The organism is Thalassospira australica (assembly GCF_000763295.1).
GTDB classification, from domain to species: Bacteria; Pseudomonadota; Alphaproteobacteria; order Rhodospirillales; family Thalassospiraceae; genus Thalassospira; species Thalassospira australica.
This window is the reverse complement of sequence record NZ_JRJE01000005.1, coordinates 1-57,671: the sequence shown is the minus strand read 5'-3', so window position 1 is coordinate 57,671 and position 57,671 is coordinate 1. Positions and strand designations below refer to the sequence as shown.

The 57,671-nt window shown below is 53.8% G+C and carries 54 protein-coding genes and 1 tRNA gene (1 of these 55 running past the window's edge); 30 read left to right on the top strand and 25 right to left on the bottom strand.

Annotated elements, in window-relative coordinates; genetic code table 11:
* Positions 1-725 carry the 3' portion of a ketopantoate reductase family protein gene (locus tag JF44_RS0104490; RefSeq protein ID WP_033067764.1) on the top strand. It extends 169 nt beyond the left edge of the window, so only the last 725 of its 894 coding nucleotides appear in the window; its start codon lies off the left edge, out of view; the stop codon is at positions 723-725.
* Between the two features lie 56 nt (positions 726-781).
* Here the strand turns inward: JF44_RS0104490 and JF44_RS0104485 are convergent, their stop codons facing one another.
* Together JF44_RS0104485 and JF44_RS0104480 are read right to left on the bottom strand one after the other, a co-directional pair.
* Positions 782-1,711: a DMT family transporter gene (locus JF44_RS0104485; protein ID WP_033067763.1), complete on the bottom strand. Its 930-nt coding sequence runs from the start codon at positions 1,709-1,711 to the stop codon at positions 782-784.
* Positions 1,712-1,887: 176 nt separating this feature from the next.
* On the bottom strand, positions 1,888-2,922 hold the full coding sequence (locus JF44_RS0104480; protein WP_162181383.1) for a helix-turn-helix domain-containing protein: 1,035 nt from the start codon (positions 2,920-2,922) through the stop codon (positions 1,888-1,890).
* A 333-nt stretch (positions 2,923-3,255) separates the two neighbouring features.
* On the opposite strand from JF44_RS0104480, the gene JF44_RS0104475 reads away from it, so the two are divergent.
* Positions 3,256-3,759, top strand: a complete 504-nt coding sequence (locus JF44_RS0104475) for a hypothetical protein (RefSeq protein ID WP_033067761.1) — start codon at positions 3,256-3,258, stop codon at positions 3,757-3,759.
* Positions 3,760-3,850: 91 nt separating this feature from the next.
* Here the strand turns inward: JF44_RS0104475 and JF44_RS19845 are convergent, their stop codons facing one another.
* Positions 3,851-4,906, bottom strand: a complete 1,056-nt coding sequence (locus JF44_RS19845; RefSeq protein ID WP_052065443.1) for a helix-turn-helix domain-containing protein — start codon at positions 4,904-4,906, stop codon at positions 3,851-3,853.
* Positions 4,907-5,241: 335 nt separating this feature from the next.
* Between JF44_RS19845 and JF44_RS0104465 the strand changes: the two genes are divergently transcribed.
* On the top strand, positions 5,242-5,802 hold the full coding sequence (locus tag JF44_RS0104465) for a hypothetical protein (RefSeq protein WP_033067760.1): 561 nt from the start codon (positions 5,242-5,244) through the stop codon (positions 5,800-5,802).
* 124 nt (positions 5,803-5,926) lie between these two features.
* Here the strand turns inward: JF44_RS0104465 and JF44_RS0104460 are convergent, their stop codons facing one another.
* Complete coding sequence (locus JF44_RS0104460) at positions 5,927-6,727, bottom strand: AraC family transcriptional regulator (protein WP_081944334.1); 801 nt, start codon at positions 6,725-6,727, stop codon at positions 5,927-5,929.
* Between the two features lie 155 nt (positions 6,728-6,882).
* Between JF44_RS0104460 and JF44_RS0104455 the strand changes: the two genes are divergently transcribed.
* The gene (locus tag JF44_RS0104455) at positions 6,883-8,160 is read left to right on the top strand and encodes an MFS transporter (protein ID WP_156111595.1); all 1,278 of its coding nucleotides are present in this window, start codon (positions 6,883-6,885) and stop codon (positions 8,158-8,160) included.
* A gap of 164 nt (positions 8,161-8,324) precedes the next feature.
* Positions 8,325-10,280: a bifunctional 2',3'-cyclic-nucleotide 2'-phosphodiesterase/3'-nucleotidase gene (locus tag JF44_RS0104450; protein ID WP_033067759.1), complete on the top strand. Its 1,956-nt coding sequence runs from the start codon at positions 8,325-8,327 to the stop codon at positions 10,278-10,280.
* 97 nt (positions 10,281-10,377) lie between these two features.
* Here JF44_RS0104450 and JF44_RS0104445 read toward each other — a convergent pair whose 3' ends face one another.
* Positions 10,378-10,821: a GcrA family cell cycle regulator gene (locus JF44_RS0104445; RefSeq protein ID WP_033067758.1), complete on the bottom strand. Its 444-nt coding sequence runs from the start codon at positions 10,819-10,821 to the stop codon at positions 10,378-10,380.
* Between the two features lie 199 nt (positions 10,822-11,020).
* Here JF44_RS0104445 and JF44_RS0104440 point away from each other — a divergent pair, with 199 nt between their 5' ends.
* The 3 genes from JF44_RS0104440 to JF44_RS0104430 all read left to right on the top strand — a co-directional run bounded on the left by JF44_RS0104440 (position 11,021) and on the right by JF44_RS0104430 (position 12,860).
* Complete coding sequence (locus JF44_RS0104440; RefSeq protein WP_033067757.1) at positions 11,021-11,683, top strand: NnrU family protein; 663 nt, start codon at positions 11,021-11,023, stop codon at positions 11,681-11,683.
* A gap of 129 nt (positions 11,684-11,812) precedes the next feature.
* Positions 11,813-12,274 carry a hypothetical protein gene (locus JF44_RS0104435; RefSeq protein WP_033067756.1) on the top strand — a complete coding sequence of 154 codons (462 nt, stop codon included), beginning with the start codon at positions 11,813-11,815 and terminating at the stop codon, positions 12,272-12,274.
* Between the two features lie 103 nt (positions 12,275-12,377).
* Positions 12,378-12,860: a hypothetical protein gene (locus JF44_RS0104430; protein WP_033067755.1), complete on the top strand. Its 483-nt coding sequence runs from the start codon at positions 12,378-12,380 to the stop codon at positions 12,858-12,860.
* A gap of 97 nt (positions 12,861-12,957) precedes the next feature.
* Here JF44_RS0104430 and JF44_RS0104425 read toward each other — a convergent pair whose 3' ends face one another.
* The 4 genes from JF44_RS0104425 to JF44_RS0104410 all read right to left on the bottom strand — a co-directional run bounded on the left by JF44_RS0104425 (position 12,958) and on the right by JF44_RS0104410 (position 18,559).
* Positions 12,958-13,821, bottom strand: coding sequence for an NUDIX hydrolase (locus tag JF44_RS0104425; RefSeq protein WP_033067754.1), 864 nt, complete (start codon positions 13,819-13,821; stop codon positions 12,958-12,960).
* Between the two features lie 63 nt (positions 13,822-13,884).
* Positions 13,885-14,211, bottom strand: coding sequence for a hypothetical protein (locus JF44_RS0104420; protein WP_033067753.1), 327 nt, complete (start codon positions 14,209-14,211; stop codon positions 13,885-13,887).
* A gap of 539 nt (positions 14,212-14,750) precedes the next feature.
* On the bottom strand, positions 14,751-17,201 hold the full coding sequence (locus tag JF44_RS0104415) for a bifunctional diguanylate cyclase/phosphodiesterase (protein WP_081944333.1): 2,451 nt from the start codon (positions 17,199-17,201) through the stop codon (positions 14,751-14,753).
* Between the two features lie 329 nt (positions 17,202-17,530).
* Positions 17,531-18,559 (bottom strand): M23 family metallopeptidase, encoded by a 1,029-nt coding sequence (locus JF44_RS0104410; RefSeq protein ID WP_033067752.1) that lies wholly within the window; start codon positions 18,557-18,559, stop codon positions 17,531-17,533.
* A gap of 180 nt (positions 18,560-18,739) precedes the next feature.
* On the opposite strand from JF44_RS0104410, the gene JF44_RS0104405 reads away from it, so the two are divergent.
* Positions 18,740-19,531, top strand: coding sequence for a sterol desaturase family protein (locus JF44_RS0104405; protein ID WP_033067927.1), 792 nt, complete (start codon positions 18,740-18,742; stop codon positions 19,529-19,531).
* Between the two features lie 13 nt (positions 19,532-19,544).
* On the opposite strand, the gene JF44_RS0104400 is transcribed toward JF44_RS0104405, so the two are convergent.
* Entirely contained in the window at positions 19,545-20,336 is a 792-nt protein-coding gene (locus JF44_RS0104400; RefSeq protein ID WP_033067751.1) for a class I SAM-dependent methyltransferase, read from the bottom strand.
* Between the two features lie 235 nt (positions 20,337-20,571).
* Here JF44_RS0104400 and JF44_RS0104395 point away from each other — a divergent pair, with 235 nt between their 5' ends.
* The 9 genes from JF44_RS0104395 (at position 20,572) to JF44_RS0104355 (ending at position 31,783) form a co-directional block, all read left to right on the top strand.
* Positions 20,572-21,009 carry a MaoC family dehydratase gene (locus JF44_RS0104395; RefSeq protein WP_033067926.1) on the top strand — a complete coding sequence of 146 codons (438 nt, stop codon included), beginning with the start codon at positions 20,572-20,574 and terminating at the stop codon, positions 21,007-21,009.
* A 134-nt stretch (positions 21,010-21,143) separates the two neighbouring features.
* Positions 21,144-22,100 (top strand): bifunctional riboflavin kinase/FAD synthetase, encoded by a 957-nt coding sequence (locus tag JF44_RS0104390; RefSeq protein ID WP_033067925.1) that lies wholly within the window; start codon positions 21,144-21,146, stop codon positions 22,098-22,100.
* Between the two features lie 107 nt (positions 22,101-22,207).
* Positions 22,208-25,045 carry an isoleucine--tRNA ligase gene (gene ileS / locus JF44_RS0104385; RefSeq protein ID WP_033067750.1) on the top strand — a complete coding sequence of 946 codons (2,838 nt, stop codon included), beginning with the start codon at positions 22,208-22,210 and terminating at the stop codon, positions 25,043-25,045.
* Between the two features lie 65 nt (positions 25,046-25,110).
* The gene (gene lspA / locus JF44_RS0104380; RefSeq protein WP_033067924.1) at positions 25,111-25,581 is read left to right on the top strand and encodes a signal peptidase II; all 471 of its coding nucleotides are present in this window, start codon (positions 25,111-25,113) and stop codon (positions 25,579-25,581) included.
* 53 nt (positions 25,582-25,634) lie between these two features.
* Positions 25,635-26,216, top strand: a complete 582-nt coding sequence (locus JF44_RS0104375) for a DUF3035 domain-containing protein (RefSeq protein WP_052065458.1) — start codon at positions 25,635-25,637, stop codon at positions 26,214-26,216.
* Between the two features lie 185 nt (positions 26,217-26,401).
* Positions 26,402-27,826, top strand: coding sequence for a M16 family metallopeptidase (locus JF44_RS0104370; protein ID WP_033067749.1), 1,425 nt, complete (start codon positions 26,402-26,404; stop codon positions 27,824-27,826).
* A gap of 1 nt (position 27,827) precedes the next feature.
* Positions 27,828-29,159, top strand: coding sequence for a M16 family metallopeptidase (locus JF44_RS0104365; RefSeq protein ID WP_033067748.1), 1,332 nt, complete (start codon positions 27,828-27,830; stop codon positions 29,157-29,159).
* Between the two features lie 108 nt (positions 29,160-29,267).
* The gene (gene mutL, locus JF44_RS0104360) at positions 29,268-31,223 is read left to right on the top strand and encodes a DNA mismatch repair endonuclease MutL (RefSeq protein ID WP_033067747.1); all 1,956 of its coding nucleotides are present in this window, start codon (positions 29,268-29,270) and stop codon (positions 31,221-31,223) included.
* Between the two features lie 14 nt (positions 31,224-31,237).
* Positions 31,238-31,783, top strand: coding sequence for a GNAT family N-acetyltransferase (locus tag JF44_RS0104355; protein ID WP_033067746.1), 546 nt, complete (start codon positions 31,238-31,240; stop codon positions 31,781-31,783).
* Here the strand turns inward: JF44_RS0104355 and JF44_RS19840 are convergent.
* The 4 genes from JF44_RS19840 to JF44_RS0104335 form a co-directional block, all read right to left on the bottom strand.
* The gene (locus tag JF44_RS19840; RefSeq protein WP_052065441.1) at positions 31,767-33,188 is read right to left on the bottom strand and encodes a pentapeptide repeat-containing protein; all 1,422 of its coding nucleotides are present in this window, start codon (positions 33,186-33,188) and stop codon (positions 31,767-31,769) included. The genes JF44_RS0104355 and JF44_RS19840 overlap by 17 nt on opposite strands.
* Positions 33,189-33,252: 64 nt before the next feature.
* Positions 33,253-34,185: an OmpA family protein gene (locus JF44_RS0104345; RefSeq protein ID WP_081944332.1), complete on the bottom strand. Its 933-nt coding sequence runs from the start codon at positions 34,183-34,185 to the stop codon at positions 33,253-33,255.
* Positions 34,186-34,224: 39 nt separating this feature from the next.
* Complete coding sequence (locus tag JF44_RS0104340; RefSeq protein ID WP_033067745.1) at positions 34,225-34,995, bottom strand: motility protein A; 771 nt, start codon at positions 34,993-34,995, stop codon at positions 34,225-34,227.
* A 483-nt stretch (positions 34,996-35,478) separates the two neighbouring features.
* Positions 35,479-36,330 carry a GNAT family N-acetyltransferase gene (locus tag JF44_RS0104335; protein ID WP_033067920.1) on the bottom strand — a complete coding sequence of 284 codons (852 nt, stop codon included), beginning with the start codon at positions 36,328-36,330 and terminating at the stop codon, positions 35,479-35,481.
* 195 nt (positions 36,331-36,525) lie between these two features.
* Between JF44_RS0104335 and JF44_RS0104330 the strand changes: the two genes are divergently transcribed.
* Together JF44_RS0104330 and JF44_RS0104320 are read left to right on the top strand one after the other, a co-directional pair.
* Positions 36,526-37,596: a siderophore-interacting protein gene (locus JF44_RS0104330; RefSeq protein WP_033067744.1), complete on the top strand. Its 1,071-nt coding sequence runs from the start codon at positions 36,526-36,528 to the stop codon at positions 37,594-37,596.
* A gap of 91 nt (positions 37,597-37,687) precedes the next feature.
* A protein-coding gene (locus JF44_RS0104320) for an IS630 family transposase (protein ID WP_156111604.1) occupies positions 37,688-38,636 on the top strand; the annotation gives its coding sequence in 2 pieces (ribosomal slippage) (positions 37,688-38,023 and positions 38,025-38,636; 948 coding nt in all).
* A gap of 6 nt (positions 38,637-38,642) precedes the next feature.
* Here the strand turns inward: JF44_RS0104320 and JF44_RS0104315 are convergent.
* From JF44_RS0104315 to JF44_RS0104295, 5 genes are all read right to left on the bottom strand, one after another.
* Complete coding sequence (locus JF44_RS0104315; RefSeq protein ID WP_033067741.1) at positions 38,643-39,578, bottom strand: hypothetical protein; 936 nt, start codon at positions 39,576-39,578, stop codon at positions 38,643-38,645.
* A 74-nt stretch (positions 39,579-39,652) separates the two neighbouring features.
* Entirely contained in the window at positions 39,653-40,603 is a 951-nt protein-coding gene (locus JF44_RS0104310; RefSeq protein ID WP_033067740.1) for a metal ABC transporter permease, read from the bottom strand.
* Positions 40,600-41,820, bottom strand: a complete 1,221-nt coding sequence (locus JF44_RS0104305; protein WP_033067739.1) for a metal ABC transporter permease — start codon at positions 41,818-41,820, stop codon at positions 40,600-40,602. Before JF44_RS0104305 ends, JF44_RS0104310 begins: the two co-directional genes overlap by 4 nt.
* A 27-nt stretch (positions 41,821-41,847) precedes the next feature.
* On the bottom strand, positions 41,848-42,648 hold the full coding sequence (locus JF44_RS0104300) for a metal ABC transporter ATP-binding protein (protein ID WP_033067919.1): 801 nt from the start codon (positions 42,646-42,648) through the stop codon (positions 41,848-41,850).
* A 43-nt stretch (positions 42,649-42,691) separates the two neighbouring features.
* Positions 42,692-43,672, bottom strand: coding sequence for a metal ABC transporter solute-binding protein, Zn/Mn family (locus JF44_RS0104295; RefSeq protein ID WP_052065440.1), 981 nt, complete (start codon positions 43,670-43,672; stop codon positions 42,692-42,694).
* Between the two features lie 142 nt (positions 43,673-43,814).
* Between JF44_RS0104295 and mntR the strand changes: the two genes are divergently transcribed.
* The gene (mntR, locus tag JF44_RS0104290; RefSeq protein ID WP_033067738.1) at positions 43,815-44,246 is read left to right on the top strand and encodes a manganese-binding transcriptional regulator MntR; all 432 of its coding nucleotides are present in this window, start codon (positions 43,815-43,817) and stop codon (positions 44,244-44,246) included.
* 15 nt (positions 44,247-44,261) lie between these two features.
* Here the strand turns inward: mntR and asnB are convergent, their stop codons facing one another.
* Complete coding sequence (asnB, locus tag JF44_RS0104285) at positions 44,262-46,208, bottom strand: asparagine synthase (glutamine-hydrolyzing) (protein WP_033067737.1); 1,947 nt, start codon at positions 46,206-46,208, stop codon at positions 44,262-44,264.
* 146 nt (positions 46,209-46,354) lie between these two features.
* Here asnB and JF44_RS20100 point away from each other — a divergent pair, with 146 nt between their 5' ends.
* Positions 46,355-47,104 carry a glycosyltransferase domain-containing protein gene (locus JF44_RS20100; protein WP_162181382.1) on the top strand — a complete coding sequence of 250 codons (750 nt, stop codon included), beginning with the start codon at positions 46,355-46,357 and terminating at the stop codon, positions 47,102-47,104.
* Positions 47,105-47,215: 111 nt separating this feature from the next.
* A complete protein-coding gene (locus JF44_RS0104275; RefSeq protein WP_156111594.1) occupies positions 47,216-48,349 on the top strand; it encodes a DegT/DnrJ/EryC1/StrS family aminotransferase in 1,134 nt (377 codons plus the stop codon).
* A 103-nt stretch (positions 48,350-48,452) separates the two neighbouring features.
* Here JF44_RS0104275 and JF44_RS0104270 read toward each other — a convergent pair.
* Positions 48,453-48,542: transfer RNA gene (locus JF44_RS0104270), tRNA-Ser, on the bottom strand.
* Between the two features lie 327 nt (positions 48,543-48,869).
* Between JF44_RS0104270 and rplU the strand changes: the two genes are divergently transcribed.
* From rplU to proB, 4 genes are all read left to right on the top strand, one after another.
* The gene (rplU, locus tag JF44_RS0104265; RefSeq protein WP_033067734.1) at positions 48,870-49,181 is read left to right on the top strand and encodes a 50S ribosomal protein L21; all 312 of its coding nucleotides are present in this window, start codon (positions 48,870-48,872) and stop codon (positions 49,179-49,181) included.
* 35 nt (positions 49,182-49,216) lie between these two features.
* The gene (gene rpmA / locus JF44_RS0104260; RefSeq protein WP_008889409.1) at positions 49,217-49,477 is read left to right on the top strand and encodes a 50S ribosomal protein L27; all 261 of its coding nucleotides are present in this window, start codon (positions 49,217-49,219) and stop codon (positions 49,475-49,477) included.
* A gap of 432 nt (positions 49,478-49,909) precedes the next feature.
* Positions 49,910-50,947, top strand: a complete 1,038-nt coding sequence (obgE, locus tag JF44_RS0104255) for a GTPase ObgE (protein WP_033067733.1) — start codon at positions 49,910-49,912, stop codon at positions 50,945-50,947.
* A complete protein-coding gene (gene proB, locus JF44_RS0104250) occupies positions 50,944-52,068 on the top strand; it encodes a glutamate 5-kinase (RefSeq protein WP_033067732.1) in 1,125 nt (374 codons plus the stop codon). The genes obgE and proB overlap by 4 nt, the downstream gene beginning before the upstream one ends.
* 137 nt (positions 52,069-52,205) lie before the next feature.
* Here proB and JF44_RS0104245 read toward each other — a convergent pair whose 3' ends face one another.
* The 3 genes from JF44_RS0104245 to phaR form a co-directional block, all read right to left on the bottom strand.
* Complete coding sequence (locus JF44_RS0104245) at positions 52,206-52,601, bottom strand: helix-turn-helix domain-containing protein (RefSeq protein ID WP_033067731.1); 396 nt, start codon at positions 52,599-52,601, stop codon at positions 52,206-52,208.
* A 167-nt stretch (positions 52,602-52,768) separates the two neighbouring features.
* Entirely contained in the window at positions 52,769-53,125 is a 357-nt protein-coding gene (locus tag JF44_RS0104240) for a hypothetical protein (RefSeq protein ID WP_033067730.1), read from the bottom strand.
* A 279-nt stretch (positions 53,126-53,404) separates the two neighbouring features.
* Positions 53,405-54,025 (bottom strand): polyhydroxyalkanoate synthesis repressor PhaR, encoded by a 621-nt coding sequence (gene phaR / locus JF44_RS0104235; RefSeq protein WP_033067729.1) that lies wholly within the window; start codon positions 54,023-54,025, stop codon positions 53,405-53,407.
* Positions 54,026-54,349: 324 nt separating this feature from the next.
* Between phaR and JF44_RS0104230 the strand changes: the two genes are divergently transcribed.
* Positions 54,350-55,219, top strand: coding sequence for a hypothetical protein (locus JF44_RS0104230; protein WP_156111593.1), 870 nt, complete (start codon positions 54,350-54,352; stop codon positions 55,217-55,219).
* The gene (locus JF44_RS0104225; RefSeq protein WP_238318370.1) at positions 55,116-56,303 is read left to right on the top strand and encodes an alpha/beta fold hydrolase; all 1,188 of its coding nucleotides are present in this window, start codon (positions 55,116-55,118) and stop codon (positions 56,301-56,303) included. Before JF44_RS0104230 ends, JF44_RS0104225 begins: the two co-directional genes overlap by 104 nt.
* 3 nt (positions 56,304-56,306) lie before the next feature.
* On the opposite strand, the gene JF44_RS0104220 is transcribed toward JF44_RS0104225, so the two are convergent.
* Positions 56,307-57,290 (bottom strand): nucleoside recognition domain-containing protein, encoded by a 984-nt coding sequence (locus JF44_RS0104220; protein ID WP_238318369.1) that lies wholly within the window; start codon positions 57,288-57,290, stop codon positions 56,307-56,309.
* Between the two features lie 293 nt (positions 57,291-57,583).
* Here JF44_RS0104220 and JF44_RS20640 point away from each other — a divergent pair.
* The coding region (locus tag JF44_RS20640) for a winged helix-turn-helix transcriptional regulator (protein WP_272945635.1) at positions 57,584-57,671 on the top strand (88 nt) is incomplete at its 3' end.

The following is a 57,671-nucleotide window of genomic DNA, read 5'->3' as shown; positions in this document are numbered from 1 at the left end:
CGGGCGATACGGATGCTGCCGGTGTGGCAGGTTCGGACATGGTTCTGTTTTGCGTTAAGTCGACAGACACGGTTGACGCTGGTGAACAGATAAAACCGTTCATTTCACCCGATACCATTGTGCTTAGTCTGCAAAACGGCGTGGACAATGCCGAACGCCTGGGCGCGGTTTTGGGGCAACCGGTGATCCCCGTGGTGGTCTATGTTGCCACCAGCATGGGCGGGGCAGGCCATGTCAAACATCATGGTCGCGGTGAACTTGTCATCGGTCCGTCTGCGCAAAGTCAAATGGTGGTCGATACGCTTGTGCCCGCCAAAATTCCGGTTGAGATTTCCGAGAACGCCAATGGTGCACTTTGGGCCAAGATGATCCTGAACTGTGCCTATAATGCGCTGTCTGCCATCACCCAACGACCGTATGGCGAATTGGTGCAAGGCGTTGGCGTTTGGGATGTAATGCGCAGTGCCGTTGATGAATGTCTTGCGGTTGCCAAGGCGGACGGTGTGACCGTTTCAGGCGATGTATGGGGGGCGGTTGAGAAAATTGCGGAAACCATGCCCGGTCAGTATTCCTCGACCGCACAGGATCTGGCGCGCGGGAAACCAAGCGAAATTGATTATCTGAATGGTTACATCGTGCGCAAAGGCAAAGAATTGGGCATTGCCACCCCAACCAATCTGACACTGCATGCTTTGACCAAATTGCAGGAAAGCAAGGCACCTTGATCCGGTTCTTGACCAATTAAGTGAGGGGAATATCCCAAACGGCGTGTGACAAAAGGTTATTCTGCGGCGGACTTTTCGCTTTGCGGTGTTTGTCGAAACTTGCGTGCCACAACGGCCATGATCTGATCGTTAAACATGACCAGTGCTGCGGCCAGAACGATCAAAATGCCCCCCACCAGGCTGATCGGGGCAGGCAGCAGGCCAAACACCACAAGATCAAGAATGATTGCCCAGATCATGGCGGTATATTCAAAGGTCGACAGTGTCGATGCCGGGGCACGGGCCAGTGCTTCGGTCATGGCGATATGCGCAAGCCCGCCTGTCAGACCAGCGCTAATTAGATAAACAATATTGTCAGATGAAATGGGTACCCACCCCAGCGGGATGGTCAGAAGCCCGCCAATTGAACAAATAATGGCAAAATAGAATGCAATCGTGCCAGATGGCTCGGTGGTGGTCAGTGCCTTGACTTGTACCTTGGCAAAGGCGGTGGTAACGGCAAAGGCAACACCGGCACCAATGCCAATCAAGGTGCCGTGATCAAGCCCGGGTGTTGATAGCATTGGCCACAGCATCAGAAATACACCGGCAAACCCGCCAAGTGTCGCACCAGTTACAAGCCCCCCGGGATGTTCGCGAAGCGTGATCATTGCGATCGGTATCAGAACAAGCGGGGCCAAGAAGCCAAGGGCAGTTGCAAGGGCAAGTGGCAGGTAGGCCAGTGAGATGAATGCCAGAAACATTGAAATGCAGCCATATGTGCTGCGTTTCAAATGCCCAAGCGGGCGCTTGGTGCGCAAGGCGCGGGGAAACTCGCCGCGCCACATCAGATACAAAATAATCGGAATCAGCGCGACGGAGCTACGCCAGAAAACAATTTGACCGGTTGGCGCGTCAGACGATGCCAGACGCACAAACAGGTTCATCACCCCGAACAGTGCGGTCGAGGCAAGGCGTAACCCAATTCCAGACCAAACTGCCGTCATCTGTGCCAACTCCTGATCATCGTATCTGCAATAGATAACCGATGTTCAGTTGGTTGGATGAATGACAAATTCTCATGTCTGGACTGATGAATGTCTGAGTTCGAAGACAAACACCTGATGCGGGTCAGCCAAACGAAGCAGATATTAACCCCGGGCCGTCAATCCGCTCTGCTTGTTTACAACGTATGCAGCCACTTCTCATATCGGGTGTCGATGTGATCTGCGATTGGTGCGCCATCTTCGCGTTTGGGGCTGTGGCCGCGGCGAATGTCGCCTGGGGTGATGTCAAACTTTCCACGAAAGGCCCGGATAAAGCTGGCGTCGCTGGAAAAACCACATTCCAGTGCAATGTCATAAAGCGGTCTGTCGCGGTTTTGCTGATCGCACAGGATAGACATGGCGTGGCGCAGGCGCAGGTCGCGAATATATTGATAAACTCCGCCCTGATCTTCGCACAGTTGATACAGCTTGGAGCGTGATAACCCCAGGTCTCTGGCGGCGATGTCAGGTGTCAGATCGGGTGAGGCGAAGTTCTGTCGAAAATAGCGCCGGATCGAGATCATCGTTTCAAGGTTTTGTCTGCGGTGGGATGAACTTGATGTTTGCCCATGTGCGGAATTCAGGCAGGAGGCCAGCGTTTCGGCAAATGTGTGCTCAAGGGTGCTGGCATGTTCGGGCAAAAGGTATGGGGCGTTTTTCTTAAGTGAAACAATCTGATCGGCCAGAATGCGCACCATCGGGTCACTGTTTCCAAGAAAACGCATGTTATGATCTTCGGGAAGGACCAATCTGCCTTCGAGCAAATCCCGTGGCACAATGATGACAAGGTTATCAAAATCACTTGTCGTCGCTCTTGCCGTCTGCGAAAGGTCCTGAAACATCAGGCCGCCGGGTGCGATTTCACTTCCGTCCTTACCCTGATCAGAGCTGGCCCCACCGCTGTAGTAGAATTGCAGCATGTAGTGGTCCATCCCGTCTGCTGCAATGGCAGATGGCGTGCGCGACCAGAATTGATGCGTGCTTTTCGTCCGCGCTAGCATCATTGATCCGACCAGGTCAGCTTCCAGTGTTGCAAAAAATTTGTTCTTGCGGATTTCGGGTGTTGTTTCGACGTCGAAGATACAATCGATGCTGTTTTGCCAAACGTCATAGCGTTGTGACATGGGCAAGTCATTTACAGTAAAGAATGTGCGCTTGCTCGGATCAGACACATCAGTCGCCCCCAATTTTCCCTGCTTATAACGGCAATAACTGATTGAGCTATGCTGCAATTCACAGTCTGCCGATGGCAGACGCATTATTTTAGTAAAATTTCATGTTCTGCGAAAGCATTGTTTCTTCTTGAAATATTGTCGCGAACCTCGCAAAGGCCGTTGCTTATGGTTGATTTGGATTGATTGCACATTCTTCTGGACGTTCTGCATATTGGCCTCGAACCGGGCGTGATAAACAGGGTTGATAGAATTGTGACAGCCCGCCCAACAAAACAAAAACAAGGGGGGTGATTTTATCAGTGTTAGGCGATATTTTCTTTGGGGGAGAATATGGATTTTATCGACACGCCACCATTGCGTCGTGGAGGTGAGAAGAACTGCACGGGGCATGGTCGTGATTGGGGTGAAAACAGTCACATCTTGCCAGGAAGACGGGTCGGGGAACCCAATCATCGGGCTTTGGACAACCGTCTTTTATTGCCATTGGATCTTTCATCCGAGCATGAAAAACCCGACACCCGGACTGATCGCATTACATTTGAGCGATTGGAACGTCCACCGGGCAAAGTTTCTGTGGGCTGCAGGGATACCCTGCGTTCACTTGCGCGGGTGATTCAGGTGCTGGAATGGATGCGGTCAAAACGCAACGATAATGGCGATCACGTGCCGCAGTCGGCAAGCTGGTCGGCTGAGGTCATCGAGCAAATACAAACCATGTGGGGCTATGATTGGGTGCCGATGCTTGATCATGGAAACGTCCCGAAAACATATGGTCGGTGCATTCGACCGCAGAACGAAAATGTTCGGCAAGTGCATCACTTCAATAAAACGTAGCGGCGTATATGTCGGGGTCTGCGGAATGGGTGGCGCAGTGGCCTTGTTTGGGCTCCTCTTTGGCGAGGCAAATACTCGACATGTCCGCTTTTTAGACCATCAGGTTTTGCAGCCAGTCTTCATAACGCGTGTCTATCTGGTAGGGATCACCAAGTGATGCATGTTCCTGTTTTGACAGGCCATTTCTGACATCCCCCGGTGTGAGTTCGTATCTTTCCTTAAAGGCCCGAATAAAGCTGGCGTCACTGGAAAATCCACATTCCAGCGAAATGTCATAGATCGAAGAATGTTTGTGCATGGGATCTGTCAGCAAAGAGACAGCACGCCGTAGGCGCATGTTGCGGATATATTGATAAACACCGCCATAGCTTGCGAAATAGTCATACAATTTGGAACGCGATACGCCGAGGTCCCGTGCGACCTTTCGCGGGGTCAAATCTGGTGATGCCAGTTGCTCGCGGATATAGCGACGCATCTTGACCATATTCATCACGTTCTGACGTTGGTGAATGGTTGTGCTTGTCTCGCCCTTTGCCGTGTTCAGGCAGTTCGCAACCAGCATTGCCAATGTTTTCTCTATCGTGGCAGCCTGACCTAAATACAGGTTTGGCATATTGCGCTGAAGAGATAGCAGGTTGTCATGGACAATCCGCGTCATCGGATACTTGGGGTCGAGGAAGCGCATGTTGTGATCGTCGGGATGATTTACCAGATCTTCGATCAGCGGACGGGGAATGATCAGGGTGGTCACCTTGAGATCGCTGGTCTTGGTCGCAAATTCCTGAGTCAGGTCAAAGACAACCACGCCGCCCTTTTTAAGTTGATTGCCGCCTTTGCTGTGTTCGCAAATAAGGTCACCTTCCTTGAAAATGCTGACGCAATAATGGTCCATGTCATTGCGCGCAATCTGTTGCGGTGTTCGTCGCCACTGCTGTGCAAGAGAGGTAACCTCCATCAGCATCAATGACCCCAGAAGATGGGATTCAATTTCGGCTTTGAAGTTGTTGTCGCGAATTGTTTTCTCGGCTTCAACCCCACACAGGACATCAATAGAGCCCCGCCAAATATCATAGCGCTCGTGGTGTGGAAGGTTATTTACTGTAAAAAACGAACTACTTGTTCGCTCGGAGCTTAATTCCGATGCCATTTCTGGTCCCCCAGTTCGGCAGCCGGGTACCTCATGGTTATTCTTTTTGGAAATCTTTTTCCGAAATAACCTGGCCGCATTGACTACATGTCGTGCACGTATTTGATAGCGCTAATTAAGAAAATTATCAATTTCCCTTTGGTATAGGCCCACCACAAGGCAAGCCCTTCGCAGCATTTCTGGACGGATTGCAAAGTATTGTGGATGCAGGGTGCATCGTATATGCGTAATTTGTGCTATACGGCCGGTGCATAATGACAATCATTGTCTGAACGCGATGCGGTTTAACAGACAGGATGTTTACGGAGTGCGAAATTTTCTCAGGGAGAGAAAAAATGCATGTATTCGAAATTAATCCGGCACGGCGAAAGGGTGAGGTTAACTTCGCTGATATCGGATACGATTGGGGTGAATTCAGCCATATCCTGCCAGGACGCCGAACGGGGGAGCCGAATCATCATGCGTGGAAAAATCGTTTGTCCGGGCATGACAAATCACCTGTGCGGGGAAATACCCCGGATCACGCAAGTGATTGGGCAATGATTGAGCAGTATGAACAAGCCACGCAAGCGGTGAGCAAAACCATCGACAGCAGTGTGGATGTTTTGAAATCAGTTGTTGAAATGATGACCGTCCTCGAAGGGATACGCTCAGTACGCAATGAAAATATGCGTGCGGCCAGTTTCCGGAAAGAAGCGGTCGGGACAGAAATCAAAACTGATGAACAGAAAAGGGCCTGGTCACTGGATTTAACGGTACAGGTTCATAACATGTGTGTGCGCCAACAAATGCCAAAACCCACGCATGATGCAGTGACACGTCGTTATGATGTCAATACAGAGCCGGAACACGATATCTTGCCGCCTTTGAAGACACATAAAGAGACCGATCACTAATCCGAAACGGCTCTGGGGTTATAGCTCATTCATATTAGTTGTCCTTCGGACCCCCCGGATTTGCACGGGCTATTTTGTCGCAAAATCTGTGAGACCGGGTTGATGATTTGAATGAGTTTTGGCCCTAGCGGAAATATCCGCCCGGTGTGCGGCCGGTTGCCTTGCGGAACATCGCGATAAAGGCCGAAGGATTTTCGTAACCAAGGTCAAGGGCGATTTCCGTAACCGGGCGGTCATGTGCCAGTTTTTCAAGTGCATACAGCAGACGAAGTTTCTGCCGCCATTCGCGAAAAGGCATGCCGGTTTCGCGTTGGAAAAGCCGTGCAAGTGTTCGGCTGGATGCCCCGCAAATCGTTGCCCAGTCGTCAAGGGTTCGGTTGTCTGCCGGGTCGCCTTGTAAATGATCGCAGATCCGCGAAAGCCTTGCGTCCTTGGGTGCAGGAAGATGAAGCTTGTCCTGATCCGGTGCCTTGATTTGATCAAGCAGGACACGGATCAGGCGGCCTTCTTCGCCGTCTTCATCATAATCAATCGGAATCTCCGTTGCGGCCCGGATCAGTTCGCGCAAAAGAGGACTGACTTCAAGCACCATGCATTGGTCTGGCAGGTTGGTCGCCACGTCGCGACCAATGTAAAGATGGCGTGCCCGGGTAAAACCGGTGCAACCGACAGCATGCTGGGTATGCGGTGGCACCCAGACGGCACGTTGTGGCGGAACGATCCACATGCCTGCTTCGGTGACAACGGTCATGGTGCCTTCAATGGCATATAACAGTTGGTTCCAGTCATGGCTGTGGGTTGCCACGTGATGGCCAGCGGGCATATCGCTAACCCGGACATAAACAGCCCGGGGCAGTTCCTTGGGGCGGGAGATCGGATTGTGATGTTCTGGTCGATCTTCGAACGTGTTCAGGATATGGGGCATGGTGCAATGGGCCAAAACTGTCCTGTTTGCGATATATATTGGCAGATTACCGCAAGACAGACGGCATCGACAGGGGTAACTTGGTCACATTCCAAAAAACAAAATGCATGTGGCATGGCGTGCGTCACCCAAGTCGCCATGTACCGGGAGAAAACATGTCCAAGGAAATCATACCCGAAGCCAGTAATCATGCTGCCCCACTTGGTGATGTGACTGGCGAGAAGGTGGGAGACAGTGGCCCTGTTTACAAGGGCTGGCGAAACCCTGAAGTGCTTTTGATCGTGATGGCAGCGGCAATGCCTTTGTCCTTCTCGACCTGGATGGCGCTGTTAAATAACTTCTCGGTCGAAATGGCCGATTTCACCGGGCGCGAAATTGGCATTTTGCAGTCCTTACGCGAAATTCCGGGGTTTCTGGCCTTCACCGCAATTTTCGTGCTTCTGGTTTTGCGCGAACAGACATTTGCCCTGCTGTCGCTGCTTGTGCTTGGTATTGGTGTTGCCATATCGGGGTATTTCCCAACCGTGATCGGGCTTTATTGCACCACGGTTCTGATGTCGATCGGGTTCCATTACTTTGAAACCATGCAGCAGGCGCTTTCGCTGCAATGGGTGCGCAAGGATCGCACCGCCATGGTGATGGGCAGGCAACTTTCAGCCAAGTCGATGGCGTCACTGATCATGTTTGGCATGGTCTGGGTGATGCTTGAAATCTTTGCTGTCGATTATCGCTATGTCTATCTGTTTGGCGGGTCGCTTACCATTGCGGCGGCTTTGTTCGTCTGGGGAGCATTCCCGAAATTTTCCGATGCGCATCCGCAAACCAAAAAGCTGATCCTGCGCAAACGTTATTGGCTTTATTATGCGCTTACCTTCATGAGTGGCGCGCGCCGCCAAATTTTCACCGTCTTTGCCGGGTTCCTGATGGTGGAAAAGTTCGGTTATGACGCAGCAACCATCACGTTGTTGTATCTGCTCAACCACGTGATCAACATGTTTCTGGCACCCAAGATCGGTAAACTGATCGGCAAGTGGGGGGAGCGCCGCGCACTGGTATTTGAATACACTGGGCTGTTCATTGTATTTGTGTCCTATGCCTTCGTGGAAAATCATATCCTGGCAGGCGGACTGTATGTGATTGATCACATGTTCTTTGCTTTGGCGATCGCGATCAAAACCTACTTCCAGAAGATCGCCAATCCGGCTGATATTTCCTCGACCGCTGGCGTCAGCTTTACCATCAACCACATTGCTGCTGTTTTCATTCCCGCAGCCTTCGGGCTGCTGTGGTTGGTGTCGCCCAGTGCGGTGTTCCTGGCCGGTGGGGCGATGGCGTTTGTATCGCTGGTCCTGGCGCTTAATGTTCCCAATGACCCTGAACCGGGAAATGAAGTTGTGCGTGGCTATAAGGGACCGGAAGCTGTTCCGGCCTGAGGACGAAAAGCAAAAGGCACAATGGTTCAAATTCGGAAACGCCCGTGCAGTGTCGCGGGCGTTTCTGTTTGTGTTTGCCACATCTTTTTCGCAAAATCTTCAAATCCTAACCAACTGAACAAGAATAAAGTCATACGAACGAGCACACGAACAGGAAGACAGATATGAAAACCATGCAAAAAGCCGGTGTTGCAGCAATGGGGCTTACGCTAGCACTGGTCAGCGGAACAGCACTTGCCGACAGCACGGTATCGCTGCGTATCCTCGAGACCACCGACATCCACACCCATCTGGTCAATTATGATTATTATCGCGATGGGGAGTCTGACACGGTTGGGCTGGCAAAGGTTGCGACCTTGTTGAAAACAGCACGCGGTGAAGCAGAAAATGTTGTCTTCATTGATAATGGTGACCTTATTCAGGGAAACCCCCTTGGCGATTACATGGCCAAGGAACGTGGCCTAAAGAAGGGGGAAACGCACCCTGTCTTCAAGGCGATGAACCTTCTGGGGTATGATGCGGCCAATATTGGCAATCATGAATTCAACTATGGGCTTGAGTTCCTGGATAACTCGATTGCCGGTGCGAATTTCCCCTATGTCAGTGCCAATGTCTTTGTTGATGACGGGGATGGCAACGCTGAAAACGACACGCCGTATTTTGACCCCTACGTCATTCTGGATCGTGAGTTCACCGACGCGGACGGCAAGGTACACAAGGCCAAGGTTGGTGTGATCGGTTTTGTGCCGCCACAAATCATGCAATGGGACAAGGCAAACCTTGAAGGCAAGGTGATTTCCAAGGATATCGTCGAGATGGCCAGGAAATACGTTCCGGAAATGCGTGAAAAGGGTGCCGATGTTGTCATTGCTGTTCCGCATTCCGGTCTGTCGACCATGGATCGCAATGGCATGGAAGAAAACGCCACTTATTACCTTTCAGAGGTCGATGGTATTGACGCCATCCTGTTTGGCCATGCGCATACTGTCTTCCCCTCAGATGCGTTTTCTGATCTTGAGGGTGTCGACATTGCCAAGGGCACGATTAATGGTGTTGCTGCTGTCATGCCGGGCTTCTGGGGCAGTCATCTTGGCGTGATTGATCTGACCATGAACGTTTCCGACGATGGCGAATGGTCAGTTGTCGACAGTCTGTCAGAAGCGCGCGCGATCTATCAGCGTGAAGGCCGTACAGTAACGCCGCTGGTTGACGCCGATCCGGATGTCATCGCAGCAGTTCAAGAAGAGCACGAAGCAACCATCGCGTATATGCGTGAAGGCGTGGGCACAACATCGGCCCCGATCAACAGCTTCTTTGCTTTGGTTGCCGATGATCCTTCGATCCAGATCGTCACCAATGCGCAGAAATGGTATCTGGAAAAAATCCTGAACGGGTCTGAATATGACGGCATTCCGATCCTGTCTGCCGGGGCGCCGTTCAAGGCTGGTGGACGTGGTGGCCCGGATTATTTCACCGATATCCCTGAAGGCAAGATCGCCCTTAAAAACGTTGCCGACCTTTATATCTATCCCAATACGGTTCGTGCGGTTTTGCTTGATGGGGATCAGGTTCGTGAATGGCTGGAAATGTCGGCAGGCCAGTTTAACCAGATCGACCCGGAAAGCAGCGACGAACAGATGCTGATCAACCCGGACTTCCCGACTTATAACTATGACGTGATTGATGGTGTGACGTATCAAATCGATGTCACCAAACCAGCGCGCTATAACAAGGCAGGTGAAGTGGTAAATGCCGATAGTCACCGGATCGTCAATCTGGAATTTGATGGCAAACCGGTCACGGCTGATCAGCAGTTCATTGTTGCGACCAACAACTACCGTGCCGGCGGTGGCGGCAATTTCCCGGCACTGGACGGATCGACCGTTATTGTCGAAGCCCCCGATGAAAACCGTACGGTCTTGGCAAACTACATTCTCACGGAAAAGGCGATTGATCCCCAAGCCGATGGCAATTGGAGCTTCGCCCCGATTGGTGAAGCATCAAAGGTGACGTTTGTGACCAGCCCCAAGGCATCGGGTGCCGCCAACGCACCCGATAACATCAGCTTTGTCGGTGAGGATGCAGAAGGCTTTGCGCAATACGTTTTGCAAAGCAAGTAAGTCTCGACAAGACATCTTCTCAAGAAAAAAAAACCGCCCTTTTAAAGGGGCGGTTTTTTGATTTCTGGCCTGTGGCGGAAACAACCGAAACAGGAAATTATTTCTTTGCAGCACCCTGCGGGGCACCCTTTTGATTGGGGCCACCTTGCTGTGCGGGGGGATTATCTTCGCGGGGATTCTTACCGTTCAGATAAGCCTGTGCGCAATGCTCGTCGCAATAGGGTTTGCTGGGCACGATCTTTTTGCCACAGAAGTGGAAGTCATCATCGCCCGGATCGCCAAACGGCCAACGGCACATGCCCGCACCAAGATCAAAGATCGAGATGCCTTTGGTCTGCTGTTTGGGGGCCGGTGCCTTTTTCTGTTCCGCTTCCTCAGCGCGACGCTGGATCGGGGAAGGACGCTTGGGCAGGCCGAGGCGGTGTGCCTTGCCAACAACGGCATTTTTGCCAACACCCAGTTCTTCACCGATGCGTGCCGTGGTCCAGCCCTGATTCCAGAGCGAGGTCAGCAATTCAATCTTTTCCGGCGTCCAGCTCATTTCGAGTATATTCCGTATTCCGTTTTCTGCCCGTCAGAGTATCCGACAGCAGGTGCTTATTGTTCGATGTCAAACAGGGATACAGAGGTATCCGCTAATATCGTGTAACGCAAGGGGCTAGGAGATTCGCGTCCCCATCCATGTGCGCGAACAGGGCAATTTGCATGTTGAAGCCATAAAGTAAAGAGGGGATCGTGTTTTGAGCGGGTTTTTCATCGCGGTGGCAGTTTTTCTGATGGGGCATATTGTACCGGGCCTTCTGCGGGACAGACTTGTCAAATGGGTCGGTTACAGGTCCTATGTGGTTGCATTCTCGGTTCTGTCAATTGTGCTGTTTGGCTGGGTGATTCATGAAGTCCAGCACGCGGAGTCGTTTTTGCTGTGGGATCATCAGCCATGGCAGCCACGGCTTCTTGTTGTTGTGATGTTGCCAGTCTGTATTTTGTGGGCCAGCGCCATTCTTCAACCCTGTCCGTTATCAATTGGCAGGCGATCCGGTTTTGATCCCGCACGTCCGGGGATCAACCAATTTTGTCGCCATCCGCTTTTGTTGGGCATGGCAGTCTGGGGTTTCGGGCACATGATTGCCAACGGCGATCTTGTGGCGATCCTGTTCTTTGGCGGCAGTGGCGTGTTTGCAGTGATCGGGTTTTGGCGAATGGAAAAAATCCGTTTGCGTGAACTTGATCCCGACCAGCGACAGGCGATTTTGAACGGGACTCGACGTTTCGCTCCAGCCGGATTGCTGCGCGGGGCTTTGGGGGGACGCGATATTCTTGTCGGTCTTGTGATCTATGTCGTGATCCTCGCCGGACATGCCCATATTATTGGTGTTGATCCCCTTGCGATGGCAGGCTGGTGAGCTGCAATTGATTGCAGGGCTTGTCAGCCGGGGTCTTGAAAGAGATACTGTGAAAATACGCGTAACGCACAGATACGCCAGCCCGGTTGGCCGTGTTGGACGGGCATGGGCAATTTCAAGCGAGGTAACATGACGTCTCCTCAACTTGCCAGCAACCTTGCCAAATTCGCAGAAATGGAAGGACGCCACCCGCGTCTTCTGTTGGCAACCGCATCATCAGAAGAAGAAACCCATCACAAGCATGTCGCAACCCTGTTTGCCGATGGCGGGTTTGATGTCGATGTCGCACCACGTCAGTCAGATGCACAATCCATCGCACTACAGGCGATTGACTGTGATGCAGACATGCTTGTTCTGATCCGGACTTCGCTAAGCGCAAGCGACCGGATCAGTGTTGCTGATCTGATTTCCGCCCTTGATGCGCTGGACGCGGAATATATCAAACTTGGCATTGTCGGCCATGCCGATGACCCGGCTGCGGGGAATGTCGATTTTGTCTGTGACCTTGATCATCTAAAGACAACCGATTGCGAAGCCCTGATTGATTATATTCTGGCAGTTGAAGAAGGCCGTGTGGCGCAACATATTTAGATCACTGCGTAAATTGGTTCTGAAACGGGGCAATGATTTCGAAACCCTTTTGGCGCATACTGGTTGCACCCCAAGGCGGGCTATTTAATCAAGGGATGAGTCGATGGGATTGCTCAAGGAAACGCTAATGCGCGTCTTTGTCGGTAAAAAGGGCCGGGATGCGATTCAGGCCTATAGTGATGCGCAATCCCTGCATGTGCGCGATAGCGCGACGGCTGAGCAAACCGCAGCCCAGGCGCGTCAAACGCGCCGGATCGAAGACCGTGCCCTTGCCCATCAGGATGACGGCATGTCACTCGAAGAAGCCCGTGCATTGGCACTGGCGGAAACCCTGACAGAACAGTCAGAAGCCCCGCATACCGAAATCATGAGGGCGTTAAATGCCGCTGATGCCAAGCTTGGCCAAAAGAAAAGCAAGGTCGCAACGCCAGAAGACGAACGGCGTCAGGAATTAATCGCCGAGGCGGTCAAGGCACTGCGCAGCAAGCAAACGGACCTCGACAAGCTTGATCCTGATTTGCGGGCCAAGCTGACAGTGATGGCTGTTGGCGCCTTGATGGGCGGGCCCGATACCCCGCGTCAGTAACCAGCCCCACGTTTGAACAAGACATGCACCGATCACACAGCGCCTTGTTGCAGGGCGCTGTTTTCGTTCAGGTCCTGCCTATCAGCAAACCTTGTGATCAGGGATTAAGGTCGCGGTGCAGTCCGCTTACCAGTTCACAATAGGTTGGTTCGTTATCTGCTGTCAGATGACCGTGGCGAATAAGAAAATCGATTACGACCAGCGCACAATTGAACTTGAAGTCAAAGCCGGTTCTGACGATCTCGGCAACGTCTTTAAGCGGCAGCAATTCAAACCGTTCAACTTCGCCATCAGCACATTGCGGCACGAAACTTTCAGGCAATTCCAGGTCAAAATTCACCATCACATCAGGCTTAAGGCCCTCATCGGTTTCATACAGATATGAAACAGTTCCGATAGGGATAACCTTTTGGGAAAGTTCTTGTGGAATGCCGGCTTCTTCGGCGCATTCCTTGATCATGTTTTCGCTAAAGCCAAGTCCGGTCGGCTGGCCCCCGGCGACCATGTTGTCAAGCATTCCGGGGTAGGTCGGCTTGTCTTGGGCGCGATGGGCAATCCACATATGAAGGCCATCGGCCTTGCGCACGAACCCGTTCATGTGCACGCCCCAGGACCGGCAACCGAAATGAGGCATGGCAAAACGATCAAGCTGACACAGCGGGGCGTCAGACAGGCAGTTGCGGATATCGAACTTTTCCCCGTGCAGACGCTTTATTGTGCCCTGATCGCGCAGGGCTTCCGTCGCGTTGGTCAAGGCGGCATTACGTTCAGCAAGGGTTTGGATATGTGAAGCAAAACCGTATTCGCCATTTTCATCGCGGATGAAATCATCACCAAGAGCGGTCAGGGCAGTGGCGAATTCTGATCGGAGGGCACCCACCGGGCGCGTGCCAATCCGAAAGCGTGCATACCGCGAAAGGTTGGCGTTGTTGCAGGCATGGATGTGGTCAAGGTAACTCAAGTCTGAACTCCTGAAAGGCAGGCGGCACTGCGGGAAACCCGTCAGCGCCACACCACGATCAGCCTACGCGCTAAGTGCAGAGTTTGAATAGCCTTTTTCTGATGTCAGTACCGTATTCACATGGATGATCTGACGCAGACAGCGCGCGATATGCTCAGCGACTTTGGTTTCAAGCTGTTGGACCTGAATATCGATTTGCAGTTCTTCGAAACCACGATGGCCATCCGCAACAGTGGCATGCCAGCTTGCCGGGACAAGATTGCGTTTGGCAAAAAGTTCCAGCACACGGGGCATTACGTCCGGCTCTGCGGCGGCGTGAACGGAAAAGCAATAAACGGATTTGGTCGGTTGCGCGCCCAACTGGGACGCTGCAAATGCATGATTGGTCATGACAATGCTCACAGATATTCAGTGCATCAAAAAGGCGAACAGATACGTCCCGGTGTCCTTAGACAACCGGGCTGATAATTCGCGTAATGATGATCGAATAAATGTTGTGATGTGTCATGAAGGTCTATTGAGACTCTGACTTTTCAAAACCGTCTGGTTTGAAACAATGCAAAAAAACAGATGAAAGCGAGAACCGGTTAGAGAACCAGTAGCGATGCAATAACGGCCAAAATGGTACCAGCGAACAGGATTTCCATTGAACGGGCGATTTGCTGTTCACGAGCAACGGCGATAGCAACGGCTTTGCGCTTATTCATCTTGTATGCTCCGTCTTCTGACAGGTAGTGGTTGTGTGCCCGACAAGGCACGCATCAAATATAGGCAGGCAAATGGCCGGGTTACAAGGGCTCAGAATCAAAAAACGTCAAAAAACTTTCAACTGCATGGAAAAGATCGCTTTTTTAGTGCCTGTTTTGTCACAAATCCGCGATGGCCAACCGGGGGATGGATCAAACGGGGCAACACCGACCAAAAGTGTCTTAAACCGTTTCGATTCCACTATCCCGATTCGCAGGTTTCCCGTCCGTCTCGCCGGGCTGTAATGTGGCCTCTGTCGGATTGACGATATGCGCGTAATCGCTGATCGGTTTCGGATGGCCGTATTTATACCCCTGAACGGACTGGCAATTGTGATCGGTGAGGAACGATGCCTGTTCGTCGGTTTCAACGCCCTCGGCAATGACTTCCATTGCCAGATCGCGGCTCAGGTTGATCACGGCGCGCACAATCGCGACGGCCTGGTCACTGCTGACCAGTTTTCGGATGAAGGATTGATCAATTTTAATCCGGTCGACCGGGAAGTTCTGCAAAGTTGCCAATGATGAATAGCCGGTGCCAAAATCGTCCATGGCAATGCGGACACCCAGCTTCTTGATATCTGACAATATCTTTAACGAGCGGGCCGGATTATGAATAAGTGCTGTTTCCGTAACTTCAAGCTCAAGGCGTTTTGGATCAAGGCCGGTTTCATCAAGGATGTTGGCGACGACTTCCGGAAGATCAAGTTTCTGAAGCTGAACTGCCGAAAGGTTGACCCCGATCCCAAGCGGGTTCTTCCAGCGCGCAGCTTCCTGGCAGGCCGTGCGCAGCACCCATTCGCCCAACGGAATGATCAGGCCGGTTTCCTCAGCAATCGGAATGAAACGTCCCGGTGGAATGGAACCGAGTTCAGGGTCGGTCCAGCGTAACAATGCTTCAAATGAATGCGTACTTTGATCGCCTGCTTCACATTGCGGCTGGTAGTGAAGCGCCAGTTGCCCATTTTCCATTGCAATGCGCAGATTTGAAGAAATCTGGCGCTTGAAACGATATTCCTCGTCCATCTCCGATGAATAATAAACCAGATCATTGCCGCCGGATTGCTTGACACGATACATCGCCAAATCCGCATGGAACAGAATGCTTTCGGCGTCATTGCCATCGTTGGGATAATGCGCGATGCCGATGCTTGCAGCCAGTTTTGCACGATGTTCAGTATTGATGAAAATCGGGATGGCCACGCTGTCGAGGATCTGTTGGGCGACGTCACGGGATCGTGCCGCGATCTCTTCTTCGGTTGAGCGTTTCTGATGATGGAGCAAGGCAACAAATTCATCACCGCCCACACGTGCAATCGTCACTTCATCGCTAAATAGTTTCGACAACCGTTCACCCAGTTCGCGCAGGGCATGGTCGCCCGCGATATGGCCATAGCTGTCGTTCAATTCCTTGAAGTGGTCGAAATCAATGCACATAACCGTCACCGGCGTTCCGGTTTCGTCGGATTCTTCTAGTGCTTCGGCAAGGCGGTCGTTGAAGGTCGTACGGTTAAGCAGCTTGGTAAGCGAGTCATGTTCTGCAAGAAAGCGGATATGATGTTCCGCCGCATACCGTTCGCGCAGATCACGCAGGCCAAAGATTACCGTGGCGTCAGAGATGTCATCGGCTGGAATTTCGCGTCGAATGACTTCGACCGGAAGCTCCCCGATCCCTCTGAGCGAAAGTGTCGTTTCCACATAAGCGATTTCACCGGACTGAAAAGCAGGCGGCGTATCTGACAGCCACTCGCTCAAGAAATCCTGATTTTCGATGTCTTCGCGTCGAATATTGGCCAGCTTCAAAAAGCTTTCATTGGTATCAATCACGCGCCCGTTTTGTGTCAGAACCAATGCTTCGATTGCGGAATCACCAAGAATCCGCATGCGGTCACTGACGTGATCACGAAGTTGGCGATCAAGAAGGGCCGTGACAAAACCGATCGCGATCAGCAATGTGGCAACAACCGCCACACCAATCGCGAGATATTCCTGAGAAATAAGTTGGGCAGGGACGGGCACTGACGGGTCAGGTGTAACAATAAGCGCGCCCATCGCACTGAAATGCATCGTTGCGACCGCGATCGTCAGGTTGACTTTACCCAGAAGTTTTTCACGAGGCGTTTGCGCGGTTCCCGCCAGCCAAAGCGAGATCATCCCAAAAACTGCACCAAGCAATATCGCTGGAATGACGATATCCATATGCCAGGTGACAACAGCCGGAACTTGCATTGCCGACATGCCGGTAAAATGCATTACCGAAATGCCAAGACCAACGACAAGTCCGCCGACGATGCGCGACAGAAGAATATGTGGGCCTGCTATCGAGGCAACGGCAAATCCGGCTGTGGTCGCAGCGATTGCCAATACCAGTGAAAAGGCTGTCCATGTCGGCTCATACCCAACAGGCACGATCGGATCATAAGACAACATTGCAATGAAATGGGTGGCCCAGATGCCGCCACCCGTGACTACCCCGGTTAAAAACAGCCAGGCAATTCTTTGACGTAGTCGGCCAATACAGGCGCGGGCGTAAAGATTGAACGCAGTATGAATACCGCCCAGCCCAATCAGTAGGGCAACAATCACCAGAACGAGGTCGTGCTGGTGGGCGAGGCAATCATAGATTCTGTACATTTAAGGGCCGATTTCTTGGGGCTTTGCTCAATAGTTCCAACAACTATTGCAGGTTTCTGTCTCAATTCTAATTCCCGGCATACAAGCAAGGCAACTTAAATTGAAAGCAGGACCATTAACCCGGGCTTCCGGACGGAGATATCACATCCCCGTCTTGCAAACGGATATCAAAACGTCAGAGGCTGCCAATGCGGCCTCCAGCTTATGTCTGATGTGGGAAATTTCATTCGAAAAACAACAGCGGCTTTCTGCAGCTGTGTAAATGAAAAACGCCGTCGGATCAAAACGCATTCACATCACTGGCTTGGTCATATGAATACGTTTTTGGCCTAACGGATGGTCAGATCGCTTTGCCCGATCAGACGCGGTGCGCTGCCTGCACGGGTAAAGGTGATTTCACCATTATAGGTTCCTGCAGGCCAGATTTTTCCGGGACGGTCCATATTGATAAAGAACCACTTGGCCCTTGGCCCGGCGTCATTGGGCAGATCGATGGTGAAGTCGCGGTGTCCGCCTTTCCCTTCGGGGGTTTGCAGGCTCATGCGGATCACATCACCATCATTCGCACCAATCAGATAGGCCCAGAAATAAAGCCCCGGACTGGTGTTTGGCAGTTCCTGGTCCTTGCCATAGCCGCGCTTGAGGTCCGAGGCATTTGGCCGCGCCATCGAGAACCCATGCCCATAAAGCGTGATTTCATTATAGCTGAGCTGGGCGCGGGCACCGGAACTCCATAATGCTGCATTCTCGACATTGCAGTCATTCTGGTTGCTTGCCCCCATGGCCGTGCCACTGAACGGATCAATCAGTTGTCCGTCCTTGCGCAGGTTGAAGTGAAGATGCGGGAACGTGGCCTGTCCGGAAATGCCGATACGGGCAATGATCTGCCCCCGGCTGACCCGGTCGCCCTTTTTAACCGCAACCCATCCCCGGCGGAGGTGACAATACTGGCTTTGCCAGCCATCATCATGGTCGATCAGAATGCCGTTACCGCATTCAACGCCTTCAAGGCCGCTTTGGGCGATACGGCCGGAATCAATATCCTCGACCCCTTCGCGCAGGGCAACGACCGTGCCGTCGGCGATGGAGCGCACGGATACCCCGTCAATCATGGTTGCTTCGTCCGGGATGGCAAAGTCGGTTCCGCGATGGCCGTCATATGTCGTGGTGCCACAGGCATAATCGCGAATGTTGGGGCCCGCATCATGATCGACATAGTGGACGATGTCGCAGGTATTGTCCGGGCAATCAACCGGCAGATCAAAGGGCGGACCATCCGCATGGGCCAGACCGGAAAACGACAGGGTTGCAAACAGGCCAAGCATAAGTGTCCGATAATGTCCCGAGCGTTCTGGCATAGGCCCCCCTGATCTGAATTTTAACTGGCCAAGATACGTGCTTTGGCGACAACAACTCCCTACTTAACATAAAGGTGATGAAGCTGCGACGCGCAAGATGTTGTTTGTATGTAGTGTTATCCGCTATCACTTCAGAGCGGCATGAATGCTGTTAATCACATCGTTCAAGGCAGGGCTGATATGGATCAGAACGGATTACTGCGACTGGGAATCTTTGCCGCCATTTTGGCGGTGATGGCCCTGTGGGAGGCGGTTTCCCCCTATCGGCCAAAGGAAGTCGTGCGTCGCCCGATGCGCTGGTTGACCAATTTTGGTTTGCTGCTGGTAAGTGCGGGACTTGCGCGTTTCACTGTCGGCGCTGCCATGATTGCAACGGCGATCTGGGCGCAGGAAAACAGTGCGGGGATAAATAACCTGATCGGAATGCCTGCTGTTTTGGGCGGGCTGGTCACGATTGTCGTTCTTGATTGTGCGGTCTATTGGCAGCATCGGTTGACCCATATCGTCCCGCTGTTCTGGCGGTTTCATCGCGTGCATCATTGTGATGTTGAATTTGATGTCTCGACTGCTGTGCGCTTTCACCCGTTCGAAATCGTGGCGTCTGCGCTTTATAAATCATTCTTTGTTCTGCTGATCGGGGCGGATCCCTGGGCGGTGGTGATTTATGAAAGCATGCTGAGCGGCTTTGCCCTGTTTAACCACGGCAATGTGCATTTACCCAAAAGCCTTGATCGTAGTTTACGTTTTCTGATCGTGACGCCCGATATGCACCGTGTGCATCATTCAAGCGACATGACCGAAACCAACAGCAACTATGGCAACATCCTGTCCATCTGGGATCGCCTGTTTGTCAGTTATATTGATCATACCAAGACCAATGATCACGACATGCAAATCGGGTTGGAAGAGTTCCGCGACAAAAACAGCCAAAGCCTGCTTGGCGTATTATGGCTGCCGTTCCGCCAACCCTGAATGGCTGCCGATCTTACGTCGGAACCACACCGCGCACGGCCATGGCTGATGCGACAAATGATCGCCGTCCGTCGGTCTTCCCGCCAAGATACGCCAGGCGGGTTGCCTGCTGAATGTCGTAGGCCATTTCGGCATACTGCCGGTTAAAAAAGCTGCGGATCAGGCTGTGAGAACCCATCAGGGACTGCCAGTAGTCATCGAAGTCAATGAAATCCATGCGTACTGCGATGGTTGTCGTATCTATTTCCTGCAATCCGGTATCGGACCATAAATCATAAAGACCATCTTCATCCTTAAAGGGAACGTCGAAAATCTCGCTGCGCAGTTTCTCGCCTTCGATGCCCGCCAGAACCGCGGCCGCATCAAGGAACAGGCGTATAAAGGTTAGCCCGCCAGAACGATCCCAAACAGACCCTGCGATCTGTCCGTTGGGCTTTGTAACGCGCATCATTTCACCTGTGACCTTCGCCGGGTTCTCAACATCATTAAGCAGGAGCTGCGAGAAGGCACTGTCAAAACTGTTCGCCTCAAACGGCAGGTTTTCCGCATCACCGGCTTTAAGTTCGATATTTGGCGCTTCGTCGCGAAGCGTATCGGTCAGGTAATCGGGGATCAGGTCGATGCCGACAATGCGGGCATCTGGATACCGGTTGGCGGCTGCAAGTGTCAGGCTGCCGGTTCCGCAGCCCACATCGACGAACGCCCCGCAGGATGGGGCTGCGGCAAAATCAAGAAAACTGCGTGACAGGCGGCGGCTCCAACGACCCATGGCAATCTCATAGGTGTCGGCAATGGTATTGTTCATGGGGCGTTTCCTACTGCATTCGTCTTTTGGTTTTTGTGCTCTCTTAAGGGGCAAGTCCCTGATATGTCCTTGTTTCCAAGAATTTCAACCGGCTGACAATTGGCCATTCGACGAAATATGCATTGCCCATTTCCAAAATTGCGCAACAATATTACAAATATTGCATTGCAAAATAATCATAAGCGCGAACAGTGCGATGCAAATCGCAGCGCAACAGGATAAGGGGTCGAAGGAAATGAACGAACGTGATGGGCTTCAGGGGCTTTTTCTTGAAGATCTGGAAATTGGTCTGACGGCAAGCTATGGCAAGACCGTGACCGAAACCGACATCGTGATGTTTGCCGGAATTACGGGTGACAACAACCCGGTGCACCTCAATGAGGAATTTGCCAAAACCACCATGTTCGCCGGGCGCATCGCCCATGGCATGCTTTCTGCCGGTTTTATTTCCACCGTGCTGGGGACCCGACTGCCGGGGCCGGGGACGATTTATCTGTCCCAGAACCTGCAATTCAAGGCCCCGGTTCGCATTGGCGATACCGTGACAGCAAGGGTCGTCGTGCGTGAAATCATGCCGGCGAAAAAACGCGCCATTCTGGAAACCAACTGCTATGTCGGGGACCTGTGCGTAATCGCTGGCGAGTCGACAGTCATGGTGCCAAGTCGCGCCTGATTAGGCCAGCAGTGCTTTTTTGACGGAAAAGTCTTTACGCTTTGGGTTCGCGCCCTATATAGCTGCCTGCTGGATTTGCCGATATGGGGTCGGCCAACACGGATGAGTTAAGCAGCAAAGAGAGACCGGCGCGAATGCGCGTTTTTCGATCTTTTGAGAACCTGACCGATGATGCGCGCGGTGCCGTTGTGGCGATCGGCAATTTTGATGGACTGCATCTGGGGCATCAGACGCTTCTCGATCAGGCGCGCGCGATTGCCCGTGATCTTGGTGTTCCGCTTGCGATCCTGACCTTTGAACCCCATCCGCGCATGCTGTTTCGTGCCGATGATCCGCCATTTCGTCTGACTTCGGCCGAGGACCGCCAAACCGCTGCGGGCAGTATCGATATCGATCTGTTCTATGAAGTCGAATTCAATCGCGATTTCGCCGCCATGACTGCCGAAGAATTCATTGAGCGGGTTCTGGTCACGGGCCTTGGGGCCCGGCATGTCGTGGTTGGCTGGGATTTCTGTTTTGGCAAGGGGCGGGCAGGTAATGTTGATTTGCTGCGCGCGATTGGTGAAAAATCCGGTTTTGGTGTCACGGCGGTGCGTGCTGTGACCCACGACAACGGTGTTATCTATTCCTCAACCGCGATCCGCCAAGCCCTGCGTGAGGGCCGACCAGAAGATGCCTGCCATCTTTTGGGGCGCCCTTGGGAAATTGCCGGGACAGTCGCCCATGGTGATGCCCGTGGGCGGACGATTGGCTTCCCGACGGCCAATGTTGCCCTGGGCAACCATTTGCGTCCGAAATTTGGCGTGTATGCCATCGAGCTTGGCCTGATTTCGAAAGAAGATGACCATACCGTCGAATGTTGGGTGCCCGGAGTCGCCAACATTGGTGTCCGGCCAAGCTTTGGCGGCGATGATGAAGCCGGCCTTGAAGCGCACCTGTTTGACTTCGATCAGGACATCTATGACCGCCGTGTTCGTGTGCGCCTGCACGGCTTTATCCGCGGGGAACAGAAGTTCGACGGGCTTGATGCCTTAAAAGCCCAGATCGCTGCGGATGTGATCGCTGCCAAGGATATTCTCGGCAAGATTTGAATTTGTTGACGAACCCGCTATGATCCGCGCGCTTTTCGCAAGATCAGCTCACAAGATCACTGGGGGTTCGCCCTTTTATATTTGTTCAAGACGACAGGACCGTCACGATGAGTGTCGAATACAAGAAGACCGTTATCCTGCCCAAGACCGATTTCCCGATGCGGGCGGGTTTGCCAAAGATGGAGCCCAAGCTGCTTGAGCAGTGGAAAGACGAGGACCTCTACGGCAAAATTCGCGGTATTTCGGCAGATCGTGAAATGTTTGTCCTGCATGATGGCCCGCCCTATGCGAACGGTCATCTGCATATCGGTCACGCACTGAACAAAATCCTGAAAGACGTCATCACCCGTTCACAGCAGATGCTGGGCAAGAACGCTGTTTACGTTCCGGGTTGGGATTGCCACGGCCTTCCGATTGAATGGAAGATCGAAGAACAATACCGCGCAAAAGGCAAAAACAAGGACGATGTTCCGATTGCCGAATTCCGCAAGGAGTGCCGCGAGTTTGCCCAGAAATGGCTTGATATCCAGCGCGAGGAATTCAAACGTCTTGGCGTGATGGGCGACTGGGACAATCCCTATGTCACCATGGATTTCAAGGCAGAAGCTTCGATCGCGCGTGAACTTGGCAAGTTCCTGATGAACGGTTCGCTCTATATGGGCTCCAAACCGGTCATGTGGTCGGTGGTGGAAAAAACCGCCTTGGCTGAGGCCGAAGTCGAATATCACGACCATACGTCCAAAACGATCTATGTCCGTTTCCCGGTTACCGACACCAAGGTTGATCTGCTCAAAGATGCGACCATCGTCATCTGGACCACGACCCCTTGGACCATTCCGGGCAACCGTGCGATTTCGTATGGCGAAGAGATTGAATATTCTGTCATCGAAGTCACTGAAACCGCCGAGGAAGCCTGGTCGAAGGTCGGCGAGAAAATGGCTGTTTGTACCGATCTTCTTGAAGACCTGTGCAAAAACGGTCGCGTGACCGGCCACAAGGTTCTTGGAACCTTCACGGGGGCCGAGCTTGAAGGCACGCTTGCTGCCCATCCGTTCCGCGGTCAGGGCTATGACTTTGACGTGCCGCTTTTGGCGGCTGACTATGTCACGACCGATACCGGTACCGGCTTTGTCCATACCGCACCGACCCACGGCCCGGACGATTACCAGACCGGTCTGAAATATGGTCTGGAAGTTCCGGAAATGGTTGATGGCGACGGTGCCTATTATCAGACCGTACCGCTGTTTGCCGGTGAACGCATCTATGATGAAAACGGCAAGGAAGCCGGGGCCAACGAAGCGGTCATTGCCAAACTGATCGAAGTTGGCGCGCTACTGTCGCGTGGGCGTCTCAAGCACTCCTATCCGTGTTCCTGGCGTTCCAAGGCACCGGTGATCTATCGCACCACGCCGCAGTGGTTCATCTCCATGCAGGACAATGACCTGCGTGAAAAGGCGCTTAAGGCGATTGATGAAACCCGCTTTGTCCCGGATGCCGGTCGTAACCGCCTGCATTCCATGATCGCCAACCGTCCGGACTGGTGCGTATCGCGCCAGCGTGCATGGGGTGTACCGATCACGGTATTCATCGAAAAAAGCACCCGTCAGCCGCTGCGTGATCAGGAAGTCCTTGATCGTGTTTACGAAGCCTTCTGCGAAGAAGGGGCCGATGCATGGTTCACCCGCGATGTGCAGTATTTCCTTGGCGACAAATACAACGCCGATGATTTCGAACAGGTCACCGACGTTCTGGACGTCTGGTTTGATTCCGGTTCGACCCACGCCTTCGTGCTTGAAGAACGTCAGGACCTGAAATGGCCGGCCGATCTTTATCTTGAAGGATCAGACCAGCATCGTGGCTGGTTCCACAGCTCGCTTCTGGAATCCTGTGGTACCCGTGGACGCGCACCTTATGAAGCGGTTCTGACCCATGGCTTTGTGCTTGATGGCGATGGTCGCAAGATGTCCAAATCCTTGGGCAACGTGATTGCGCCAAACGATGTCATCAACAAGCTGGGTGCTGACATTCTGCGTCTTTGGGTGGTGAGTTCGGATTATCATGATGATCTGCGCATCAGCCATGAAATCATTCAGCGCCATTCCGACATCTATCGTCGTCTGCGCAATACCCTGCGTTTCCTGCTTGGCAATCTTGCCGATTTCAGCGATGCCGAAAAAGTTGCTGATAATGAACTGCCGGAACTTGAACGCTGGGTTCTGCATCGTCTGAGCCATCTTGACGATATGGTGCGTAAAACGACCGCAGATTACGACTTCCACAGCATGTTCATCGAACTGCATAACTTCTGTGCACTCGACATGTCGGCCTTCTATCTCGATATCCGCAAGGACGCGCTGTATTGCGACGCACCAAGCAGCCTGCGTCGCAGGGCAGCACGCACTGTGATGGATCGCGTGTTTGATTGCCTTGTGCGCTGGTTGGCACCTGTTCTGTGCTTTACCGCTGATGAAGCATGGCGTGCGCGTTATGGTGCGGAAAGCTCGGTCCATTCTGAAACCTTCAACACGGTTTCGGATGGCTGGAAAGACGAAGCACTGGCAACCAAGTGGGCCAAGATCCGCAAGCTGCGTCGCGTTGTGACCGGTGCGCTGGAACTTGAACGTGCGGAAAAACGCATTGGCGCAAGCCTTGATGCCGCGCCAAAGGTTTATGCTGATGCCGAGTATGTTCAGGCGCTTGAGGGCCTTAATCTTGCCGAAATCGCCATTACATCTGACATCGAACTGATCACGGGTGACGCGCCAGCTGGTGCCTATACCCTTGATGATGTTGCAGGTGTCGGTGTTGTGCCGGGATTGGCAGAGGGTGCCAAATGTGAACGTTGCTGGCAGACCTTGCCAGAAGTCGGCGATCACGCGGAACACAAAACCGTTTGTAACCGCTGTGCTGATGCTGTCGATGAAATGGGAATTGCCGCCGAATAAAGGTGGCACATGGGAACGCCCTGCCAGATGGCGGGGCGCATCCCGGCAAGTCGGAAAGAGTGTTGATGAAAAATCGTGCCTTTGTGTTTGGTCTGATCGTCATTGCCGTTATCTTTGGTGTCGACCAATGGACCAAGGCGCTTGCCATTGATGGTCTGTCCAACCCGTTTCGCGTGATTGAAGTCACGCCATTCCTGAATTTTGTGCTGGCTTGGAATCCGGGCGTGTCGTTTGGCCTGTTTCAGGGGCAAGCACCCTGGGTCATGATCGCCGTGACAGCCGCCATTACCATCGGGTTTGGTGTCTGGATGTGGCGAACACGTGATTCCATGCTGCGTTTTGCCCTGGCAATGATCATTGGCGGGGCGATTGGCAATCTGGTGGATCGACTTCGCCATGGCGCTGTTACTGACTTTATTGATCTTCATGTTGCCGGGTATCACTGGCCGGTATTCAACATTGCCGATAGTGCAATCACGGTTGGTGCTGCGCTACTGTTGATCGATTCTCTTTTTGGCGGTAAAAAATCTACCTGATGAATTTTCTCCGGGTCGAAACACCCGGTGGCAGAGTGGTAATGAGGCACGAAATGGCCCGGAAACTGACGACCAATATTTTCAGAATTGCATTGCTGGGCGGACTTGCGCTTGGTGTTTCCGGTTGTGAATCAACGCGTGAAACCTTTGGCCTGAACAAACAGGCTCCCGATGAGTTCGCGGTTGTCTCGCGTGCACCGCTAAGCCTGCCGCCTGATTTTACGCTGCGTGTTCCCGAACCGGGGGCCGCGCGCCCGCAGACCGGGTCAACGACGGATCAGGCACGCCGTATTCTGGTGGGTGAAGACCCCAATGGCGTCAAACGCGACATTACCGAAGGTCAGCGCAGCAAGGGACAAGTGGCCCTTTTGTCGGCATCCGGTGCGCAATATGCCGATCCGAAAATTCGCAACACGGTGGATCGTGAAACCTCGATCTTTATTTCCGAAAGCGAAAGCTTCGTCGATGATCTGTTGTTCTGGCAGCAAAACCCGGACTTCGGGTCGGTGGTTAATCCATCTGCCGAAGCCAAACGCATCCGCGACCAGCAGGCATTGGGCGACAGCGTTTCCGGTGGTGAAAACACCCCTGTGATCGAACGGAAGCAAAAAGGCTGGCTGGAAGATATTTTCTAAGCCAACCCCGTCACGACGATTATGTGAATGAATTTGGACCTTGAGGCAAGGGCGCGATGGTTTCGCGCCCTTGTTCTGTCATATTCGGTTCTTAAGAAATTCCAACCGATGCTGATGCACTGTTGCTGTGCGCATCGATGCAATCTGTTTGCACCACCATGCCTGAATTGGAATGGGACGCCATAATGAGAATTCCTGAAAATTTCCGATCAAAAATTCGCAGCCGGTTGGCTGTGACCCTGCTGGCAGCAATGACCATCGCGCTTGCCCCCGGTGTTTTGAACGCAGCTGTTTTCAATCCGCAAACAGCAACGCTTGAAAACGGCATGCAGGTCGTGCTGGTGGAAAATCACCGTGCACCGGTCGTCACCCATATGGTCTGGTACAAGGTCGGCTCTGCTGATGAACCCGAAGGCGTTTCGGGCATCGCCCATTTTCTTGAACATTTGATGTTCAAAGGCACTGACAAAATTGCGCCGGGTGATTTTTCAAAAATCGTTGCGCGCAACGGCGGAAATGACAACGCTTTTACCAGTTGGGATTATACCGGATACTTCCAGAACATCGCACGCGATCGGCTTGATCTTGTGATGGAAATGGAAGCGGATCGGATGACCAACCTTCAGCTTTCAGATGATGTCGTTCTGCCCGAACGTGATGTGATCATCGAAGAACGCCGGTCGCGCCTTGATAACAGCCCGGGCGCGCTTCTGGGCGAACAGATGCGCGCATCGCTTTTCATGGCCCATCCGTATGGTCGTTCGATCATCGGCTGGCTTAATGAGATGGAACAACTTTCAACCGAAGACGCGCTTGAATTCTATCGCGATTGGTATGCGCCCAATAACGCCATTCTGGTGGTCGCAGGCGACATCACGATGGATGAACTGTTGCCGATGGCGGAAAAATACTATGGCGTCATTCCGCGCGGCAAGGACATGACCCGCAAGCGGGTCAAAGAGCCGGTTCAGCACGCCCCGCGCAAGGTCACCATGCATGATCCCCGCGTTGGGCAGGCATCCTGGTCGCGCTATTATCTGGCACCATCCTATAATACCGAGCGCGCCGCTGATGCCGTAGCACTTGATGTGCTAAGTGAAATCATCGGATCTGGCACCACCAGCCGCTTCTTCAAGTCGCTTGTGGTTGATCAGGAAATCGCATCAAGTGTTGGCACGTTCTATAACCCGGTTGCGGTCGATTTGGCCAATTTCGGGGTCTATGCCGTGCCGCGTGGTGATGTCGATCTGGCCGATCTTGAACAGGCTGTTGATGGCGAAATTGCCAAGGTCATTAACGATGGCGTGACGCAAGATGAACTGGATCGGGCCAAACAAAAGCTTCTTGATAGTGCGGTCTTTGCCCGGGATTCTCTTTCTGCCGGGGCGCGTGTGCTCGGCCAGTCACTTGCGGTCGGGCTTAGCGTCGATCAGGTCGAAAGCTGGCCGGAGCGGGTCGAAGCGGTCACGATTGATCAGGTCAATGAAGCCGCCAAACGCGTGTTCGATGATAAAAAATCGGTCACCGGATGGTTGATGCCGTCCAAGGACGGGCCGATAACGGGCGGTGGTGCGGCCTTGCCGATCACCTCTGGCGAAGGAGTGCATTGATATGAACAAACTCATCAAACAGATCACCGCATGTGCCTTTGCCTCAGTCCTGAGCTTTGGTCTGACGGCCAGGGCCCAGGCGGTCGAAGTTCAGGAGGTTGTCTCTGACGGGGGCATTCGTGCCTGGTTGATTGAAGATCACATGAACCCGCTGATGACGATGGATATCGCCTTTACCGGTGCCGGGGCTGCGACCGATCCTGAAGGCAAGCTTGGTCTTGCCAATATGGTATCCGGTCTGATTGACGAGGGCGCTGGCGAAATGGACAGCCAGACCTTCCGCGGCGAGATGGAAAACCGGTCGATCAGCTTGTCCTTTGATGCCGGTCGCGATGACTTTTCGGGCTCGCTGACCACGCTTACCCGTGAACGTGAAACTGCAATTGATTTGTTGCGTCTGGCCCTATCCGAACCGCGCTTTGATGCGGAGGCGGTCGAGCGCATCCGTGCACAGATCGTATCGGGGCTTAAACATGCTGAAAATGACCCGCGTGATATCGCCAGCCGGACCTTCTTTAAATCAATCTTTGGCGACCATCCCTATGCCCGACCGGTATCAGGTAACTTTGAAACCGTGGCAAATCTGAACGCCAACGATTTTCGCGATTTTGTTCGTCGTGCCTTTGCCAAGGACAATCTGATTGTCGGCGTGGCAGGGGACATCACCGCCGAAGAACTTGGCCCTCTGCTTGATGAGGCCTTTGGCAGTCTGCCCGATAACAGCGACCTGCCAGAAGTCTCTGACGTGACCCCGCAGTTCGGCGCCATTGATGTGGTGCAGCAGGATATCCCGCAAAGTCAGGCGATCTGGGGCCAGAAAGGCATCAAACGCAAGGACCCGGATTTCTATGCCGCCTATGTGATGAACTACATCCTTGGCGGCGGCGGGTTCTCGTCGCGCCTGACCGAGGAAGTCCGTGAAAAGCGTGGGCTTGCCTATGGTGTCTACAGCTACCTTGCCGATCTTGATCACGCCGAAATGATGATGGGCGGGGTAGCCACGCGTAATGACGCGATTGGCCAAAGCCTGTCTTTGATCAGCACGGAATGGAGCAAGATGAAAGAAAATGGCGTTTCTCAGGAAGAACTTGATAACGCCAAATCCTACCTGACCGGGGCCTTCCCGCTGCGCTTCACCAGCCTTGGCAATCTGTCGGGCATGCTGGTCGGCATGCAGAAAGAAGATCTTGGCATGGACTTCCTTGATCGTCGCAACGCCATGGTCGATGCGGTCAGCCTTGATGACGTCAACAGGGTGGCCGCAAGTCTGATGGACCCGGAAAATGTTACCGTCACGGTGGTGGGCAAACCAGAAGGTGATCTTGCTTTCTAGGGGCGGTTTCAAACCAATTTGATCAAAGCGCGGTGAAAGAGATTTCGCCGCGCTTTGTGCTTTGGTAGGTTCATCTCAACCAAAATAACCATCACGAGCATCGCCTTCATGACTTTACGCGTCCTGCCACAGAACCTGATCAACCAGATTGCCGCCGGTGAGGTGGTCGAACGCCCTGCGGCTGCGCTGAAGGAACTGGTGGAAAATGCGCTTGATGCCGGGGCGACGCGCGTTGATGTCAATTTGCGTGATGGTGGGCGGACGTTGCTGTCGATCACCGATGATGGCCGGGGCATGACGCCCGAGGAGCTTTCGCTTGCGGTTGAACGCCACGCAACGTCAAAGCTGCCTGATGATGATCTGTTTAACATCGGTTTTATGGGCTTTCGCGGTGAAGCCTTGCCCTCCATCGGCTCGGTGTCGCGCATGCGATTGACCAGCCGGGTGCGGGGCTCTGAAAATGCCTGGATGTTGGCGATTGAAGGCGGGGCCAAGGGCGAACCGGAACCGGCCGCCCATCCCTATGGCACGCGGGTTGAGGTGCGCGATCTTTTCTATGCCACCCCGGCGCGTTTGAAGTTCCTGAAAACCGCGCGGACCGAACAGATGTATGCGCGCGAAATCATGGACCGTCTGGCGATGGCGAGACCGGATGTCGGCTTTACCCTGACCGGGGATAACAACAAGTCGATTTTGAATTACCCGGCCTGCGAAGGTGATTTGTTTGATGCGCGCCTTAAACGCCTTGGTGCTGTGATGGGCCGGGAGTTTCAGGAAAATGCCCTTCAGATCGAAGCCGAGCGCGAAGGCATCAAGCTGACCGGTTATGCCGGGGTGCCGACATTGAACCGTGGCAATGCCCAGATGCAATTCATGTTTGTCAATGGCCGCCCGGTCAAGGATCGCCTGTTGCAGGGTGCGGTGCGGGGCGCCTATCAGGATTTTCTCGCACGCGATCGCCATCCGTTACTGGCACTGTTTTTTGAACTCACACCGCGCGATGTTGATGTCAACGTCCATCCGGGCAAGACCGAAGTCCGGTTCCGTGATCCGGGGCTGGTAAGGGGCCTGATTGTCGGGGCGCTGAAACATGCGCTGGCCGGTGCCGGGCACCGCGCCTCGACCACCGTGGCTGACATGGCATTGGGGGCGGTTCGCCGCGAAGGTGAGGGATCCTCACTTCCTTATGGTGGCGGAAACCGCACCGGGACCGGCAGCGGCTTTAACATCGGCCAGTATCAGCCAAATATTCCAAGCCACGCCGCTGTTGAACGCAATTATGCCGCCCAGGCGCCGGGCGATCCGCAGGCAGGCTATGGCGGTCTGTTTGATCGCGGGCGCGAGTTCGGCGGGACGGATGGTAGCGCTAATATCGCTGATGATGGCTTTGCCGGGGCTGCCGCAGCTGCCCTTTCGGGGGGCTATGACGCCGCCGCACCATCAGCACGCATTGATAATATCGCCGATGACGGCAAGTTCGTCGATCACCCGCTGGGTGCTGCACGTGGGCAGGTCCATGCCAATTACATCATCGCGCAAACCCGCGATGGTCTTGTGATTGTTGATCAGCACGCAGCCCACGAACGCATTGTCTATGAACGGATGAAAGCCGATCTCGCTGAAAGCGGGGTCAAGCGACAGGGATTGTTGCTGCCTGAAGTTGTCGAACTGGATGAGGCTTCCGCTGATCGCATCGGTGAACGGGCCGAGGAATTTGCCGAGCTTGGCCTTGTGATAGAGCCGTTTGGCCCCGGTGCTATCGTAGTCCGCGAAGTACCCGCCATGCTGGGGAAGGTCGATGTTGGTGCGCTTGTGCGCGACATGGCTGATGAGATCGCCGAACTGGGTCAGGGCATGGCGCTTAAGGATCGGCTGATGTATGTCTGTGCCACCATGGCGTGTCATGGATCGGTGCGATCCGGGCGCAAGTTGAATGCCGATGAAATGAATGCGCTCTTGCGCCAGATGGAAGCCACCCCGCATTCCGGGCAGTGCAACCATGGCCGCCCGACCTATGTTGAGCTGAAGCTTCACGACATCGAAAAGATGTTTGGCCGACGTTAGGGGCACAAGTTTAGATGGCCGACATCACACTGAATATCGCCAGGCCTTCTGATACAGACGCTATCAGTGCGTTGTTTGAACGCTCCTACGCCAAACTTCTGGTCAATGACTATGATCCTGAAACCCTGCGCCGGGGGATGGCATTTCTAACGAAGGCCAATCTTGACCTTCTGGCATCGGGAACCTATTATCTGGCAAAGACAGATCGTGGCGATGTTATCGGGGCGGGCGGTTGGACGGCAGCACGCCCCGGAAGCAACAAGGGCGATGTTCAAGATGGTCTTGCCCATGTGCGCCATTTTGCCGTCGACCCGGACCATGCCCGCAAAGGGGTTGCCAGCATGCTGTTTGATCGCTGTGTTACGGATGCACAACAGGCTAACGGCGTAACACGGTTTGAATGCTATTCAACCTTGTCGGCCAGGCGGTTTTACGAATCACTCGGGTTTCGTGTCATTGGTGATTTTGCCGCCCCGTTTGCCCCTGATTTCAAATTTCCAAGTCTACATATGGTCTGTGACCTTAGTACACTTTCTTCGGCACCTAATCGCGAAGCTTGATGTTGCGGGGCAGGCGCGTGTTGGCATTGACGCGGGCGCGCTGGATTTGCTCGGCAAAAAGGCCACGGGTGCCGCTCAGGTCTGTATCGCGAAAGTCCGTTCCTGCAAGGTTGGTGCCGCTCAGGTCGCAATTCACCATCCGCAATCCACTGAAGTTGGCGTTTGACAGGTCAGACCCCAAGAATACTGTATTGCGGATCACCGCCTTGTTAAAACGCGCCCCCGAAAGGCGGCTTGCCGCCAGATTGGCGTTATCAAGATTGCTTTCAACAAAGTCCGCCGCGACCAGGTTGCAACGACGCAAAACCGCATTCTTGCAATTCGCACGTTGGAAACTGGCAAAGGGCAGGCCACAGCGGCTAAGATCAATGCCCTCGAGTTCGGCGTCGCGCAGATCGGCATGTTCGATCGACATTACCGCGCCTTCCTTACCACCGGTATCAACCCAAAGCTTGTGCCCGACCAAGGCTTCCTGAAGATCAATCTCGACGAGTTCTTCCTCATCGACGGTAACGTCCTCTTGCGGTTCGGTTTCTGCTGTCGCGGTTTCATCATTCTCGGTTGCCTGCACAGCAGATGATGGGCCAAGGACCTCACGTGCGGACTGGACCGCTGCGATATTTTGCGCGCCGGTGCGTTTGTCCTTTGTGCTTGGCGCTCCGACCAGTTCGTTGTCATCAAACGTTTGTCCCGCGCCGTTCAGGCGGGGCCTGGTATCGGCAAGGTCAAGATTGGCAGTCGGCTTGCGCGATGCGACCGACTTTGTCTTGGTGGCGGCCGGTTGTTTGACTGTTTCGAACGTTGTGGCAGCGGGCACAACTGTGGACGGATCGGAAAGCGTTACTGACGCATTGGCTTCGGTTTTCTCTGGTTCAATTTTCTCTGGCGTAGGTGTGGCGTCTTGCGCGCCCCCGGCAATTCGGGCTTCTTGCGGGGTCATTTTGGCAAGGTCTTGTGGGCGGGCAGGGCCAAAGTAATTTTCTTCAAGTACAAAACGGCGCGGCTTTTTAAGGACCATCTCGATGATTTTGGTCAGGCGCTTGGGATCAACAGGTTGGCGAAAAACACCTTCGATCCCGGCATTGACGGCATCGCGCATGCCGCGGCGATCAAGTTTCGGGGCCCCCAGCAGGATCGGGACGTTGCGCCCGAAGGGATTGGCGTCTGTGGCACTTTCGCGGATTCCCTTAATGGTGGAAATACCGCGCATGCCGTCAAGATAAAGGCCAATCAAAACGATGTCGGGTTTAAGGTCGGCGATCATTGCAATGGTGCGTTCACGATCATCGCAATGAACAAAACTGCCAAAGCCAAGCGGCTTTACAGCTTCGCGGGCCGCATTGGTATTCCGTTCGCTGTAATCGGCATACAGGATCGTCTTTTTCTTGTTGTCATGGCTTGCCATGATCGGCGATGTCCCCTTTGCTCAGCTTACCGTTCCGGACTGCTGCGCTGTGCCAAGCTGTAAATCAAGGCGTCGATGGAATGCTAAATGTGCGGCGCCTTTGCGATGCCTCATCTTCATTATCAGTATTTATATCGGCCTCGTCAGCAGTGTTTGCACCCTCTGCGCCATCAATATCGTCTGATTCTTCTTCCGACGGCGCGCTAATGCCACCGGGATTGTTGGTTTCGACCATCTCAATGGTGATTTCGACCCGCCGGTTGGTAGACCGTCCTTCTGGTGTGTCGTTGGGGGCAATCGGCCTGCTGTCGCCGTAACCCTGAATAACCATGCGCCCCGGATCAGTCCCGTTTTGATTGATCATGAAATGCAGGACCGACGTCGCGCGTGCCGCGGACAAATCCCAGTTCGAGATATAAGGCGAAGACGCAGAAACCGGAACGTTATCGGTGTGACCGGCAACCAGAACTTCACCCTCGGTCTGATTGATGACCGGGGCGACACGGTTCAAAATGGCCGCAAATTCTTCGGTCATGCCCGATGAGCCGGAAGGAAAGGCAAGTTCGTTGGGGAACCGCATGACGACTTCGCCGTCAATCCGTTCCAGGCCAACCTGATCCTGCAGGCCCATGTTTTCCAGAACGGTGCTCAGCGTTTCTTCTAGTGCCTCGGCTTTTTCGGCCTTGCTATCGCTTTCTTCGCTTTCGACCTTGGGTGTTTCCACAGGCGGGATTTCCGATACCACGCGCGGGGTGTCGGGTGTCGGGGCCTTAAGCGATTTACCTACGATGGAACCATCGAGTTCAATAACACCGGCAAGCTGATCCTGTTGGGAAAAACCAAATGCGGCCTTAACAGACCCGGCAATCTGTTTGTAGCGGATGACATCCATCTCGGCGAAGGTCAGCAACAGAACAAACAGCACAAGCAGCAATGACATCAGATCGGCGAATGTCGCCATCCAAGCCGGTGCGCCTGCTGCGGGTTTCTTTGCCATGGATCTAGTCCGTTACCTGAAAGACCGGTGCTGTCATGTTTACTCTCCGCCGCCTTCTTCGTCTGCGGGAATGCCACCCGGAAGATACGGACCAAGGATTTCCTTCATGACCATCGGGCTTTGGCTGCCCTGAATCTGAACCACGGATTCAATGATCAGTTGCTTGGTGTTTTTAAGCCGATCAACCTTAAGGGCCAGCTTGTCGGCAATTGGCAGCGCGATCAGGTTGGCCAGAACAGCACCATAGAATGTCGTCAGCATGGCAATCGCCATGGCCGGGCCAATTGCATCCGGGTCCGAAAGATTGGCCAGCATCTGCACCAGACCAACCAGGGTTCCGATCATCCCGAATGCGGGGGCAGTGTCGCCAATGCCGCGGAACATCAGCTCGCCAAGTTCGTCATTCTGGATGGATTTCTCCACCTCGCTGGAAATCGAACTGCGGATAACCTCGCCGCTATGGCCGTCAACGCACATGCGAATGCCACGGGCCATGATTTCATTTTCGACTTCGACGCTTTCCAGACCAAGAAGACCGTTTTTGCGGACGAGACCTGCAAGTTCGATGGCTTTCTCATAAATGGAAAGCGGATCTTCCTTGGGGTTCTTGAAAGCAATGCCCACCCCGATCTTCAGCGATTTGATGACGTCGCGCATCGGGAATTTGATAAGCGTCGCAGCCGCGGTGCCGCCAAAAACCACCATAAGGGAGGGAACATCAACAAAGGAATCAAGGCTGCCGCCTATCAGAATGGCGCCAACAATAACGCCCATCCCGGCGACAATTCCAATTAGTGTTGCTATATCCATGTCGGTCTTTGGTATCCGGCTTTAAATAAATTTTTGCTACGTGTCGGTCTTGTCGGTCAGATGGTGGCAGTCCACATGTTACGGGCTACAAATCATTGATTATTTGCCGGTCCTTCCGGCATAGAGCGCATTGGTATTTTGTACCAGCCAGACCGGAACGCACCGTGCTTTCCTGAAGGTTGGGGTTGCAGCAACGATTTTCCATACGCCTGTGACAACTTCCTGCCTTTACACACCAAAAGTATATTAGATGCAGTACCCCCGGTTTGTAAAATAGGGCGTCTGTCGATGTGATACTATCCTTTTGGAATTAAATGTTTGTTGCCAGACTTTCCGGTGGTGCTCAACCCCATCGTAAGATTAGTGCATTGATTAATCGAACACAGTTCCCTTCATTCTACACCGGACCCATAGGCCATAACAGGTCCGAAATACTGACAGATTCTGATCATCATGGCATTCGCCAATCGTGCCAGACCGGGTCTACCCCAGTTCAAAGGATGAAATGCCAAAGGTCATTTCAAGGTCAAGCTCGGGGGCTTGGCCCTTATACATGCGTGCGGTCTCGAATTCCGGTTGCATATTGTGCGATTGGGCCAGTTCGACGGCGCTTTGATTGGGTTCGGGCACATCCAGAAATACCTTGCCGCCTTGGGTGTCACGGCTTTGCAAAAGGGCGTTAAACAACGTCTGGGCATCTTTGGTGTTCTTGGCAAACAGCGGTCCTATTTTGTGACCCTCCTTGCATGGGCGGATCACGCCATAGCCGCGAATGCCCATCGGACCTTTGAGCGCAAGGGCGGTGTGTCGTTGATTGCCAATCCATCCGCGCAGGAAATTAATCCGGCTTTCGGCAAACAAGCGGCACGTCTGTTCAAAGGCATCGACAATTGCGATGTCATGGGTCTCAAGGGTAATCAGATCATCTGGCGTTGGGCTGTGGGCTTCGACCACACCGCCATAACGCACATTGCGATGGGCAAACTCAAAGCCGGATTTGCGATAGTTGTCCTGCTGATCGACGACACCATCCAGTCCGATGGTTTTTAAAACACTGTCTTCAAGCACGGTTTGCCACAATTTGTAGCCAAGACCCGTTCCACGGCGATCCGGACGGCAGATGTAAAATCCGACAAATCCAAAATCGGAACTGTATTGAACCGCTGAAATCACCGCAGCCAAACCCTGCTTGTCAAAGGCACCCCAGAAGCCTTCTGCATCTGTGTTGAAAAACACTTCGGCGTCGGCAACACCGGGGTTCCAGCCTTCATTGGCGGCCCATTCAACCGCATTGGCAAATTCATGGGATTTAAGGCGGCGGATTTTATCAGGCATGTTGATCTTCAAACTTGTGGTGACTGGATATGTCGTCCCATCTGCGCCGATGTCAGCATCAGAGACACGCAATGTCCAAGCATCTAACACGTATGGGCAAAATCAATCATAAAATTTGTTGAGAATGCCTATCAGTTTTATTATCAATGGGCGTCTGTCTCTTGTTCCTTCCTGCAGCATCCTGTCGAGGGCTTCATGCCAACCACCATCCTGACGGCCAAGACCCATATCGCACTTCCGCAAAGCGGGGCATTGATCAAACAGGCTGCGGATTATTATCGCAGTCATGATTGTGATGTGCAGGCTGACGGGGCGCATACACGCATTGCTGTATCAATCGGCCATATCCATCTGGTCAACCACAGCAATGGGTTGGATGTTGAAGTCGGGGCGACGACCGAAGTCGGTGTCGTACAGATGAAAGCTGCAATTATTTCGTTGCTTCAGGGGGCTGTACCGGACGCAAATCTTGATTGTCGCTGGAAGGGGGCGGGCAAAAGCACAGGCAAATTGCCAAATTTCCGCGAGCTTCGCGTTGGCCAGATAACCGATCTGTCGCCGTACATGCGCAGGTTGCGTCTGCATGGTGATAACCTTGATGCCTATGATGTGGAGGGCATCCACATCCGTCTTCTGATTCCACCGCGCGGGCAGGCCAACCCGAAATGGCCAACATTGGCCGAAAATGGCATGCCGGTTTGGCCCGGTGGTGAGGACACCATTGAACAGCGCGTCTATACCATCCGTGCCATGGATGCCAAGGCAGGCTGGATCGACATTGATTTTGTCATGCATGGTGACAATGGTCCGGGCTCGGCCTTTGCTGTTCATGCAAAATCTGGTGATCTGGTTGCCATGACCGGGCCGCTTGGCGATGCGTTGCCTGATGCTGATTGGATGCTTTTTGCGGGTGATGAAACCGCTTTGCCTGCGATCGGGCGGTATTTGGCAGAAATGCCGAAACATGTTGCCGGTCATGCTTTCATTGAAGTCGGCTGTGCCGATGATGTGATTGCCGTTCCGACCCAAAGCCAGATCAAGGTGACCTGGCTGTTTCGCGATGATGCGCGCAAGCTAGAACGCAGTTTGCTTCAGGATGTGATTCGAACGGTTGATGTGCCACACAAAACCCAAAAGGTCTATTGCTGGGCCGGGGTGGAGCAGAAAGATTACAAGCCCATCCATGCCTATTGGCGTAAGGATATTGGCCTGGATCGCGATCATTGCAGGGCCATGACGTTTTGGCGCAAGACCAATCCGGCCTAGAGCGTTTCACGCCTACACGGAATCGATATGGGATTCCCAAAGTAACTGATTTGTGATTCAAGATGGATGCTGGATAAGGAGGCCAGCATCCATGACCCGACCTTATTCGAATGACCTTCGCGGCCGTGTTGTCGCGGCAGTTCAGGCAGGAGAAAGCTGCCGGGCGGTCGCCGCTCGTTTTGAAATCGCAGTTTCATCTGTGGTCAAATGGCATCAACGTTACCGCTCTACAGGGAGTGTTGCGCCGGGGAAAATGGGCGGTCATCGCAAACGTGTGCTGGTTGAACATCGAGATTTCATCCATGAGCAGATCAAGCAAACACCTCATCTGACACTCCATGGCATGAAAGATCTTCTTGCTGACCGCGGGGTGATTGTCTCGCATCAGGCGGTATGGCGCTTTCTCAGGGATGAGGGGCTACGCTTCAAAAAAAACTCTGTTCGCTCTTGAGCAGGCTCGAGCTGGCGTTGCCCGCCAGCGCCGACGCTGGAAGTCCTGGCAAGGCAGGATTGACCCTGAGCGACTGGTGTTCATTGATGAAACCTGGATCAAAACCAACATGGCTCCGATCCGGGGCTGGGGCATGAAAGGGCGGCGACTTGTTGGCTATGCACCTCATGGGCATTGGCGCACGATGACTTTCATTGCTGCCTTGCGCCATGACCAACTGACAGCCCCCTGCGTCTTTGACGGTCCGATCAATGGGAACAGCTTCCTTGCTTACGTAAAACAGCAACTGGTTCGGGTTCTGAGTTCTGGTGATATCGTTATCATGGACAATCTCGGGAGCCATAAATCCCGGGCCGTGCGCGACGCCATAAAGTCAGTCGGTGCCCGTGCATGGTTCCTTCCGCCCTATAGTCCAGACCTCAACCCGATTGAACAGGCGTTCTCCAAGGTCAAGCACTGGATGCGAACCGCTCAAAAACGAAACTTTGAAGAAACATGGCGTCACGTTGGCCACATTGCCGGTACTTTCTCGCCAGACGAATGTGCACGTTACTTCACAAATGCCGGATACGCTTCCGTTAAAACGTGAAGCAGTCTAGGGTGACCCGTTTGATTGAAGTGTCGCAACAGATTGATGCAGGGCAGGGGCGAAATGTGCAATTGCATCATCAAGGGCTGTGATCACCATTCTAACGAGCACTGCTTGTGGATCAGTCGTTGCCGGGTCGACCTCGCTGTTTAATTCAATGATGGCGCGCACCAGTTCGCGGTTGGTCGGGTTAACCGCTGTGGCAATTGTTTTCGCCCGTCCGATTACCAATTTGCGTGCCGCCAAAAAGGCATTGATTTCTTGTTGGGCGGTAAATGTCGGTGGGGTGCCGGGTGTTTGAAGTTTTTGTTGTACCGAAAGCCCGATCATATGGCTTCGTCCGGCAATCAATGCGCTGGTAATGATCCGAAATGCGATAATGTCCCGGGCGAGCGCATTCTGATCTGTAGCAGAAGCCGAGGCCGAGGTCGAAGCCAACTGCTCATGTGCAAACAGGTCCGCTTCAACTTCATCGCGATGGTCTTTGAGCACATCACCGCCAAAATGGTCGGGCTGGCAATGGCGGGCTTCGTGGAAAATCAGCCAGCGATATGTCAATGCAGCACTGGTGGCGTAAGAAAGCCGTGTCCCAAACCAGTTGTGCATTAAACGGGCAAAAACCTCGTCACCAGTATCTGGCGTAATATTGGACGGGACAAAAACCCTGCAGGTGCCAAGATGTGCATCCCCATCCCGGCCAGTCACGGTAAAAGGTGATCGCGGTAGCTTGTCCGGAATGCCGGTGTGTTTTGAGCCAAAGCGCTGCTCAACGAGATCCAGAAACTCAGCCCGGTTTTTGAAGACGATCAGCTCAATATCGCCAAACTGGCGAAGCTCTTCGGCAAGTTTGGTTGTGCTTGCAGGGGCATCAGCAGATGTATGGACAGATTGCGCGCGACCATCCCCGACACCTGCAAAAGCAAGCATCGTGACCAGAAACATCCATGTGATCGTCGCTCGGTACAAAGCAATCATCCCCGTACTATGCCTGTGCGCGGGGCGGTGCGCGACCTAATTCACGTCTCGGCCTGTTGTCCGATGCGTTTGCGTTGCGGACCAAACAGGCAGGTCAACATCAGGATGAGGCCCGAAATGGTCGCTATCATGCCCGCCGCACTCACGGCATAGGGTGATCCAAACCATCCCGGGCCGTATCCGGCAAACACATATCCCAGGATGGCCGAAATGGTGGCAAAGATCACAGACCAGCCAACCTGTCGGCCAAGTTGATTGGTCATAAGGCGCGCACTGGCCGGTGGGCAGACAAACATGGCAATCACAATGATCGATCCGACTGCGTCAAAGGCGGCAACCGCTGCAATCGCGGTTGCGACAACCAACGCAAAGCCAAGCGTACGCGTGCGAATGCCGACCGCTTCTGCAAAGGCCGCATCAAAGGTCGAGATTTTAAGTTCTTTCCAGAACAGGAAGATAAAAAGGGCAATCACAACCAGGACAATCGCCAGACGGGGCAATTGCGGGGGCAGGGTTGCGAGTGCTTTGGGATCAATAAGCGATCCCCAACCTTCGGCGTCAAACCAGATCAGGCTTTCAAGATTACCCAAAAGCGCATGCTGCACATCAATATGCACAGAGCTGGTATCGGTGATCTCAAGGAACAGGACGCCTGCGGCAAACAGGGTTGTGAAAACAAGCCCCATGGCGGCCCCCGGTTCGACCCGGCCAAGACGTTTTACGATTTCAATCATCACAACGGCCACAATGGCAGCTCCTCCGGCGCCAAGCATCATTGGCACTGCGGTAATGGTACCAGTCACCAGAAAGGCCGCAACAATGCCGGGCAGAACCACATGGCTGATGGCATCGCCAATAAGCGCTTGGCGCCGCAGCAACAGGAAATTTCCCGGAAGCGCACAGGCAATGGCGGCCAGTATGCCAATCACAATCGGGGTCAGGCTCAGTTGAACAAACTCCGCCCCAAGGGCCGTGATCAGGTCATTGATCATGCCTTGGCTCCTTGTGCGGTTTGGATCATATGGTCAATTTCGGCAATCTGATCGGGTGTCATCATCCGTTCAATCGGGGTCAGCCCGTCGTAGCGTTCAATGGCGGAATCATCGGGCAATATCCGGCGCGCCATGGCCCAACGGGCTTCGTCGCGGGCTGCTTTTTCGGCGGCAATGCGTCCTCGGGCGGTGGCAACCCCATCGGCACGGATCATGCCCGCACGGCGCAAGATGCGAATGGTCAGCCCATCATAAATCGGTTCGCGGCGCGCAAGCGACAGTAACCCTTGGCGGCGATGCACACGCCGTTGAAAACGCTGATGGCGCAACCAGGATGCAAGCCCGCCGCGTAGCGGTGAAAACAGGGCGGAAATCAAAAAGAACCCGAAGGCCACCAGCACAATGATCGGTCCGGTCGGAAGCGATGCCTCGGCGGCGGACAGAACCGCACCGATATATCCCGAAAGCCCGCCAACACCCGCAGCAATGCCAATCATCGGACCGACCTGATTGGTCCAGAACCGTGCCGCCACGGGCGGAATAATCAGCAAGGCAACAATCAGAATAAGCCCGACGATCTTAAGGCCGATTACCGTAACAATAAGGGCAAGCCCCATCATCGCCAGATCGATATTGCGCACATTGACGCCCGTGGTCGCGGCATAGTCCGGGTCAAAGGCAACAAGCGTCATTGGACGGCGCAGAAGGAAGACGAAGCCCGCTGCCAATGCACCGGCAATCGCAATCGTCATGGCTTCGGAAATCAGCATGCCGGCTGTTGATCCCAGCAGAAAATTCTCAAGCCCGGCCTGACGCCCCGATGACATGGTCTGGATGATGGTTAAAAGAACAATTCCAAAGCCAAAGAATACCGACAGGACTGCACCAATCGCGGCATCTTCGGTCAGGCGGGTTTTGCGCGTGATCCATTCCACCATCACAAGGCCGATGGCCGATGAAACGGCGGACCCAATGATCAGTCCCGGCAGCCAGCGACCATCGCTGCCAAAGGCAACCATGATCATGAAGGCAAGGCCAACACCGGGCAGGGTGGCGTGACTGATGGCATCTGATACAAGGGCGCGCTTGCGCAGGAAAATAAAGGCACCGGCACTGCCCGCAGACAGGCCAAGCAACCCAGCGCCGACTGCAACAAGGGCGCTGTTATATCCGGCCTGCAGAAAAAGCGCGCTTATGAAATAATCCAGAAAACTCATGATTTGGGTCTCTGCTGTGCCGGGCGATCAGGCAAGATGCAATTCATCGATATGGGTCGCAGCAAGGCGCCCGCCATAGGTTTCCTGAAGGTTCTCGGCGGTAAAGGTCGTTTCAACCGGCCCTTCGGCAATGCGCCGGACATTGATCAGAAGGACGCGATCAAAATATTCCGCAACTGTGGACAGATCATGATGGACGCAGACAACCGTCCGGCCTTCGGATTTGAGTTCCTTAAGCACGGACACAATCGCGCGTTCTGTCGCGGCATCAACGCCGGCAAATGGTTCATCCAGCAAATAGAACTCGGCATTTTGCGCAAGGGCGCGGGCCAAAAAGACACGTTGTTGCTGACCACCGGAAAGCTGGCCGACCTGCCGGTCGGCAAAGTCGGACATACCGACCCGTTTCAGGCATTCCATTGCCTGTTGCTTGTGGCGTGCCCGCCACAGCCGAAACAGCCCGACCGATCCATAAAGCCCCATCAGGACCACATCAATCACCCGTGCCGGGAAGTCCCAATCAACACTGGCGCGTTGCGGCACATAGGCTACCCGGTCGCGGGCTTCGTCAAACAGCTTGCCAAAAATTCTTATTTCACCGGAAAGGCGGGGCACAACACCAAGTGCGCCTTTCAGAAAAGTCGATTTTCCTGCGCCATTCGGGCCAATGATCGCGGTCATGGACCCGGCAGGAATGGACGCATCGACGGAAAACACCGCAGGCTTATTACCATAAGATACCGTCAGGCCGCGCACGGTCAGGGGGGCGTCCTTTGCCGCGACATCAAGTATTTTGCCTGATTCTGCCACCAGTTTGGCGCTGCTCATGGTGTTCATCCTGTTTGGTTACGTCGCGAAGTCCGGGTTTTGATCAGGAACCAGCCGCAAGCTTGCCCTGAAAGCCCCCCTCGGGTGCCTCGCCGCCCAATGCGCGGGTAATCAGCGTGACGTTATGGTCGATCATACCGATATAGGTTCCTTCGTAAGTTCCTGGCTCGCCCATCGCATCGGAGTACAGCGTACCACCAATCACCACGTTCTGACCACGGGCCTCGGCCCCTTCGATCAGGGCGCGGACATTACGTTCCGGCACGGAGCTTTCCACAAACACGGCCGAAATCTTGCGGTCGACGATGGTGCTGACCAATTCCTCTACACGGCGCAGCCCGGCCTCGGATTCGGTTGAGATACCCTGAATGCCAAGCACGTCGAAATCATATCCGCGTCCGAAATAGCTAAAGGCATCATGCGCCGTCAACAGTACACGGCTTTTTTCCGGGACGGTTGCCGATACGCTGTTCATATAGCTGACCAGTTTTTCGATCTCGGCAATATGTTTATCGGTATTGGCGCGATAGGTGGCTTCGCCTTCCGGGTCGGTTTTAATCAGGGCGTCGCGCACCGCATGAACAACCGTTTCCCACAATTGCGGATCCATCCAGACATGGGGATCAAACCGGCCGTCATAATCGGCATGGCTCAGAAGCTTGTCTCGGGCGACAGCCTCGCCGACGGCAACGACATTGCGGCGCTTTCCAAGATCAAGGAAAAACTCTTCAAGCTGTGCCTCCAGATACAATCCATGCCACAGAACAAGATCGGCACGCGCCATCGCGGCGATATCGCTGCGTGTCTGGCGGTAGGAGTGGGGATCAACACCGGGGCCCATCAACGCCTTGACCTCTGCGCGGTCGCCTGCGATCTGGCGCGCGGCATCGGCAATCATTGATGTTGTTGCAACCACATTCAACGGCTTTGCCACAGCTGTGCCGGTACTGGCGCCGAAAACCATCGCGATGGCAAGCAGGCTGCAAGTCAGGGCGGCTTTGTGCAGAGTCTCCAAAAGGCGCATGGATACGTCCCGGATGAAAATTGAAATCACTCTATCGAATGTCCACTATTTATGTGCGGACTTTTAAAGTTAGTCAAGGCTAAATTGCTATTTCCAAGCTTAGTTGTTATGAAGGTTTCAGGTATCCGGATTGGAGAGATTAATGGGTGAGGATAGCGCGCTTAACCCGCGTCATAACAAGGCAGAAGTTTTCGCACGCCTGCGCGATGCACATGCCCGCGAAGTGACCGAAGACTACGTGGAAATGATTGGTGATTTAATCGCCGAAGAAGGCGAAGCGCGCTCGGTCGCCCTGGCCGAACGTTTCGGCGTGACCGCAGCCACAGTCAATAACACCATCAAGCGCCTGGAACGCGACGGCTTCGTCACATCCCGCCCCTACCGCGCCATCTTCCTGACCGAAAAAGGCGAAGCACTCGCCAAAAAATGTCGCGAACGTCATCAGATCGTTTATAACTTCCTCGTCTCCATCGGGGTCGATCCCGAAGTTGCAGAATTTGATGCCGAGGGGATTGAGCATCATGTGAGTGAGGAGACGTTGAGGGTGTTTGCGCGAAGCGTAAGTGGGCTTTAGTCAATATCAAAAGGCCTATTGCTCAAACATCGACAGATTTTCTTGCCCCCAAGCCGATAGCATTAGAATAGGCCAGAGGTCGCCTTCAAGATTGGCTCCGCGTTGATGGTCTTCAAAGCACTGGCCGATTTCGGTCATATCTAGCCGATCTTTCAAAGCTGTTGGCATCTCTTCGACTTGTTCATTGGCCCACTGACGCAAATCACACCGTAGCCATTCGCGGATCGGCGGGTCGAAGCCTTGCTTGGGGCGGTCAACAAGTTCTGCGGGAACATGATCGTAAAGGATATCGCGCAGCAGTGTTTTAAGGCGACCATCTTCCCCTTCGTTCCATGATTGCGGCATCGACCAGCAAAGTTTTGCAAGTTCCCTGTTTAAGAAGGGGGTCCGCGTTTCAAGCGAAGTGCTCATTGATGCCCGGTCGACTTTAACCATCAGGTCTTCTGGTAAATAACAAAGGCTATCTGCAACCATCAGGCTGTTAGCAGTTGGTAAAATGCCAACTGTCTCTGGCGAGAGAGGCCATATGTCATCAATTTCCATCCCGTCCTGCAGATATTCGCGATTAAGCGGCAGGCCGTGACGCCAAAAACTGTTATGGTGATGGTTAAAGGCAGGCAGTTTGTTGGTGGCGTCGCGAAGCATCTTCGTATAGCTGCGTCTTGCCTTCACGCTTGGTTTGTTGCGCAACAAACCAGCGAGTTTGTCCAGCTTCTTCCACGGAAAAAATCTGCTCGGTAATCTCTTCGGGTTTCGGCTGTGCCAGCCTGCTTTTACTGCGGCGTATCGGCTGTAACCGAGAAAGAATTCATCACCGCCATCCCCGGAAAGTGCGACGGTGACATGCTGACGGGTCTTGCGGCAAAGAAGCAGTGTGGGGACTTGCGACGGATCGGCAAAGGGTTCGTCCCAAATTTTTGCGAGTTCGGGAACCAGTTTGGCCGCTTCTTGTGCCGAGCCATGCACCTCGTGATGGTTCGTGCCAAGATGTGCCGCAACTTTTTGCGCGTGATCTGCTTCATTATAGCGTGGGTTGTCAAAGCGTATCGTGTAACTGCCAACCGGTTGTTCGGATGCTTTCGCGGCCAGTGCTGTTACCAGTGACGAATCAATTCCGCCTGACAAGAAGCACCCAAGTGGCGTGTCAGCAATCAAGCGCCTTGCTGCGAGGTTTTCAAGCTTTTCACCAAGTAAAACTTTGGCATCTTCGCGTGTTCCCTCAAATGGTGCGGAATACGCCGAAACGGCTTCTTTTTCGCCGTTCCAGTATTGATGGTGGCGAGGATTGGAGCCGGTTTCGGCAGACCATTGGATGTACTCACCAGCACGTAGTTTCCGGATATGCTGCCAGATCGTTTTTGGGGCCGGGATATATCGGTGACGCAGGTAAGAGGCAAGAGCACGGTCGTCTATGTTGTCATTGGGAACCCCCAATGGTGGTAAGGCTTTGATTTCAGAAGAAAATGCAACCGAGTTGCCAAAGGTGGCGTAATATAATGGCTTCTCGCCAAAGGGGTCGCGCGCAAGTGTAAGTTTTTGCGTTTTGTTGTCCCACAGCGCAAACGAATACATTCCGTCCAGTTGCGCAAGGGTTTCGTCCAAGCCCCATTGGTGAATGGCCATGATCAGGGTTTCGGTGTCTGAATGTCCTCGCCAAGCCTTGCAATCCGGGTTCTCTATTTCCAAACTGCGGCGCAATTCCAAGTGATTGTAGATTTCGCCGTTAAAAGCGATCACAAACCGCCCACAGTATGACTCCATGGGCTGATGGCCGGCATTGCTCAGATCCTGGATGGCAAGTCTGCGGAACGCGAGGCCGATGTGTCCGTGCGCGTCGATCCAGAAACCCTCATCATCGGGGCCGCGATGTAAAATCGCGTTTCCCGCAGCCTGCAATTGGCCGGCAAGTTGATTTCGGTCCATTGATTTGTGGGCCTGATACAGGCCAGCAAAACCACACATCTTTCCCTGCTATAATCTGGGCAAACATCAGATATCTAAACGGATGGCGCTTCTTGTATCCGAGTTATTCGGGGGCTATAACTTTCAGCCTTCAGGGCTTGATTGTTAACATGGCCCATTCATGGCGAATAGTCAGAAAGGCACATATGCGCAAGGTAATTTATACCGTGATTGTCGGCGGTTATGACGAAGTCAGACCCTTGCCATCCTTCCCTGGCTGGGACTTTGTTCTGCTGACAGACCGAAAACCATCCTTCTGGAAGAGACTTTCTGGACGCTCTCGATGGCAGGTTCGCCTGTTTGATAATCCGGGGCTTGATCCCACGCGTTATTCCCGCCTGCCCAAACTGAAACCGCATCTGTTTTTTCCCGATCACGACTATTCCGTCTATGTCGATGGCAACGCGCATCTTCAACAAGATCCGTCGAGCCTTCTGGACAAACTCGATTGGCCCGATTTCGCAGTATCCGAACATCCGTTTCGGGATAATCTTTATGACGAGTTCCAGGAATGCCGACGCATGGGGTATGACGACGACATGGTTTTCGTGCGTCAGGAAGAAAAGTATCGCCTTGCAGGGCTCGCAGATCCTGCACCGCTCTTTGAGAACAACATGATATTGCGCCGTCATAACAAAGACGCTGTTAAGGCATTGGACGAGGCATGGTTCACCGAGCTTTGCGCAGAGAGCAAACGTGATCAGCTCTCCTTGCCCTTTATTTGCTGGCGTGATGGTTTCTCGCCAGTCACTTTTCCGCAGAGCTTGAAGAAACAGTACTTCCGGACGCGGTCTCATCACCGGAGTTTATGGGCTCGTTTTGGTAGGTCGATCCGAAAGAGATTGGGCAGGGTCCAAGATATTTGCCTTGCCTTAATCGGGCAGTCCATAGGGTAGAGCCTTAACAATTGTGCAATTAACCGCTTTGTATAAATAACAACAATATGAAAGCAGTGCTCAGGGGTTTCGTCTAGCCCGTTGGGTGCTTGGATGAGGCAGGATAGCGCGATGCGTTTTATAGATTTACATACCCAACGTGACCGGATCAGGAGCCAAGTCGACCGAAAAATGACAGAGGTTCTGGATAGAGCTGATTTCATCAACGGGTCTCTAATCCCAGAATTTGAAGAGACACTTTCTAACTTTAACGGCGGTGGACAAGTTGTTGCCTGTGCGAATGGTACAGATGCCCTCACTATTGTAGGCCAAGCTGAGGGAATCGGGCCAGGAAAAGCCGTTTTTGTGCCAGCTTTTACTTTTGTCGCATCGGCTGGGGCTTTCGCAATTCTTGGGGTGACGCCGTTCTTTGTCGACATCGACCCTCTAGATTTCAATATATGTCCGGAGAGTCTTGAGGTGGCGATCTCAGAGGCAAAAGGTCAGGGCCTCGACCCTGCGATGATTGTTGCGGTCGATATGTTTGGCCAACCTGCTCGCTACAAAGAACTACGTGCTTTGGCGGACAAATACGACCTTGTTCTGGTATCTGATGCTGCTCAGGCCTTTGGTGCCCTTCAAGAGGGAAAGCGATCACGCTTGGAATATGCCGATTGGGTGACTACCAGCTTCTTTCCGGCTAAGCCGCTCGGTTGTTACGGTGATGGTGGCGCTGTCCTGTGTCGAAGCAAAGAGCGGGCGGAGCTCGCAAAATCTATCGCCCAGCATGGGAAGGGAACAGAGAAGTACGACAATGTACGTATTGGCATGAATAGTCGTCTCGACACTTTACAGGCAGCTGTTCTTCTCTGTAAGCTTGATGTATTTGCTGAAGAGCTTGAAGCCCGTCAAGGGGTGGCTGATTATTACGGGGAGGGGCTATCTGAAACGGTGGTGACGCCAACCATTAATGAAGGAAACCAGTCTAGCTGGGCGCAATACACTATTCGTGTCGAAAGCTCGGAGCGAAGGCCCTCTTTGCAACAACATATGAAAGATGCTGGTATTCCGACGGTTGTTTACTACCCCAAGCCTCTTAACGAACAGGCGGGTTTTCGCCGGTACCCTGTTGTCTCGAAAGGCTTAAAGAATTCAATGGATGCGAGCCAAAAGGTCTTGAGCTTGCCTATGCATCCGTATTTGAAGAAAGAAGAGATAGACCGTGTAATTAAGGAAGTCGTTTGTTGGCGGCGTTCAGTAGGCTGATTTCTAGAGTTACCAATAGATCCTATAGCGACGACAATCGACTCTCTGGTTCGAGGATCTCTTGTGTGAGTATCTTCAATTATAAACGCTAATGTTCCGAAAATGGCGGAGAGGGTGGGATTCGAACCCACGGTACTATTGCTAGTACAACGGTTTTCGAGACCGCCCCGTTCGACCACTCCGGCACCTCTCCGCATGTGTGGTCTTGGCGTTCGACGCGGTGTTTAACGGTCCCGGCGCAAGATTGCAAGAGGGAAATCGTAATTCCGTGCGGGTTCTTTTGTCTGGCGGTTTGCCTGGCGCTTTTCCTTATGGTTCGAGCCATGCATCTGCCACATGTCACAGGTTGGCGTGGTGTGGGGCAAATCTGCGGGGTTGAGGCGCTTGATCGGTGACTTCGCAGTTGACTCTCGGGGTCAAAAGCGGTAATTCACCCGTTCTTCGCAGCGGTTCGGTATCTGTTAGCAGCGGCACCGAGCTGCGCGTTTGTGTTTCCAGAATATTTTTCAGGAACTTTTAGATGTACGCAATCATCAAAACTGGTGGCAAACAGTATAAAGTTGCCGCCGACGACGTTATCAAAGTCGAAAAGATCGCTGCCCAGACCGGTGAAACCGTGAAACTTGAAGAAGTTCTCATGGTTGCTGGTGACGGTGCGCCGAAGGTTGGTGCTCCGTTGGTCAAAGGTGCTTCTGTCACGGCAGAAGTTCTCGAGCAGGCCAAGGGCGACAAGGTGATCGTTTTCAAGAAAAAGCGTCGGCATAACTACCGTCGTAAAAATGGTCATCGCCAGAACCTGACTGTTCTGCGCATCAAGGACATCAAAGCCTGATTTATCAGGTAGAGATGCAGTTTTAGGAGAGTTTCATGGCTCATAAGAAAGCTGGTGGTAGTTCGCGCAACGGTCGTGACTCCGAAGGTCGCCGTCTCGGCGTTAAAAAATTCGGTGGTCAGGCAGTTGTTGCAGGCAACATTCTCGTTCGTCAGCGTGGCACCAAGTTCCATGCCGGTGACAATGTTGGCCTTGCCAAAGACCACACCCTGTTTGCGACTGTGAACGGTTCTGTCCAGTTCAAGTCGGGCTTCAAGGGTCGTACTTACGTAACCGTCGTTCCGGCAGAGGCGTAAGCCTCCCGTCGGGTGCGGTCTTCGTACCGAATTTTGCAAGGGAGGAATGAGCAATCATTCCTCCCTTGTTTTATACCAACAGCTTTAATTATTGAGCGGTTTGATGGCGCCAAATTCGTTCATTCGGCAAGGCGCGTCGCGCCGGTCATATCGGGGATATGGGCAAGCGACGGAACACAGCCGATGGGCGAATTTGACCCACCCGAAGGGCCGTTTTGTCGCGCCCGCCGGGCATCGTTATGTATCGCTTGTGGTCAGAAGGACCAAGGCGCGAAACATGCCTTGCCAGCAGACGCGACAAGCCGGTCAAACCGGTCAATAATTAAAGCTGTTGGTATTATATGATATAGAATTTCAAATCCCGTCGAAGCGCAGGGCTGTTGCGCGCCGGGATCGACATTATAAATAAGGGCACCGCCCAAAGGACCGGTTATGAAGTTTCTCGATGAAGCCAAGATTTATGTGCGCAGTGGCCGCGGCGGTGCCGGTTCGGTCAGCTTCCGCCGTGAAAAATACATCGAGTACGGCGGCCCGGACGGCGGCGATGGCGGGCGCGGTGGTGACGTCATCCTTGAGGCGGTCGAAAACCTCAACACCCTGATTGATTTCCGCTATCAGCAGCATTTCAAGGCCGAAATCGGCATGCATGGCATGGGCCGTAACCGCACCGGGCGTGGTGGTAAATCCATCACCATCAAGGTCCCGGTCGGAACCCAGGTGATGGCCGAAGACCGCGAAACCCTGATTGTCGATATGGTCGAAGATGGCCAGACCTATTTGCTGTGCCGCGGCGGCGATGGCGGGCGTGGCAACACGCACTTCAAATCATCGACCAATCAGGCACCGCGCCGTGCCGAAGAAGGCTGGCCGGCAGAGGAAATGTGGGTATGGCTGCGCCTGAAGCTGATCGCCGATGCCGGTCTGGTCGGTTTGCCAAATGCCGGCAAGTCGACCTTCCTGGCGGCATCGTCGCATGCGCGCCCGAAAATTGCCGATTATCCCTTTACCACCCTGCATCCGCAGCTTGGCGTGGTGCATGTCGATGACAAGGAATTCGTTCTGGCCGATATTCCCGGCCTGATCGAAGGTGCCTCCGAAGGCAAGGGCATCGGCACCCGTTTCCTTGGCCATATCGAGCGCTGTGAAGTGCTTGTCCATATGATCGACTGTGCCGAGGAAGATCCGGTCGCGACCTATAGGACGGTCCGTGAAGAGCTTGAAGGCTATGCCGGGGTGCTGGTCGACAAGCCGGAAATCGTCATCCTGTCCAAATCCGATCAGCTCCTGCCCGAAATGGTCGAAGAACAACGCGAGATCCTTGAAAAGGGCATCGGCAAGAAAGTTCATATCGTCTCGGGTGTGACCCAGCAGGGGATCAAGGATATCCACCGCGAAATACGTGCCCATATCGATGGCGAGCGGGAACGCCGGGCCATGGAGGGTCGCGAAGAAGAGGGCTTCCAGCCGTGACCAACCACGCCCTGGCGGATGCAAAACGCCTGATCATCAAGGTGGGCTCTGCCCTGCTGGTCGATGAAAACACCGGCAAGCTGCGCCGGGCCTGGCTTGAGGCGCTGGCCGATGACATCGCCCTTCTGCGTGAACGCGGTGTCGAGGTCATCATCGTGTCAAGTGGCGCCATTGCCATGGGGCGGCGTTTGCTGGGGCTGGATCACCGCACCATTAGCCTGGCCGACAAACAGGCCGCTGCCGCCACCGGTCAGATCAGCCTGTCACAGGTCTGGCAAGAGGCCCTTGGGCGCAATGGCCTGACCATGGCGCAGGTTCTGGTAACGCTTGAAGACATGGAAGGCCGTCGCCGTTATCTCAACGCACGCGGGACGCTCAATGCCCTTTTGGCCCGGGGCGCCATTCCGCTGATCAATGAAAACGACACGGTCGCGACCGAGGAAATCCGCTTTGGCGATAATGACCGTCTCGGGGCCAAGGTCGCCCATATGATTTCGGCCGATACCCTGGTGCTGCTTTCGGATATTGATGGGCTTTATACTGCCGATCCGCGCAAGAACCCGGATGCCGAACTCGTGCCCGAAGTGCGCGAACTGACCCCGGAAATCTTCGATATGGCCGGTGTCGCCCCGACAATGTACAGCTCCGGCGGTATGGTCACCAAGCTACAGGCCGCCGAAATCGCCATGAAGGCCGGCTGCCGCATGATCATTGCACGCGGCACCATCTATCATCCGCTCAAAGCCCAGCTGGAAGGCGCGCCCAATACCGTCTTCCTGCCAAGCGAAAGCCCGATGGCCGCGCGCCGTCACTGGATCGCCACGTCTCTTAAGGCATCTGGTGCGATCATTGTCGATGCCGGGGCGGCAAAGGCCATGCGGGCGGGCAAGAACCTGCTGGCGGCCGGGATCACCGGCGTTGAGGGGCGTTTCAAGCATGGGGATGCTGTGCGGGTGCTGGATGCCGATGGTCTTGAGATTGGCCGCGGTATTACGTCCTATGGCACCGAAGAAACCCGTCTTTTGATCGGTCATGCCTCAGCCGACATCGAGGCGACCCTTGGTTTTACCCGGGGCAATGCCATCATTCACTCAGATGATCTGGTGATGGTCGAAGTTTAAGGGCATTTGGGTGCACCTTTGACAAGGGACGTTCGCGTCCCCTTTTTTTGTCCGTTTGCAGATACAAAAAAAGGCTGTCCTCCAAAAACGGAGAACAACCTTTTCATAAGCTGATGCTTGAGCCCGTAAAGTCGGACTTAGGCAGCCTGGTCTGCAAGCGCACGTGCCATCTGGCTCAGCGCTTCCTGATGTTTTTCGTGCTTGATGCTTGCGAAGTTACGCGCAAGTTCAAGGCACATACGCTGACGCGTATTAAGTTCGGTTTCCTGGCTGCCTTCAAGACCTTCGTAGAAGTAGCTCACCGGAACACCCAGAACCTGGGAGATCTCAAACAGACGACCAGCAGAGATGCGGTTAATGCCGCGCTCATACTTGTGGGCCTGCTGATAGGTAACACCGATCAGGTCCGCCATCTGCTGCTGGGAAAGGCCCAGCATAATGCGACGTTCGCGAATACGCTGACCAACATAACGGTCAGTGTCAGTGGCGCGGTTTGCGCGCTTCGGTTCTTCGTTTTGAGCAATCTCAGTCATTTTATAATCCGTTATCAACCGCCAGTTATTAATCCCCACTTAGGATGCTGTCGGGCTTCTTTTGAATCGCCCAAATTACAACGCATCGCAGCGCCATTTTCAGGCTGCGATTGGCTGTATTGTACCTGAACTTGGGTCAGATAATCATTGCAGCATTCCGCCAGAAGCTAGCTATATAGGTCAATTGAGCTGTCTTTGTCTAGTGCAGAAGGCGAAAAAAAGACGTTGGTTTCTACGCTGTAAGGTTCGAAATGCCGTGCATAGCTGGCATGCGCATCTTGAATGACCGGCGGTTGCAAAAGGTTTTCCTGAGGCAAGACCTGCCCCAAAAGTTGGGTCCAGAATGCTGCACTGCCCACAAGATCATGGGGTTGCAGCCACGCGCCACCACTTTGCGCAATTTTCTCCACAGGTGAAATCTGCGCAAGTTTGGCAATCCCGATCCCGGCAGGACCATCGGTTCCAGTGCTCGTGGCATCGGTCCTGCGGGCCGGGAGCATGGGAATCGGTGTGATCGCGGTCATGTTTTTTTCGGTCTTTAGGGACGATATTACCTGTCGGGTTCAAGACTCCATGTTGTTGCACTGTAATTGCGATGTTTACCCGGCAAAAATTGCCGCCTTGCGGCGCTGCCGGGCGGGTGAAAACAGTTAACAAAAAGTTTATGCAGGATTGGTGCCGCCCCGGTGGGCATCATCTGCCCTGCCAATCGACGGGCGATGGAAACCGGAACGAAAAAAGGGCGGAGCATCAGAAATGCTTCGCCCTTTGCAAATTCATCCCCCGTTGCCGGGGATCAGTCGTTACTTATCGGATTTATTGCCGCCAGCCAGGTTGTTAAGCTGCGCCTGCATGGCTTCAAGCTGGCTTTTAAGCTCATTGAGCGACGCATCGGTTTGCGCAGCCCCGGGCGCGGTCGGGCGCTTGGGAGCGTCACCGGTCGGCTGGCCATTTTCATCAAGGGCGAAAGGCGAGAACATCTTCATCGTCTGCTCGAACAGCGCGATGTTCTGTTTGTTCATTTCTTCGAACTGGCCGAACGGGAACATGCCCTGCATGGTGCCCTGCATATATTCGCGCATCTGATCCTGATTGTGGCCAAATGCCTGCATCGCCTGTTCAAGATAGCTTGGAATAAGCCCCTGAAGGCTGTCACCATAAAAGCCGATCAATTGACGCAGGAAACTGATCGGCAGAAGGTTCTGCCCCTTGTTTTCTTCCTCGACAATGATCTGGGTCAGGACCGGACGTGTGATGTCTTCGCCCGATTTGGCGTCATAAACAACAAAGTCGGTATTGTCTTTGACCATCTGCGAAAGGTGATCAAGCGTTACATAGGAACTGGTCGCCGTATTATAGAGACGGCGGTTCGCATACTTCTTGATAATGATGCGGTCCTGATCATCTGATTTCTTGGAGGTCATGGCGTCTTTCCTGCTTCCCTGTTTCCCGGACGTTTATCTGGCGAACATTTCCGGTGGTATCGATCCACCCGCTTTGCGCATGCACAAATTACGGATTTGAATTTTATGTTGCGCAGCATTTTCGATTTTGCATTCGCTCAGAAGTAAAGAGAGTGCCGCGATTTTTCCAATGTGTCCAGTATTCAACGTGAAGTGCGGTGCGAAAAACAACTTTGGATACCGTTTGTTGTGGCGCAGCATGGGAATTCGTTTTCCCGAGATCGACATCAATCTATAGTAATGCACCAAACATGCTTCGCATCAGGGAATGATAAAGGCGCCCATATGGCCAAGGACCCCGACACGACGAACGATATCACCGACGGCACAGCCAATCCCGGTGCCGCCAGCCCATCGGATGATCAATCTGATCACAGGGGCGATGGCGAAACCGCGATGGATGATGACGAACGTCTTGAACAGCTCGCCGCACAGTTCCTTGCCCTGTGGCGCGAACAGGTTTCCGCAACGGCAGACGGATCACAGGCCGCAAGTGCCATTGGCCGACTTTACGCATCCCTTGGTGCGGATACCACGCGCATGGGCGAAGGGTTCGAAGCCTGGGGCAATTTGATCGGGCAAATGGCAATGGGGCAGCATCCGGTGACGGGGGCGGCCAATCCATTGGGGGCGGTGTCGGGCACGGCCAACCCGTTGCAGGCAATGATGGATCAGATGACCAAGGCCGCACGCGATCTGCCAACCCGGCCGTTCCCGGGCGGGATGCCATTTCCCCCCAATATGGCGGCAATGGCCAACATGACAGGCACGCCACAAAGTGGCCAAACCAACCCGGGAAAATCCGCGCCAACGGCTGATGGGGATACGAATGCAGATGCAGATGCAGATGCAGATGCAGATGCAGATGCAGATGTAAAGTCTGCTGCCAAGGATGCGAAAAAGACTTCGAAAAATACATGTGCCGCAAAAGATGCTGCAAAGGGGCAGGGGAACAATGATCAGTCCGCCAAAACAAAAGCCGCGTCCGCCAAAAAGGGAAAGCCAAAAGCGGGCGGGGCCAAGACCGCTTCCGATGCACATGGCAGTCGAGATGACGAGCTGGCTCAGCTCGCGCGCCGCATTGCCGATCTTTCTGAAACAATTGCTGCCCTGGAAGCCGGAACTGAAGGATCAGGCGGAGAAACTTCTGACTGAGATGGAAGCCTTCCATCCCGATGATGTTGCCCAGGCGCTTGATCGTGTCGCCTTTGATCGCCACGCCGGGTTCCATGACGGTGTGCGCGCCTATCAAAAACATCCCTATCGCCGCCCGCGCGACGATGCGCGCACAGACACCCCCGTGATCTGGGAAGACGGCTCAACCAGGGTCTATGATTTTGGCCCGACCGCTCCGCAAAAGGGCAAGGGCACGGGGGAAATCGTGCTGCTGGTGCCCTCGCTGGTGAACCGTGGCTACATTCTTGATCTGAACGAAAAACGAAGCTTTGCGCGCTATTTGGCCAGATGCGGCTATCGTCCGCTTCTGGTCGAATGGGGCTATCCGGGCATGGATGAAGCCAATTTCGGGCTTGATGATTATATTGCCGGGCGTTTGGTGACAATCCTTCAGGACGTGGCCGATATGAACGGCGGACCAGTGCCGGTTGTGGGCTATTGCATGGGCGGGGTTCTCGCCCTTGCGGCAACGCTTGTTGATCCCGCACAGGTCTCCAGGCTGATATTGCTGGCAACTCCTTGGGATTTCATGGCGGCTGGTCCGACCCAGTCACGCATTGCAGCCGCCTTTGCACCATCCCTGCCTCAAATGCTTGCCATCCATGACACACTGCCTGTTGATGTGCTGCAAAGCCTGTTTGCCAGCCTCGATCCCTTTATGATCGGTGAAAAGTTCCGCCGTTTTCACGCCATGGCAACAGATTCCGGCAAGGCACGCGATTTTGTCGGACTGGAAGACTGGCTAAATGACGGGGTGCCATTGCCGCGGCGTGTTGCGGTCGATTGTTTGATTGGCTGGTATGTTGAAAACAAACCGGCAAAGGGGCAATGGCAGATTGATGGTATTGATATCAATCCGGGCGACCTTTCATGCCCGGTGCTTACCGTCATTCCGGAAAATGACCGTATCGTCCCGCCCGAAAGCGCGCAGGCCTTGTTTGATGCCTGCCCTGAAGATGTCCGTTCTGAATTGCATCCCTCAAGCGGGCATATCGGCATGATGGTCGGCTCGCGTGCCGAAAAATCCACATGGAAGCCGCTTGTTGACTGGCTGGCATCCTAAGAGTCAGGTAGCACTATCTGTTGCCAACGCTGTTTGTGGCTTGTCCCAGCGCAGGGTCAGGCGCGCCAGAAGGGCGATGATGATCAGCGTCAGGATCACGCGCCCGACAAGCACCACCCAGATGTCCGCACCAAGGGCCAGCATGATGGCAGTATCCTCAATCAGGGAATGCGACAGTGATAACCAGCTGAGCGACAGGAACAGGGTGCGCTTGGGGTAATTGTTTTTGCGCGCTTCTTCGATAATCAGCGCGCCGCCAAATGTCAGGCCAAGCAGGACGCCAATGGTGGTCACAGGCGCCACATCGCGCGACAGGCCGGAAATCCGCAAGATCGGCGACAGGGCCAGTGTGAATTTGTCGGTCAGGCCGCTAACCTTCATCACATCAAGAATGATCAAAAGGCTGGTGATAACGGCAAAGCTGACGACAAGCGATTTGATGGTCTGAACGGTCCAGTCACCCCAACCGGCAACGCCGGTTGCTGCCATCTCCATATCGCCGCCGATCATCCAGGTAAAATCAACCGGTTCGGACAGCCACCCGGTCATGTTGCTTATCCATGTCACCAGCGCCCCGTATCCCACGGCCGCAGCGATCCGAAGGGCGGTGGTGGCAAAAAAGCTGGCACCGGCGCGTTTGACAATTGCCTGTTCGACCGGAAGTCCATGGGCAAAAAGCATCATCGCGCACAGCGCGCTCAGTTGGGCCGCTGTCATATCAAGATGGCCTGCCAGCCCGATAAAGGCACCAACCGCGCCATACATGCTCACAAGCGCACAAGTCGCCCAGATCAGCCCCGCTTCCGGTGGCAACCCGATCAGGGCCATCACCGGGGTCAGCCACTCGGAAACAACCTCAATCGCCCCGAACTCCTCGCCAATCCGCACAATGATCATGACGGGCAACATCACCTTCATCAAGGTAACGAACAGCTTCTGACTGCGGTTGATCAGGTCAAAAAGGTAACGTTGCATGGCGCGGGTCATGGGGCGTCTTATCCATCAGGTATCTGGTGCCGGGCACCGGTGGGGCTTTTGCGGCAAACGACCGCACTTTTGGAATTATCGAAATTTGCCAGCTCGCTGTTTTGGCGTGTGTTGGCAATGTTTGATGCGGCACATGATGCCATGCCATCTGATGCAACGGGCAGCGTATTTGCGCAAAGCGGCGCAATATGGCAGCGTTGTTTGATAAATTGGCGCTTTGGAGTTGCGTGAAGATGATGAACCTGGATCAAATCGATACCAAAATACTGCGCCAACTGCAGTAAAACGCTGATATCGCCAATGCCGATCTTGCAGAAAAGGTCGGGCTTTCGCCATCGGCCTGTCTGCGGCGTGTCGCCAAGCTGCGCGACAATGGGGTGA

Coding starts and splice junctions, on each gene's coding strand:
- JF44_RS0104485 (WP_033067763.1), bottom strand. CDS start 1,711: ATGACGGCAGTTTGGTCTGGAATTGGGTTACGCCTTGCCTCGACCGCA.
- JF44_RS0104475 (WP_033067761.1), top strand. CDS start 3,256: ATGGATTTTATCGACACGCCACCATTGCGTCGTGGAGGTGAGAAGAAC.
- JF44_RS19845 (WP_052065443.1), bottom strand. CDS start 4,906: ATGGCATCGGAATTAAGCTCCGAGCGAACAAGTAGTTCGTTTTTTACA.
- JF44_RS0104465 (WP_033067760.1), top strand. CDS start 5,242: ATGCATGTATTCGAAATTAATCCGGCACGGCGAAAGGGTGAGGTTAAC.
- JF44_RS0104460 (WP_081944334.1), bottom strand. CDS start 6,727: ATGCCCCATATCCTGAACACGTTCGAAGATCGACCAGAACATCACAAT.
- JF44_RS0104455 (WP_156111595.1), top strand. CDS start 6,883: ATGTCCAAGGAAATCATACCCGAAGCCAGTAATCATGCTGCCCCACTT.
- JF44_RS0104450 (WP_033067759.1), top strand. CDS start 8,325: ATGAAAACCATGCAAAAAGCCGGTGTTGCAGCAATGGGGCTTACGCTA.
- JF44_RS0104445 (WP_033067758.1), bottom strand. CDS start 10,821: ATGAGCTGGACGCCGGAAAAGATTGAATTGCTGACCTCGCTCTGGAAT.
- JF44_RS0104435 (WP_033067756.1), top strand. CDS start 11,813: ATGACGTCTCCTCAACTTGCCAGCAACCTTGCCAAATTCGCAGAAATG.
- JF44_RS0104430 (WP_033067755.1), top strand. CDS start 12,378: ATGGGATTGCTCAAGGAAACGCTAATGCGCGTCTTTGTCGGTAAAAAG.
- JF44_RS0104420 (WP_033067753.1), bottom strand. CDS start 14,211: ATGACCAATCATGCATTTGCAGCGTCCCAGTTGGGCGCGCAACCGACC.
- JF44_RS0104415 (WP_081944333.1), bottom strand. CDS start 17,201: ATGTACAGAATCTATGATTGCCTCGCCCACCAGCACGACCTCGTTCTG.
- JF44_RS0104410 (WP_033067752.1), bottom strand. CDS start 18,559: ATGCCAGAACGCTCGGGACATTATCGGACACTTATGCTTGGCCTGTTT.
- JF44_RS0104405 (WP_033067927.1), top strand. CDS start 18,740: ATGGATCAGAACGGATTACTGCGACTGGGAATCTTTGCCGCCATTTTG.
- JF44_RS0104400 (WP_033067751.1), bottom strand. CDS start 20,336: ATGAACAATACCATTGCCGACACCTATGAGATTGCCATGGGTCGTTGG.
- JF44_RS0104395 (WP_033067926.1), top strand. CDS start 20,572: ATGAACGAACGTGATGGGCTTCAGGGGCTTTTTCTTGAAGATCTGGAA.
- JF44_RS0104390 (WP_033067925.1), top strand. CDS start 21,144: ATGCGCGTTTTTCGATCTTTTGAGAACCTGACCGATGATGCGCGCGGT.
- ileS (WP_033067750.1), top strand. CDS start 22,208: ATGAGTGTCGAATACAAGAAGACCGTTATCCTGCCCAAGACCGATTTC.
- lspA (WP_033067924.1), top strand. CDS start 25,111: ATGAAAAATCGTGCCTTTGTGTTTGGTCTGATCGTCATTGCCGTTATC.
- JF44_RS0104375 (WP_052065458.1), top strand. CDS start 25,635: ATGGCCCGGAAACTGACGACCAATATTTTCAGAATTGCATTGCTGGGC.
- JF44_RS0104370 (WP_033067749.1), top strand. CDS start 26,402: ATGAGAATTCCTGAAAATTTCCGATCAAAAATTCGCAGCCGGTTGGCT.
- JF44_RS0104365 (WP_033067748.1), top strand. CDS start 27,828: ATGAACAAACTCATCAAACAGATCACCGCATGTGCCTTTGCCTCAGTC.
- mutL (WP_033067747.1), top strand. CDS start 29,268: ATGACTTTACGCGTCCTGCCACAGAACCTGATCAACCAGATTGCCGCC.
- JF44_RS0104355 (WP_033067746.1), top strand. CDS start 31,238: ATGGCCGACATCACACTGAATATCGCCAGGCCTTCTGATACAGACGCT.
- JF44_RS19840 (WP_052065441.1), bottom strand. CDS start 33,188: ATGGCAAGCCATGACAACAAGAAAAAGACGATCCTGTATGCCGATTAC.
- JF44_RS0104345 (WP_081944332.1), bottom strand. CDS start 34,185: ATGGCAAAGAAACCCGCAGCAGGCGCACCGGCTTGGATGGCGACATTC.
- JF44_RS0104340 (WP_033067745.1), bottom strand. CDS start 34,995: ATGGATATAGCAACACTAATTGGAATTGTCGCCGGGATGGGCGTTATT.
- JF44_RS0104335 (WP_033067920.1), bottom strand. CDS start 36,330: ATGCCTGATAAAATCCGCCGCCTTAAATCCCATGAATTTGCCAATGCG.
- JF44_RS0104330 (WP_033067744.1), top strand. CDS start 36,526: ATGCCAACCACCATCCTGACGGCCAAGACCCATATCGCACTTCCGCAA.
- JF44_RS0104315 (WP_033067741.1), bottom strand. CDS start 39,578: ATGTTTCTGGTCACGATGCTTGCTTTTGCAGGTGTCGGGGATGGTCGC.
- JF44_RS0104310 (WP_033067740.1), bottom strand. CDS start 40,603: ATGATCAATGACCTGATCACGGCCCTTGGGGCGGAGTTTGTTCAACTG.
- JF44_RS0104305 (WP_033067739.1), bottom strand. CDS start 41,820: ATGAGTTTTCTGGATTATTTCATAAGCGCGCTTTTTCTGCAGGCCGGA.
- JF44_RS0104300 (WP_033067919.1), bottom strand. CDS start 42,648: ATGAGCAGCGCCAAACTGGTGGCAGAATCAGGCAAAATACTTGATGTC.
- JF44_RS0104295 (WP_052065440.1), bottom strand. CDS start 43,672: ATGCGCCTTTTGGAGACTCTGCACAAAGCCGCCCTGACTTGCAGCCTG.
- mntR (WP_033067738.1), top strand. CDS start 43,815: ATGGGTGAGGATAGCGCGCTTAACCCGCGTCATAACAAGGCAGAAGTT.
- asnB (WP_033067737.1), bottom strand. CDS start 46,208: ATGTGTGGTTTTGCTGGCCTGTATCAGGCCCACAAATCAATGGACCGA.
- JF44_RS20100 (WP_162181382.1), top strand. CDS start 46,355: ATGCGCAAGGTAATTTATACCGTGATTGTCGGCGGTTATGACGAAGTC.
- JF44_RS0104275 (WP_156111594.1), top strand. CDS start 47,216: ATGCGTTTTATAGATTTACATACCCAACGTGACCGGATCAGGAGCCAA.
- rplU (WP_033067734.1), top strand. CDS start 48,870: ATGTACGCAATCATCAAAACTGGTGGCAAACAGTATAAAGTTGCCGCC.
- rpmA (WP_008889409.1), top strand. CDS start 49,217: ATGGCTCATAAGAAAGCTGGTGGTAGTTCGCGCAACGGTCGTGACTCC.
- obgE (WP_033067733.1), top strand. CDS start 49,910: ATGAAGTTTCTCGATGAAGCCAAGATTTATGTGCGCAGTGGCCGCGGC.
- JF44_RS0104245 (WP_033067731.1), bottom strand. CDS start 52,601: ATGACTGAGATTGCTCAAAACGAAGAACCGAAGCGCGCAAACCGCGCC.
- JF44_RS0104240 (WP_033067730.1), bottom strand. CDS start 53,125: ATGACCGCGATCACACCGATTCCCATGCTCCCGGCCCGCAGGACCGAT.
- phaR (WP_033067729.1), bottom strand. CDS start 54,025: ATGACCTCCAAGAAATCAGATGATCAGGACCGCATCATTATCAAGAAG.
- JF44_RS0104230 (WP_156111593.1), top strand. CDS start 54,350: ATGGCCAAGGACCCCGACACGACGAACGATATCACCGACGGCACAGCC.
- JF44_RS0104225 (WP_238318370.1), top strand. CDS start 55,116: ATGACGAGCTGGCTCAGCTCGCGCGCCGCATTGCCGATCTTTCTGAAA.
- JF44_RS0104220 (WP_238318369.1), bottom strand. CDS start 57,290: ATGACCCGCGCCATGCAACGTTACCTTTTTGACCTGATCAACCGCAGT.